The organism is Shewanella sp. S23-S33 (assembly GCF_043359565.1).
Lineage (GTDB): Bacteria > Pseudomonadota > Gammaproteobacteria > Enterobacterales > Shewanellaceae > Shewanella > Shewanella oncorhynchi.
Map to the genome: position 1 here is coordinate 1 of NZ_JBHFFD010000055.1, position 45540 is coordinate 45540.

Sequence of the window (45540 nt, forward strand, 5' to 3'; positions counted from 1 at the left end):
GTCCATGGTCATGATAATTCGCGAGGTTTTATGGCGCAGCAACTTAGCGGGTATCAATTTACCTTTCTCATATTGAAATGCAAACCCAGATAAAAATGTCCTATCGATTAAGCCTTTAAGCTTAGCAGGAATACCGCCCCACCAAATCGGTGTGATAATCACCACATGCTCCGCCCACTGGATATTCGCTTGAAACGCTAGCAAATCGGCTTCGAGTGGCTGAGGTTGACGATAACCATAGGTCAGATTCGGGTCAAAATTCAGCTCAGCTAGTTTGACGATTCTCACTGAGTGTTTATCTGCCGCCGCTTGGACATAGGTTTCAGCCAGATGCTCACAAAAACTCTGCGCCTTAGGATTACCACAGATCACTAAAATCTTTTTTGCCACGATGAAACTCCATAACAGTCAATGTGGCAAATAGCATAAACTCTGCCCCTAAGGGGAGAGTCAAGACCTAAGGTAACAGCTGCGATTCACAGGAGGTGAGCCCATCAATACAGGCATCTAACTGAGTGACTTTATGTTCTAACTCACTTATCTGGCGTAAAAAATCCGCTTTAATACCCAACAAAAAAGTCTGCACTATGGCTAACTGAGCATGCTTATCGCCTTGTTCGAGTAAATCTTTTAGTTGGACAAGCTTAATACCGAGGGCTTTGGCCTCTTTGATTAGCAACAACAGCCTAATATCCGCCGCACTATAAATACGATAACGCCCCTGACGTGCGGGAGTGTCGATAAGCCCCCACTCCTCATACAAGCGAATCGCTTTTATCGACAGCCCTGTTTGCTTTGCCGCTTGTCCAATATACATAGCTCAACCTAACCCTTTAAAGACATTACTCATATCTGCATTGCTTGCCATTATCAGCCACAGTATCAGCTTAGGCCAAGACTTGTCGCAGCAATCTTATGCTGCTAGTCTGGCCGCTTAAACGAGCGTTTTAACTTAGGATTTTTATCATGGGATTTAAACAAGAACAGCTGCAAAAAGATGTTCAAGAACAGGCAATGGAAAAGTTTCTCGCACAGCACCCTATCGTTACCCAAATCCCCGTTGCATGGGGTGAAATGGATGCCCTACAACATGTTAATAATGTGGTGTATTTCCGCTATTTTGAAACGGCACGTATCGACTTTTTCAATCGCCTCTTCCCGCTAGATACCCTGTATAAATCCGGCATTGGCCCCGTAATCAGCGAAAATCAGGCTCGCTATAAACGCCCAGTGACTTTCCCCGATACTTTATTGGTAAGTGTCAGCATTAGCGATATTCACAGCGATAGATTTACCATGCATTATCAGGCTTTTAGTAAACAGCAGCAGGCAGTAACCACCTTAGGCACTTCAGTCGCGGTGATGTTTAACTTTAAAACGGGCAAAAAAGCTGAGTTACCAGCAGAACTGCTGACAATTCTCAAACAACACGAAGTCGCTTAAGCTTTAAGCTATCCGAGCCCATAGATAAATTGCCATCACACTTTAGGCCATACCTTGAGGGAAGCATGTATGTCAGATAACGAAAATATCGAGATAGCCATTGAACATCAACAGGATAAACAGCGTTTTATTATCCCTGTCGATGGCTATGAAGCCGTGTTGGAATACCGATTATCAGGCAAGGATATCGATTTTAGCCGCACCTTTGTCCCCAACGAACTGCGCGGTAAAGGCCTTGCCGAACGCTTAGTGCGCCACGGCTTAAAGTGGGCCAAAGGCCAAGAGTTTACTATCCAAGCCAGCTGCTGGTATGTGCAGAAGTTTTTGAAATAGGCAGATTTAAAAACGAGTTCGCTAAATCCAATAAACAGGGTAATGGCGCTTGGGATCGGTGGAGAGGTTATTGACCACCAGCGCGACCAGTAAGAGTAATACTGAGCCGAGGAACACTGGCATTAACGCGTAAAGAAAGCCGAGTTGATGCACGTTTTCACCGCCAATCACGGCAATCAATGCCGTTGCGCCACCCGGAGGATGAAGAGTCCGAGTCAGGTACATGAATGCGATAGACAGGGATACCGCTAAGGCGCTGGCCAGCACCACATAATCGCCACACACTTGGTACACTGCGACCCCAATTAAGGCCGATAACACACTGCCACCAATCAAGTTACGCGGCTGAGAAAACTCCGCCAGCGGTGCACCGTACACTAGCACAGCCGACGCGCCGAACGAGCCAATGACAAACATAGTGTCGACGAGGTTTTCACTCATATAATTTGCGAGACTCGCGACCAAGTAAATGCCACAGAAAGCCCCAATCCATGACCACACAATCTTTTTAAGTGGCTGTCTTGGTGGACAAATGTCCTTCGAACGCATGCGGGTAAAATAGAATCTCATGGTTAATCCGAACCGATAAAAATTAAGTGATACAGATAAGTGATCTGCATCACAGTTAGCGGGTCGACAAATTAACCCTTCAGCAGCGCAATTGCAATTACGCTGACCGAAAGAGTAAGCAGACTAAGCACTTTCACCATTCAGATTAGCGAGCATTTCGCGGATATCTTCAGGAATCGGGCGGCTTTTTTCACTGCTGTAATCGTAATGTACGAGTGTGGTTTTCACTTCGGCGGTCTTGTTACCCGCTTGCCAACAGGTTTGGGTCAGCTCGAAGCTGCTATTACCGATACGGCTGACATAGGTTTTTACTGTGACACTCTTGCCATAGTAAGTCGGCGCGATAAATGCCACGGTAAACCCCGCGACGATTAAGTTCCACTGATGCAAATCTAACTCGGGATTAAAAATCTCAAAGATTGGCGTGCGCGCCGCTTCACACCATACGGGGATCACAGTGTTGTTGATATGGCCGAGGCCGTCGGTTTCAGTAAATCTTGGATTGATTTCGAGACTGTATTCTGTGGCTGACATGCAAACTTCCTTTTTATTATTTTATGAATGGAAGAGCGTGGTGATTATCGCAATGAAACCACACCACCAAACTCATCCATTATCCTAAGCCAAACAGGTTCTAGCCACTAGCCCAAACCAGCATTTTAAAACTGGCAACTCGCCGTTTCTGGGGTTTGCTTGCCGTTAGCATCGTACTTTTTAAGGCATCCAGCCTTACCCATATCATACATTTTCTCGTATTCTAACTTGCCATTTTTATAAGACTTATACACCCCATGAGTTTTTGGGTTCTCTAAGTGATAAATCTTACGGCCCTTAGTGATATGTGAGTAATCGGCAAAACCCGGCTCTTCGGAATAGATGACACCGTTAATGTAGCGCTTGTGTACCACATGCTGTTCATCGATACGCAGCATTTCATTCGCTATCTTGCCATTCATGTCGTAACACACTTTATCCACGGCATAATTGCTATCGAGGTCTTCAATACAACTCACGGCACCATTATCAAAGTACTCGCGCTGTATACCGCAGCGCGCAATGGCGTTATCCCAGAAATAAGGTTCACCGTTCCAGGTTTCGCCTTCTTGCTGGCAGTAGTTCCACAGGCTTCTTAATTGGCCATTAGGATAGAAACTGTAATGGGGGCCAGAGACACGGTTATTCACTTGGTGACCATATCGGGAGAGTGAGTAACCACCATCAGTGGAATAACTGATACTTGGGCCGTATTCCTTACCCGCTTTGTACGTTTTTAAATTTAATAAACGGCCATTGGAATCAAACTGATATTCTTTATCTACAGCGCCATTGGTGTAATAAGCCAATTTATACAAGGAGCCGCTGCTATGATATTCGCGCTGCTCACCGTGTTTTATCGATGAAATTGCTTCATTTTTACCATTAATCACCCCTTCACAATCATCTGAGTAGGGATTCTCACGCATAATACATTCATCGTGCGAAGGCTTAATCGTCACCGCTTCATTGAATTTATAACTCGTTAGTTCAGTCAGCTCACCGTTCTGGGGATTAAAGCGCATTTGCTGGCCATCCAACTCTCCTTGGCGGTAGTTAGCGATATCCACCACGACATTGGGACTTGAATACCAAATACTCTGACCATTAAGGCGACCCTGCTCATAATGACGGGTATTAAACATCAGATTATTTTTGTCGAATGATTTAGACTCTCCTTGACGTAAGCCATTGACATAGCTCACTTCGGTATGGGTCCCATCTTCGGCTTTAAATACCCAAGGGTCAGTGCGTTTTCCTGCAAGATAGGCGCCTTCACCTACTTGATCACGGAAATGTCCGCTCGTCACTTTATCGACCCAAGCGCCTTGCTTCACACCCTTTTGATACTGGCCTTTGCTACCATCAGCCTCAAGCCACTCGCCATCTTTTACGCCATTGAGATAAATGCCTTTTGCCACTAATCGCTTATCGCCTTCTGCACTGGAGTCATAATCGGGCTCATAGACTTCGTAGGGGCCGTCGAGCACATCCTGATTGTAATGGGCAAAACCAAAGCTATCGGCCTCATCGAACATCGACTGTGCAATCCATTTACCTTGCTTTTTACCGTCAAGATATTCGCCTTCCCAATAAATGGCTTGGTTCTCTGTCTCCATCCACTTACCGACTTTTTTGCCCTGTTTGTAGTTACCAGAGTAAACCACGCTACCATTGCGACCATCGTAGGCTGCATACGGGCCATCGAGCACACCTTGGGCATAATGACTTTCACTGGCAAGCCCTGCCCAAGTGCTTCCCATGCCCATACTCATAAAATCGTAGGATGGGCCTGTTTTAGGGATCACGGCACCACCACTTTTAAGCCAATCAAAGTCATCGGCCTCAAAGGCCACGCTCACCAATACAAAACTGCCGTCTTCTTCGCTATAACCACTGCGATCAAAGGTGGTCACTAAGCTATATTGGCGCTCAATCCCTTGGGCATCTTTATCTTTACGAGTCAGTGGATAACGTAATTTATATTCGACGGCGGTCTTCACATCGACGGGTGAACCTTCGGAATTACGATAACCCACTAAGGTCGGCTTGAGCTTAGTAGAACCATCGACAATCGCTTTAATGGCGGGATCTTCAATCGCGTCAACATCATAGGTCATACGGTATTGTTGCGGCGGAATTTGGCTTAACACTTTACGAACGCTACCCACGGTAAACGAGGTTAAGGTTGGTGCGACTTCATCGAGCACAACCTGTAGACGGGGAAGTTTTGTGAGATCATCTCCTTCAAAACCATAGCCCCGTAAATGCTGACCATCGGCATCTTTCAGCATGACAACCACTTCTTTGGTGCCACCTTTATCAAAATCAAGGTAAAAAACCGCAACCACTTCAGCAGAACCATAATCATCAAGACGCACGCCGGGCGCATCGCCATAGAGCATTTCGCCCCACACTTTATGATCTTTTTGATAGAAATTGAGCCATTGCCCGTTAGGCAAGTCCACTGGGCCATGGACGATTTTGTCGTAATCCTCAGCGTCAGCTGCAGGAATGACAGTTAAAGAAGATAACAACACCGCACTCACTGCAGTGAATAAACTACGAATCGAAAGTTCCATTTAACTACACCTTTTATACCGACGCCTCGCGCCTCATGCGCACCAGTAAACGGGGCGAATTTTAAGCGAAGAAAAGCACTTCAGGAAGTAGTAGATAAAAAAAAGGCCGCTTCTGCGGCCTTTAGCAACAACAACTTAACAATTAGTTGTTGTACATAGCATTTATTTCATGGGCGTATTTATGGTAAATCATCTTGCGGCGCAGCTTGAGCGTTGGGGTGATTAAACCCGCTTCCATCGAAAACGCTTCAGGCAACAGAGTGAACTTTTTAATCTGTTCAAAACCGGCCAACTCATGCTGTAACTGCTTTAAGCGTTGCTCAAAATGCTCAACCACATGACTATGGCGCAGCAATTCTAAAGGTGACTCATACTTCAGCCCTTTGTCCTTCGCCCACGCTTCCAGTGACTCAAACGCTGGCACAATCAAAGCGGTCACATAGTTACGCGCATCGGCAATAATCGCCACTTGCTCGATAAAAGGACAACAGCCAACGGCGCCCTCAACCCTTTGCGGCGCGATATATTTACCGTTGGAGGTCTTCATCAATTCTTTAATACGATCGGTAATAAATAGATTGCCGTTCGCATCGAAACGCCCTGCATCACCGGTTTTTAACCAACCATCTTCAAACGCAGCGGCGGTATCTTCAGGACGATTGTAATAGCCGCGCATCACAGTGGCGCCGCGGACTAAAATCTCATCGTCCTTACCTAGCTTAATTTCGGTTTCCAGCAAAGGTTGTCCATTGGAACCTGGCACTCGATTACCTAAGGTATTGCAGGTCACAGTCGCGTTAGTTTCTGTCATACCGTACCCACAAAGTACCGGAATATTAATCGCATGGAAGAAACTACCGACATTCACATCTAAGGCTGCGCCACCGCAAGGCATAAACTTCAAACGGCCACCAAGCACAGCCTGCAGCTTGCTATACACCAGCTTGTGCGCCAAACGCCATTGCAGCGACAACCACAATCCGCCCTTAGCACGACCTTGGCCGACTTCGAACTGACGTTGGCCAACGCGCATCGCCCAAGCAAACAACTTCTTACGACCGTCGGCTGATTTAGCGACTTTATCTTGTACGGCGCTATACACTTTTTCGAGGAAACGCGGCACCACACACAAGGTATGTGGACGCACGGCGCTAATCGCCTCTTTCACTCTTTGAGTATTTTGCAGATAGACGTTATGGCCGCCACGGCACAAGACGTAGAAACTCCAACTGCGCTCAAATACATGGCTCAATGGCAAAAATGCCAAAGACACATCGCCAGAATGGAACGCCAGTTTTTGATCGTGCTGGCGTATGGTAGACGCCATATTGCGGTAATCCAGCATCACGCCCTTAGGGTCGCCCGTGGTGCCGGAGGTATAAATTAAGGTCAGTAAATCATCGAGATTTGCAGCTTGTAAACGCTGATTAAGCTCGGCTTCTTGCTCAATGTTTAACTGAGTGTCACCCGCCAGTAGGGTATCTAGATGCCAATGCTGATTGGCCTTATCGGCAGCGAGTGCCACGCTGGCATCGAATACAATCACATGCTCTAGGCTTGGGCATAAGGCTTGCAGCTCACAGGCCATAGCGTACTGCTTAGCATCGTCGACAAAAATCACTTTAGCGGTGGCATCGTTAACGATAAAACTCGCCTGTTCGACGGTACTGGTGGGATAAATTGGCACCACAACGGCGCGAGTTTTGAGAGTGCCGACATCGGCACAAGTCCACTGCGGGCAGTTTTGCGCCAGAATAACGCAACGGTCTTGCACTTGTACGCCAAGTTCGATCAACACTTGTGCAATTTTACTGCTGATTTGGTCGAAGGCTTGCCAACTCACCTGAGACCAAGGAGCGGCCATTTCAAAACCTTCCAGCGCTACTGCGTCTTTTAAAGACTCGCTCTGCTGCTGTAGTAGTCGAATAACATGATATTGATCGAGAGACATAAGAGACTCACCTTTTTAGCTTACAAGTGTACCGCTTTTGCAGCATTCTACCTGAAGGCCAAATAAAAACTAAGAGTTTTTGCTCTAATGTTGTGCAAATGTCGCTCAAATCACGCTGTAAATAGGCTTTTATCTGCTAATGACATCGCCTTGCCAGAGTTTTTCTTATCCCCAAAAAACACAACTTGTTCGTGTCAGTGCTTGTAAATAGGTTCACAACAACTTAGGTTGACATGAAAAACGCCCAGCACTGCCCGCTCACACCTTGTTAACACATTAATATACCGATATTTTGTATCTAAATTTACAACTCGTCCTGAAATGCAAAAAGGAAAGCGCGCATGATAGATAGCATGACACACAGGAAGTTAAGCAACACAGTTCAACGCCATGGTGCGACTAGTGCCACATGGCGCACGCGTACTTTGAGAATGAGCGCACTCATACTGGCAATGGCAAGTACGGCGACGTGGGCGAGTGATGTGAAAAGCCAAGAGACACAAGCGACGGCAGATATCGCGAATAAGACCGACACTTGTTATGTGGAAGGCGTATCCGATCGCCTAAACTGCGGTTTTGTGACTGTGCCAGAAAACCCTAACAAACCCGATGGCAAACAGATCCAAGTGCATTACGTTGTTTTGCCTGCGGTGAAAAATGCCAACCATGAAGAAGCCTTGCTGGCGATTGCAGGCGGCCCAGGACAATCGGCCATAGAGAACGCGGCAGGTTTCGATGCCATGCTGAGCAAAGTCCGCCAACAGCGAGATATTTTACTGATCGATCAAAGGGGCACTGGCCGTTCGAATGTGCTGGCCTGCGATGAAGGTGCTCAATCTCCACTGTCCTTCGATGACGATAATGTCGATACCTTAGCCGAAACGCAAAAATGCTTAGCCAAAATTGATGCCGACGTGACTCAATACGGTAGCCTCAATGCGATTAAAGACTTCGAAGCCGTACGTGTGCACTTAGGCTATAAAAAACTGCATATTTACGGCATATCCTACGGCACTCGCATGGCGCAACTTTACATGCGTTTATATCCAGAGCACTTAGCCACAGTGACCTTAGACGGCATAGTGCCCATGCAGCAAAGCGTATTAGAAATTGGCTCTGCGATTGATCGTGGCTTCGACTTATTGTTTAAGGATTGCCAAGCAACCGCCGCCTGTAACAGTCAATTCCCCGAGTTAAAAGCGGACTTTGAGCGAGTCGACGCTAAGCTCGCCACAGGCCCTGTGATGGAAAACGTTTACGATCCTGTCACGGGCGAAAAAACCATGTTAACCATGACGCGCGGTAAATTCTCTGGCTCGATCCGCATGGCACTGTATCAAGCCAATGTGCGCGCCCTCTTGCCCCATGCGATTCATCAAGCATCGAAAAACAACTTCCAACCTATACTCGGCCTCTATGCCCTCACTATCGACAATGCTGGCATGGCGATGGGCATGCACGCCTCTGTGGTCTGTGGCGAAGATATGCACCGCATTACCCCTACCATGCGCGAGCAGGCCAAAAAATCCTTTATGGGCAGAACCATGCTCGAAGGCTTAGAGGCGACTTGTTCAGTATGGAAAGTCCCTGCGGTCGATAACAGCTTTAGCGAGCCCATCAACAGCAACATTCCGACCTTGTTGTTATCCGGCGAAATCGACCCCGCCACCCCACCAAGCTGGGGCGAGTTAGCCATGGAAAAACTCACCAATGCCAAACACTTTATTGCGCCCTACGCGACCCACGGCGTGGCCTATCAATCCTGCGCTAATAACCTGATTGCCGATCTCGTCCGCTCGGGCTCAGTCAACGATCTCGACGGCGAATGTTTGAATAAAGATGTGCGCCGTAGCTTTTATTTAAATGCCAGCTCGGTGGAACCGCTTAATGCGACCAGCACAAAAGCCACGACAACAGATGATCACGCTAGCACTGGAGCTAAGGAATAAGCCATGATTAAAGTATCCCATCTTTCCAAGCGCATCGGTGACGTGCAGGCGCTGAATGACTTAAGTTTCGTCGCACAAAACGGCCAAATCACAGGACTACTCGGCCCGAACGGGGCAGGTAAAACGACCTGTTTACGCACGATTTTTGGCCTGCTGAAACCCGATAACGGCAAGGCTGAAATCGAAGGCATAGATGTCGCCATCGACCCTATTGGCGCTAAGCAGCAACTCGGGCTATTCCCCGACCCTTTTGGTCTGTATGAACGCTTAACACCAAGGGAATACATTCGCTATTTTGCCGAGCTGAGCGGCTTATCACCCAACGAGGCCAAGGAGGCCACTAGCCAAGTGATTGCGAAATTGCGCCTCGAAGACATTAGCGATCGCCGCTGCAAAGGCTTTTCCCAAGGACAAAGAATGAAAACCGCCCTCGCACAGGCAATCGTCCACAGCCCGAGCAATATTATCCTCGACGAGCCGACCCGTGGGCTGGATGTGATGAGTACTCGCCTATTGCGCGACATTCTTATCGACCTTAAAAATCAAGGACATTGCGTGCTGTTCTCGAGCCATGTGATGCAGGAGGTCGCCGCACTGTGTGACCAAGTGATCGTCATGGCCCAAGGCAGAGTCGTCGCCATTGGCAGCCCAACTGAGCTTTGCATTCAAACAGGCAAAGACTCGCTCGAAGAAGCCTTTATTCAACTGATCGGCACGGATGAAGGGATAGCGGCATGATGACTCAGCAAAGATTACGCCCGCAGGTTTTAACCTTTAAGACCTTGATATATAAAAGCGTGGCATTTAAGAACATGGTTAAGGGAATGACAGCATGAATAAAATAATCGCTATGGTTCGTAAAGAACTCATCGATGCCGCCCGCGATAAGCGCTCTGTGATGGCGGGTCTCTACTACGCCATAGGCACGCCGCTGATCATGTGCGGCCTATTTATGGTGTTAATTGGCCAATTAACCAGCCCCGATGATTTGAAAATCACCATTAAAAATCCCGATAAAGCACCGGATTTAGTAAGATTTTTATCGAATAAAGGCATCACTCAAGGCGCAGCCGATGGCTCTGACGCCAAAGACCTTAAAGCAATAGAACTGAACATCAGCACCGACTATGCCGCGCAGATGAACCAAGGCAAAAGCGCCGAAATCACTATCGTGGCCGATAACTCTGAAGAGAAATTACAGAACTCGATTCGCAGACTCGAGAAGCAACTGCAGGCCTACAGCGCTGAAATGGGCAGTTTACGTTTAATCGCTCGCGGTATCGACCCGCGCGTGGTGCAGCCGCTTAAAGTGAATGTGCAAGACAAAGCCACTACAGACTCTAAGGGTGGAATGATCTTAGGTATCGCCATTTTCACTATGATTTACTCGGTATTTATCTCGGGGATGAACCTAGCTATCGACACCAGTGCCGGTGAGCGCGAACGTAACTCCTTGGCCCTGCTACTGAGCCATCCGCTGACCACTCGCCAATTAGTACTGTCAAAAATTATTGCGGTGAGCTTGTTCGCTCTGCTCGGTTTAGTGCTGATCTTGCTGGTGTCTAAAATCGCCTACGCCTTCGTGCCATGGCAGGAATTAGGCTTTAGCGTCAACATCACCACAGAATTTATGCTGCTGATGTTAGTGGTCGGCATCCCCGTCGCGTTAATGGCCGCTTGTCTGCAACTGTTTGTGTCTTTTATGGCGAAAACCTTTAAGGAAGCTCAGTCCTATCTGACTATGGTGCTGTTTGTGCCCTTAGCCCTGTCGATGGCCGCCAGTTACAACATAGCGCCAGATATGCTGCAGTGGTTGCCAGTCTCGGGTCAGCAACAGGCATTAATGGACTTTATCAAAGGTAAAGACTTGCCCATGTTGCAGTTACTGGTTTCGACCTTAGGCACACTCGCCATTGCGGTATTGCTCGCCTTTGGCATGGAAAGGTCGCTCAAGAGTGAAAAAGTGATCTTCGGTTTATAGGTCGCTTCGATTGATAAACTTAAACCGACAAACTTGAGGAGCGATAACTAAGTCGCTCCCAAGTTGAAAACCTCAATAGCTACGGGAGTTTGTTATGGAAAACGAATTTGTCTTAATGGTGATTATGGTCACCTTCATTATTGGCCTCAGCGCCACTGAAATGTTTAAACACTATCTAAAGGCACACCAACTTGGAGTGGGCACCGCAGACGATAGGCACCTTGAGGACAAAGTGACTCAACTCAGCCTACAAAACCAAGCACTAATTGAGCGAGTACAAGTGCTTGAAAAAATAGTGACAGAGCCAGAGTACGAGCTAAAGCAGCAGATTAATCAGTTATGAACCCTAAGCTCCTCAAACAACAAAGCCACTGGATTTTCAGTGGCTTTATTTTTTTACAGGCTCGATAGCAAGATTACTTAGCCTTAGGCCTGAATGGCTTGATAACCGACTCATTGCACTCTAAATACGGGCCTTCCATCAAGTCGATACAGTAAGGAATGGCGGGGAACACAGCATCTAAACATTCGCGAATCGATTTTGGTTTGCCGGGCAAGTTCACAATCAATGAATCGCCACGTAACCCTGCGGTTTGACGCGATAAAATGGCGGTAGGTACAAATTTTAATGACTCGGCGCGCATCAACTCACCGAAGCCTGGCATCATGCGATCGCAGACGGCTTCTGTCGCTTCTGGGGTGACATCGCGTTTCGCAGGTCCTGTGCCGCCCGTAGTGACAATCAAACAGCAATCCTGCTCGTCGGCCATTTTGATCAGCGTCGCTTCAATCACATCCTGCTCATCGGGGATCACTTGATAAATCGGCTCCCACTCGCTGGTGAGATAGTCGTTGAGCGTGTCGATAATCGCCTTGCCTGAGATATCTTCATAAATTCCCGCGCTGGCGCGATCGCTGACCGTCACAATACCGATTTTTGCTTTGCTCATAGGAAATCCCCAATGATGTTGAAATGAAACATGCCGAAGTGAAAATTGTCGACATCAAGCATGGAAGAAGCCGCTACAGCTTCGACCTTAAGCCGCAGCTAAAATAGCATAAATGCTCGGAAAAGGGGGCGACTAAAACGTGATGGGGTTCGCGCTATGCTATTGAAAAGTGGCGGGCAGAAAATCTACACGAGAAGAATCCAAGGAAACTCAACAGGCTCGCCTTGGATATTATCGTTAATGCAGTAAGGATTAGCTGACCTGCGCTAACGTAGGTAAGGAGGGAAATGCGCCTTTTTGCCCGCAGGTAGTCGCGCCGCAGCGAGTGGCAAATACCACCGCTGCTTCTAAGTGTTCTTTGCTTTCTAGCCTTTGTTTCAAGGTCAAATGGCTTAAATCGTATTCCAGATCTAAGCCTAAGGCGAACAGAAAACCTGAGATAAAACTGTCGCCTGCCGCCGTGGTATCGACGGCAGAGATTTTGGGAACGGGTACGCTAAACCTTTGCTGCGCTGTGATGCATTGTACTGGATTGGCACCATCGGTGACCAAAATCACCTCAACCCCTTGGGCGAGGCAAAACTGCAGATAATCTTCAAAACTCTTATCCCGCGCTAACGCTAAGTAGTCCGCTTCTTCGCGGCTCATTTTCAGCACTTGGGTGTAACGAAAACACTGCTCAACCCGCTCGGCCAACAAGGACGTGTCCTGCCACAGGGATAAACGCAGGTTCACATCGAAACTCACTAAAGTCGCGAACGCATTGGCACAACGCGCACCATAAAGGCTAGTGTTAAAGATGGCAGTTTCAGTAAAGGTATTAGAGCAAAGGTGAAAGATATCAATCCCCTGCCATGGAATATGGTCGAAATGCTGATTGCTGTAGCGCATATCGGCGGTGCCATTTCGATTGAACTCAAAGGTGCGTTCACCCTGTTCATCTAAATTGACCAGCACAGTCGCGGTAGCAGCGCCCGGCACTTCGGCAAGATAATCGGTTGCCACACCCTGCTCCGCTAAGGCTTGCTTTAACATAACGCCATAATGGTCCGCGCTGATGCCACCGGCAAAGTAACTCTTACCGCCGAGTTTCGTGTAACCCACAGCCACATTGGCGGGCGCGCCACCGGCAATCGGCTGATGATGTTTGCCTGTGGCATCGGTTGGCAGCAAGTCTACTAACACCTCACCGAAACTGAGTAATACCGTCATTTCCACTCCAACTTTGTATTCTATATTCTGCATTCTGTATCAGGCAAAAAGCCCACTTTCATGGGCTGTTTTGGCTTAGCATTTTTTCTGTATAAACAGTTTCTGTACCAATATCCGCTTAGAACTCGTATTTAAGCGTCGCACTCGTGGTGCGACCATTAATGGTACGGGCACGGATAATATTGTTATCAGGGATTGAGCCTTCTTCCGCCTCAGTAATACCTGTGACATCAAACAAGTTATTGACGTTTAAGGACACACTCATGGCTTCGGTCAAATTGTAAGTCGCGAAAGCATTCACTTGGTTGTAGCCATCGAAGCTTAAGTCGTTATTATCTTGAGCATAGGAATCAGTGGTACCGATTAAGTTAACGCCCACAGAGCCTTGGTCAAAGTTGTAACGGCCCATCAAAGAGTAGATAAAGTCAGCCTGTCTTCTTGGGGTATTACCCACCACTTCTGGCGTCAATGCATCTTTAGCAATCTCAGCATCGGTCCAGGTTAGGTTACCTCTAAAATCGAAGTCACCGATGAAATAGGCCGACTCGATTTCGATACCTTTGGCTTTGTACTTACGGTCGAAGAAACGTTGGCTGGTGGCTTCAAAGTTTTGCTCTTCGGTTTCAGAGTAGAACGCCGTCGCAAACACAGAAAGATCATCGTAACGATACTTAACACCTAACTCATACTGGTCAACGATATCAACCGCATCTTCCTTCGCCACTGAACCATCGGCACGCACCTTACCAAATAACAGACGGTCGGCATTGGCGCGGCCACCGTGGCTCAAGCGACCGAAGGCAGCTAAGTCACTGGCAAATTGATAGTTAGCACCTAATGAGTAAGAGGTGTAGCTCCAATCGTAATTCACTGGCTGAGGGTTCGCATTATCGATAGAAGACACACTCTGCTCAGGGATTGAAATCATTCCATCAAGATTCATATCCACTTGCGATTGCACGCTACCTGCGTAGTTACCGCTCGCATCACCGCTGTCATAACGCACACTGGCATCGAGCGACAAGTCACCAAAACTCGAGGCTAACGCGAGGTAAGGCGCTTTAATGGTGTAGTCGGTATCGTAATTACGTTGGCAACAATTTCCCCAGTAAGGTACGCCATAACCATAGAGGCCATTGTCAGAATACGCAGTGCCATCGGCGGCAACCACATCTAATAGCGCGGCATTATCACCCTTCACTTCCATCAGATAAGAGTTCCACATCCAGGTCATGCTGATGTTTTGCACCGCATTGTAGTAACCTAAGGTCACGCTGGTATCGTCGAAGGTTTTAGTCAATTTCAGGTCGTTTACGATTGAGCCAAAGTCATTCATCTGCACGTCAAAGGTATTGATACGCATGGCTAAACCGTCCATCTGACTACCAGAATTAGGTCCATTGGCGAAAATCAACTTAGCGCCAGTGCCAGCAATACTGGTCGCGATATCGCTACCGTTTGCCACTTCGGCAGGAAATGGCGCGATAAAGTTACCGCTCACATCGGAGAAACGGAAACGGTTTTCTACCTGCCAATCGTTACCTAAATCGAAGGATGCTTCTAAGCCGACAGAATCAACCACTGGATTCATGCCATCGCGCATATCGCCACGGCGACGTTCGCCATCGGCACCTAAGCTCAAGGTTGATTGGAAATACGCGGATTGAATCGCATCGGATTTCGCATCAAAACCTGGGATTGAACTGCCATCCGAGTACATAGGCATAGGTAAGTAACCAATGCTTTTATCATCTAAATGTTTGAAATACAGACGAACATAACCCTTATCGAATTCTTTGGTTAAGTTAGCTTTGATCTGGCCGCCTTTGTTAGCGTTATAGCCAGCATCGCGTGGGCCTTCGCCCGTACGCACAAAACCACCCACATGGAAACGCAGGCTGTCGTTGATGCTAGTGCCGTATTCAAAGTCGGTACGGAAGGTATCGTAATCCAGCCCTAAGGTGGTAGCCACACTGCCCGAATCCGAAGTACCGGTTTTACTGATCACGTTGATAATGCCGCCAGGGGCATTACTGGCCGCAGTCGATGCAGAGCCGCCACGGATAGATTCAATGGTTTGTACTGTTGAATCTAAGCGTAAAAAGATGTCTGCGTTACCAAAGGCGATATCGCCAAACTGTAGGATTGGCAAACCATCTTCTTGAATTTGCAGGAACTTAGCACCACCAGACGCCACAGGTAAACCACGCACAGCTATGTTAGCGTTACCTTCACCACCAGTAGACTCGACCTTCATCCCCGGAATAATACGGAATGCTTCGGCCGATGAACGCGGCGTACTCACTTCAAGCTCAGCCAGTGACACACTGCTGACTGACACACTCGAATCCATAACACGAGTGCCACGGGCAACCCCAGTCACGGTAATTCTTTCTAAACCTAACGCGTCTTTCTTAGCTTCTTCCTGTTGTGGTGCGTCGGCTGCCCAAAGGTGAGAACTCACCAACACGGCCAATGTACTTAACAAGAATTTCTGTGATGTGCTTTTTATCATTTTTATGTCCCCACCCATATTTGAGATGCAGCCCTATCTCCCCATAGCTACATCTACCGAATTGTGATTAATCGAAGAACCATCTTAGTGATTGTTCAAGGTCATATTGAACGTAACCCAAATTAACTTAATCGATTAAGTTAACAAGTTAGCAACTTAATAACAAAAAGCAAGTGTGTTTTTTGCACAATTTTGGTTCGCACTCTGGGTGTGCCATATCAACATATTGATTAATTGAAGAAATGTGACAGAAAAATATTTTCTGTCACAGCCCAAATTAGTGCGCATCGAAAGTTAATAAATGACGGGCAGGATCTTTAACGAGATTAAATCCGCTCAGAAGGCACAACAAAATGGCAAAACCAGTGGCGAGGTAGAAGCCATATTTAACATGGCCGAAAATATCGCCCACTAACCCCATCAACAAGGGCCCAACGGCGGCGGACACGGCAGTAAAAAACAGAATCACCCCAGCCACAGAGCCGTGCTGATCCACGGGGAAACAGCTAATCCCCTTAGAATTAAGCGTGGGATACATCATGGACATAAACAGCCCAGACAAGGGCAACAAGACGACTGCCGCTTCAATGCCGTAGATCATAGACCCAAGATAACAAGCACTTATCGCGAAGCTAAACCAGAACATCACTTGCTGCCATGGGAAGCGATCGAGCACCCAGCCACCTAAAAAGCGCCCACCCGCACGCAGGGTAAAAAAGATCGTCAAGGCATAAGCGGCCAGTGTGGTGTAATCACCTTGATAGCTTTGCAGCAAGGTCGGCATCCACACGTAAATCGCCACTTCGGTGGCAACGTATAAACCTATCGCAAGCGAGAACCCTAATGCATAAGGGTTTTTCATCATCTTAAAGGTGCTGGCAAGGTTAATGGCATCCGTCGAGGAACGTTTGATTTGCGGATAATCCGCCCGATAAGCTAACCAACACAGTACTAAACAGAAGCAACCCGCGCCAAAATACAGATACTTCCAAGAGACGCCGCTGATCAGTAAATAACTAACGATGGCCGGCCCTATCATGGCACCGACACCAAAGTAGCCCTCTACCGTATTCATAGTGCTCGAATGCTGTTTTGAGGAAGTCGAGATATCGCCAATAAGCCCCAGCGCGCCGGTTTTAAAGACGCCAATCGCCGTGCCGACAAAGGCGAGTAGGAACAAGAAATAGTAAAACGATTCCCCCAGCGCGAACATGAAGCAGGCGAGCGCGAATAACAATAACCCCAATAGAATGGTTAACTTACGCCCTATCTTATCCGCCAAGAAGCCTAAAAACAGTCCACTCACCGCGATAAAAATCATCGGCATATAGTGAAAGGCACTGGCCTGCGACATGGACAAACCAAACTGGGATATCAACTCTGGAATAATGACACCCACGGCATCAGAGGTCATAGCGAACATGAAAAACATTAAATATGTGAGTACCCGAATACGGGTATGATTGCGGTTATCGCAACCTTTTGAATCACTTACCATACCATTTCACCTTATCGTTATTATACCTACTCGCTCTCAGCAGCTCAGTGACAGCATGCTGAAAGGGTTTCGGCTTTTGTGTACAGCAGTGAGCCAGCCTCCCCCAAAACTTGAGACTAACTCAAAAATCCAACAAACCACTTGAATAATGTTTCATATTGGTTAAATATACAACTTAATCGATTAAGTTTAGTTGTGCAATCAATTAAAGGATTGCCATAAACCTTTACTCTAAAAAGACAACTCAAGCGTGGGCAAAGTATGAAAAACCAAGTGCAACTGATCACCTATGTCGACAGGATTACCAATGCCGGGCTCAAGGAGCTCAAAGCGCTGCTCGATGACGAGTTGCAAGGTCTATTCGGCGGCGTACATCTTTTGCCTTTCTATTTTCCCATTGACGGCAGCGATGCAGGCTTCGATCCGATAGACCATGTACAAGTCGATTCACGGTTAGGCAATTGGGATGACGTTAAACGCATTGGTGATGATTACGACATCATGGCAGACCTTATCGTTAACCACATGTCCGCTGAGTCGCCCGAATTTAAAGACGTACTCAAGCACGGCAAACAATCGGCTTACTGGGATTTATTTTTAACCAAAGACAAGGTATTCCCTGAGGGGTTAAGCGAGCAAGATCAAGCCGCTATCTATCGTCCACGTCCGGGAAGTTGCTTCAGCACTTACACCTTAGCCGATGGCTCGACCGAAGAGTTTTGGACTACCTTTACCCGCAATCAAATCGATATCGACGTTCATTCCGCCGCGGGTAAAGACTATTTAAACCGAGTGCTGGCGCGTTTCGACCACAGTAAAGTGAATCTGATCCGTTTAGATGCGGCGGGCTATGCGATTAAAAAGCCCGGCACTAGCTGCTTTATGATCGAAGAATCCTTCGAATTTGTGGATAAATTAGCTAAGCAGGCCAATCAGTTAGGCATGACAACGCTGGCCGAAATTCATTCGCACCACATGACTCAGGTCGAGATCGCCAAGCGGGTCGACATGGTGTACGACTTCGCCCTGCCACCGCTCATCTTGCACACGCTGTTTAGCCAAGATTGCCAAGCCTTGACCCATTGGCTGGAAATGGCGCCACGCAACTGCATTACCGTACTCGACACCCACGACGGTATCGGCATTATCGACGTCGGCCCTATGGATGGCTTGCGCGGATTATTGACCGAAAATCAAATCGATAATTTGGTTGAAACCATACATGGCAATAGCAAGGGCGAGAGTCTACAGGCCACAGGCGCGGCCGCCAGCAACGTCGATTTGTATCAAATCAACTGCACCTATTACGATGCACTCGGCCAGAATGACCTCGATTATTTGATGGCGCGGGCGATTCAGTTTTTCGCACCAGGGATTCCGCAGGTGTATTACGCGGGTCTGCTGGCAATCCCGAACGATATGGCGCTGCTTAACCGGACTCACGTCGGCCGCGATATTAATCGCCCTTATTTGAATCGTGAAAAAGTGCAGCAAGCCATGCACAAACCTGTCGTTAAGGCGCTAACGAAGCTGATTAAACTGCGCAATAGCAGCTCAGCCTTCGATGGCCGCTTTACAATGGCATCGGCAGAACGCACATTAACCTTGTCTTGGACAGCGGCCGATTCGCAGGCGAGCCTCACCCTCGACTTTGCCAATAAAGATGGCCAAATCATCCTTTTAGATAAGCAAGGTAAAGAGACACAAGTGTCGTTATCAAGACTGCTGGCTCAAGCATAAGCTTGCGTTCCTGTTCGGGCTTGAGCTTAGGTTTAAGTTCAAGCTAAGCGACATAGTTTTTAGATAGCAAAAAGGCGCATTGAATGCGCCTTTTTTAGTTAAAAGATGTAGCGATTAGCAGCTCTTACCGAGGCGTAATTCATAGCCCAAAACTTCCGCATGCACGGCATCACTGACAAACATTTGCGCCGCTTTTCGGCCCTTCTGCTCAGAGTATTGATAGACGGTCGTTAACGGCGGATTTGAACGTGTGCCTTCATCTATGCCATCAAAGCCCACGACTCGCACATCTTCGGGAACACTCAGCCCCATGGCCTGCGCCTCACCGAGCACACTCAAGGCGATTAAGTCACTCATACATAAAAATACATTCGGCCGCGGAGTCGAGTTCAGCGCTTCTTTTGCCGCTATCGCCGCATAGTCGGCATTGCTCTCGGGGATATTCCAAATGCGGTCCGGCCCCAGAACAACGCCCACTTCTTCAATCGCTTGCAAGTAACCCTGTAATCTTTGATGGGCAACAGAGGTATCGATTTCTAACAAATTTAAATCATACACGCGGCAAGTTAAGTGGGTATCGAGCAAACGTAACCCTAAAATGGCGACATTGTCTGCGGGCGATTGCAATGCCAGTTTTGCCACTTCATAGGCGGCTAACTTATTGTCTATGCTCACTGATGCATTGCGGTGGATATCAAAATCGACGGTGACGACCTTTTTCTTTACCTGCTTTAACTGCTCGGCTAACAGGGCATTGCGCGGGCGACCATAACAGATAAAACCATCCACAAAGTCAGCCACCGCATTCACACTGTCTGAGCTGCCCGAAAACAGCAGCAAATTGAGCTTTTCTTGCTCCAAGACAGAGGCCACGCCCTTCATAAATTTACTGGCGACGGGATCGGACACCATGTATTCCACGCTGTCCGACAATACCAAGGCGACAGTATCGAACTTGCCCTTACGTAAGGATTGAGCCGCTTTATTTGGTCCGAAATAACCCAACTTAGTGCAAGCCGCTAAAATTTCATTACGACGTTTTTCCGATAATTGATCGGGGCGATTAAACGCGTTAGACACAGTGGCATTAGAGACACCCAACTCGTTGGCTATGCTCTTTAGGGTCCAGTGTTTTGTTATTGTCATGCTTATGTCCTGGAATCGAATAAGGCCACAAAAATACGGCTCAGCGCAAATAGTACACGGCTTAAATGGGTCGTGCACCTGCAAATCTAGGCTTACTGCGCAGTTTCGCTATCATGATCTTTTAATGCCGTCGCAGGGGATAAAAAACCGACTATCGCGGCGCACAATGCCACACCCGCAGCGGCCATAAATCCATATTGGAAGGCGTGATGCACCACCTCTGTCGGCAGAGTTTTAATGGTGGCGATGCCAAGCTCTGAACCCTTGAGTGGCAGCAGACTATAAAGCAGCACACTAAATAACGCAGTGCCGATAGCGGCGCCCATAGAACGACATAGCGACACCATAGCCGTGATCTGGCTGAGTCGCGCCTTGCCCGACACGCTCTGCACCACGAGCTGCACACTCGGCATCACAGTCCCTAGCCCTATTCCGACCAATACACCTAAGCCGCCGATCACATTGGCATTGGGCGGAACAAAACTAATCAATAACAAGCCGATAAAAGCTAAGCTCATGCCAAAGGTCGGTAACCACTTAGGCGCCACATCTTTGCTTAACAGTCGGCCTGCTATCGTCGAGCCAGTGACGATACCGAAGGTCATAGGCAAGAGCAGTAAACCAGTTTTAGCGGGATTAGTATGTAAGCCCACCTGCAGATAAATCGGCAGGAAGAAGATCATCGCAAACAAACAGGCCGCAAACAGCGCCGCCGTTAGCAGTGGCATATACACGGCCTTCTTCGCCAGTAAATCTAACGGCAGAAACGGACTCGCCAATCGCCGTTCCCACAATAACAAGCCTAAAATGCCAACTACCACAAAGACGGCAAAACCTAAGCTGGTCGCAGAAAGCCAAGCAAACTCTTGCCCCGCCATAGATAACCAATACAACAGCGCGGTGATAATAGCCGGAAACAAGACCACGCCCACTAAATCAAACTTGCCTTGGCGAACGGGTTTAACGCTGCGCTTATGTAAGCCATTGAGCCGCCATACGGCCAGCATAGCCAGTGGAATATTCGCCCAAAACAGCCAATGCCACGAATAGGCATGCACCACAATCCCGCCAATCACAGGGCCGCCGACACTCGCGAGGGTAAACATAGCGGCAAAATAGCCTTGGAAACGCGCCCGCTGCCGAATGGGCACTAACTCACCAATTAAGGATTGGGACAAACTCATCAAACCGCCACCGCCCATGCCCTGCAAGATACGTCCGGCGATCATGTGGTCCATAGTGCCTGCACTCGCCGAAACGATAGAGCCCAGTGCAAAAATCACTAAGGCGATCATCAGGATTTTCGCGCGACCGAAGTTATCTCCTAACCAGCCATAAATCGGCACAGAAGCAGCCATCGCCAGCATATAGCCGATAGTGATCCACGAGGCTTGGCGCAGACCGCCAAGATCTTCAACTATGGCTGGCGTCGCCGTCGCGAGTAAGGTTTGATCAACCGCGGCCAAAAACATGGGCAAGAATACGGCGGAGAAAATGGCGAGGAAAACAGAAGTAGGTAAAGGGTCACTCTGGGATAACGCAGGCTCTAAGGACATATTGTCTCCGCTAACTCATAAGCCCAAGTGCATAAAGAAGATATGTTAAATCCGCCGTGCATTCCAATACTTAGACGCCCAATAACTGTTATGCAGGCTCGAAATCTTCACCCCTTGGCTAGTGGAAACGTGGAGAAAATTATCGCCTCCTACATAAATGCCGACATGGTGTGTGCTCCAGCCCGTCTTGAAAAATACCAAGTCACCCTTGCGCAGTTGATTTCTCGGCACGGGTTTACCTAAGGCTTGTTGCTCTTCAACCGTGCGCGGTAAGGTCATACCCAACATCTTCTGATAGGCGACAGACACAAAGGCCGAGCAATCTATGCCACGCTTAGTGCCACCACCAAGGCGATAAGGTACTCCGCGCCATTCAGAATGCAGTTCGGAGATATTGCTATCATTCCAAACCGTGGCGGGTTCAACTTGCTTTACCACAGGCTTAGGTTCTGGCGCGCTAGCACAAGCGCCAAGGCCTAAGGCTAAGATAACTATCAGTAATCGTTTCATAGCTTCAAACTCATTGCAGGCAGATTTCACAGTAACGTAATTTTGAGTTTTTATCAGGTAAATTCAGGGCGGCTGGGGATCAAAACGCCCCAACACCCGCGCACTCTAGCAGACTAATATAACCTAAAGCTTAAAACTATAACGCCGTCCACAATAAACGCACACCCACCAGCACCATTAAAATCAAGATGATGCGTTTAAATAACCTATCGTCAATTTTATCTTGAATGAACAAACCTAACTTTACCCCTAACCATGCCAGCGGCACCAATAACAGAGAAACGATAATATTCTCTTGGTTAATCTGCCCAAGCAAACTGTAAGGAACAAGTTTAACCAGATTCACCACCGCAAAAAACACCACGGCAGTGGCTAAAAACTCTGCCTTGGCCAAGCGCAACGGCAACAAATAAGCATTGAGTGGCGGCCCGCCCGCATGGGCAACAAAGCTCGTAAATCCGGCGGTTAAGCCACACAAGCGCCCAACCAGAGGTGAAGGTGATGCTTGAGTTTTATCCCCAAGGATCAAACCATACAAACCAAAACCTAAGGACACACAGCCTAGAATCACCCGTAAGTAATCTTCGTTTAATCTATCAAACAACAGATAAGCGATAAAAATCCCCACAACCGCCGCAGGCAATAGGATCCATAAATGACGCGGATTATGTTGCCCCCACCAGGAACGAACACTTAAAAAATCCATATAAATCAGCAGTGGCAACATGACTGCCGCAGCTGTAGCAGGGCTAATGGCCAGCGCCAATAGCGGGACAGTTAAGCCGCCCACGCCACCCGCAAAACCTGATTTAGAAATCCCAGTAATCAATACTGCGGGTATCGCCACCAACCAAAAAAGAGGGTCCGTTAACATCAACACATCCTAAATAACGCTTTATGGCTATCAAGTTACCTGTTGTTGGTGTGATAAAAAAGAGGCTGCACTGAGCTAACATCAAAAGTGTAATCACATAGATAAGTCAGCGAGCCTAAACGTGAGTAACAACCTCGTCCATAAAATACGGGATAAAAAGTAAAAAATCCGCAGCCATTTGGCTGCGGATTTTTTATGTTAGCTTTTAGCTAAAGAGGAAAAGCTTAGCTTACGCCTATGCAGATTCGGCCGTCATATTCACTAAGCGAGGCGTACTCTTAGTCGCTTTCTTAGCTGACGCAGGAGTTTTGGGCTCTGGCATACGAATGGTTAATGACATGACTAACGCCACCACCAGTAGCACTAAAATCACGTTAAATGTTGCAATAAACCCACCAAATAACGAGGCGACAATCGAACCGATAATACTGCCGATACCGAAACCTAAGTAGATAACGCCATAGTTTTTAGTCAGGTTATTCAGGCCGAAGAAGTCGCTCACCAATGATGGATAAACAGTGATAGTACCGCCAAAACTAAAGGCAACGCAGGCAACCGCAACGAAGAACAGGTTAGCATTCAAAGGAATGAACAACAGTAACACCATACCGACTAAAGTGATGATCTGCGCCAGTGAAATAACCCGAATGCGGGGGATTTTGTCCGACAGAATACCCAGCACTAAACGACCACTGAGGTTCGCCATAGCAATCACAGCAACAGCATTGGCGGCGACCAGTACAGGCAAGTCGACCATCTTCTCACCGATATCTTTAGCCACACCAATCACATACAAACCACTCATACAGGCAGACAGGAACATCAGCGCCAGCATCCAGTATTGCGGCTTACGCATGGCTTCTGCGAGGGTGAAGTCGCGGCTTTCGGCCTGCTGACTTGCAACTGATTGTGCAGGCGCATCTTTCATCAACATACCGCCACATAACACCAGCGCCATGGCGATCAGGCCCCACAGTTGGAAGGTGGTTTCAAGGCCAGTGTTTTCGAGTAACAGCACGTTAATGTACTTAAATCCGAGGCTACCTAGACCATAAGCGCCAATCGCTAACGCCGAAATCAGCCCTTTGCGCTCGGGGAACCACTTCACGCAATTAGACAAGGTCATCAAGTAGCCAGTGCCATCGGCAAAGCCCACTAAAATCCCTGCGCACAGGTAGAGCATCATCAAGTTACTGGCTTGGGCAGTGAGTAAGAAGCCAACGCCGAGTAACAGGCCTGCGCCTAAGGTGACATTACGTACGCCAAAGCGTTCCTGTAATTTGCCCGCCATGGAAGATGCCACGGCCAAAGACAAACTCAGCAAACCAAACACAAATGCCACTTGGCTGACGGGTTCGTCGAGCTTAACGGCCAACTGCGCATTGAACAGGCTCCAAGTGTAAACTGAGCCGAGTGCAAACTGGGTGATAATAGTACCAACTAAGGTCAGGTACCGAGTACGGTTCATCTCTTTAGTCATGATGCATCTCGCTTTAGGGGATCAGGAATTGAGTCCACTATAAGAGAGATGCGATTCGCGCCGATCAATTAAGGCATGAAATACAGATCTGCAGGAATGAATGACAATTACAGCCTCATCAGCTGTCGAAAAGCCTTAATATTACTACGGCTAACGGGCACCTCGAACGACAAATCATGCAACCTAATCAGGTAAGTACTATTGAACCAAGGCACGATTTCGCGGATCTTGTTGATATTGACGCAATAGGAACGGTGACAGCGGAAAAAGCCCTCGGCGGGCAAGCGGCTGACAAACTCACTGATGGTCATCTGCATCACATAACGGTCGGTGCGGGTGTACACATAAGTGAGTTTTTCATCGGCCTCGGCATAATAAATTTGCTCGCAGGGCGTGACGATAATCCGCTCACCTTTGACTAAATTCACGGTTCGACTAGTGTTGCTCGCGGCCTCATGTTGCGGCTTTGGTGCTTGCCGCCCCACCTGTTCAATCTTCTGCAATAAGCTGATGATCCGCGGTTCATTGTAGGGCTTGAGAATATAATCGAAGGCTTCGAGCTCAAACGCTTCTACTGCAAATTCTTTATAGGCAGTCACAAACACCACATGGGGAGGATGGGTCGATTTATGCAGATTCTTCGCCAACAAAAGGCCATCAATGGACGGTATTTGGATATCCAAAAACACCACATCGACCTCGTGATCCTGCAAATATTTAAAGGCCTCTAAGCCATCCTCGAAGCTAGCCACTATGTCTATCTCACTGTGACTCTTCACTAAATACTCTAGCTCCTCACGGGCGAGATATTCATCTTCAACTATGATGGCTTTTAACATACTTGCGCCTCATTTTCCGGTAAGTAAAAACTGACTTCAGTCCCCGGCTCGAGCCGTTTAAGCTGCAAACCTTCGCCGTACAATAACTTCACTCTCTGGTGCACATTCATCAGCCCAATACTGCTACTTTCTACACGGCCAGCAGCTACGCCATCAATCACCTCTTGGCGGATCCCATAACCAGTATCGCGTACGGCGACGCGAATGCCTGCATCGAGTTTTTTCACTTCTATGGTCACTCTGCCCGGTGCACTACGCGGTTGAATGCCGTGCAAAATCGCGTTTTCCACCAGCGGCTGTAACAAGAGGCAAGGTACACAAAAATGCACATCGTCGACATCGAAGATCACTTCAAGCTTGTCGCCAAAACGCGCCTGCTCAATCGCCACATAATCACGGACTTGTTTCACTTCTTCTTGGATATCAATCAGCTCATCGCCTTTAGCCAAGTTATAGCGCAGATAATCTGCCAGATTAGCAATCAACTGTCGCGCCTGCTGTGGCCGAATACGGATCAAAGAAGAAATCGCATTGAGGGCATTAAATAAAAAATGTGGATTAATCTTGCTCTGCAACGCCGTAAACTCCGCCTTGCGGGTCATCTCTTGCAGTTGCTCGATACGCGACACTTCGATCTGGGTCGAAATCAGCTGCGACAAACCCACAGCCATCTCCCGCAACGAGCTAGTGATACGATAGGTATTGCGATAGTAAATCTTCAGCGTGCCACTCACAGTGCCGTTTTCGCGCAGCGGGATTATGATGACCGAATGAAAATCCGATAAATGATATTGGCGTAAGTCGTTGTTAATAATGTTTTGATCTTGCTCTATCGCCCTTTGAGTCATTTCGCTAATCGCTTGATGACCATCGACCTCGTAGTAATCTTTGCCAACGCCCATATAGGCCAATACATCGCGAGTATCGGTAATGGCCACGGCATCAGCATGGATTTCATTACGAATTACAGCGCACACTTGCTCCAAGGCATGGCGGTCAATCTTGCGGAAAAAGGGTAAGGTTTTATTGGCAATATCCAGCGCGAGCTTGGCCTGCTTAGCGGCAATCAACTCTTTCTCATCGTCGAGGTCCTGCACTAGCTTGATAATCAGTCCGATACATACAGTGCCCGCAATCATGGGATAGGCAATATGACTCACTATCTCAACGCCCACCTCGTGTGGCTCTGTCAATAACCAAATCAACAACATAGTCAGCGTTTCGCACAACATGCCCGCCGCAATGCCATAAATCCACAACTTAGATTTGGGACATTTGTAATAAATCCACGTCGCCATAAGGCCGGCAATAATGCTTGCGATTAAACACGGAATAGAGGTATCGCCATCCATATCAATAAGATATCTATGCAGCCCCGACAGCACGCCCGCAGGAATACCAACCCAAGGGCCAAATAGAATCCCGCCAGAAATAATTGCAATAATACGCACGTTAACCAACGCGCCTTCAACCTCAATACCGGTATAAGTACTAAACACTGCAAATAAGCAAAATATCGCCGCCACAGAAACCAACTCTGCGGGGGTATGATTACGCTTTTGGAATAAACGCTGAAACGGTCGAGTGCGAGTTAAAAAGAACAAGGTCATCAGCATCAAGGCCGCCCGTTCAAATACCGCCAGTAACATCATTTGATTTTCGAGCACGCTTTCTCCTTGATCTATCACGCTGAATCACAGCCCAACGTTATATTTACCAATGATATATTTATGAGTGTTAAGCCTGTACGCTGAATGGATTAGGGTGAAGACAGGCTTTGCCGCCAACACAAGCTCCCATAAAAGATAGACTCGATTTTGCAGATCCAACGTAAGACATGGATGATAAAAATCACCGAGCCCCAAACTTGTCAAACACTCGTATTTAGGCTCGAGTAAAACATCAAACGCTAATGCCCACATAAATACAGGCTTGCTAAAGTAAAGGACAGATAAAAGTCCCATTCACGCGGGCTCAGTCACACATTCGTACTTGAATTAGGCTATCAAAGTGTATCGAAGGGCAATTTGAAGATCCTAAAACACGTTAAGTTAACCACTAAAAAGTGCAGTTGCCCTCTATCAGGTCACTGCCACAATTTGCAAAATCGACTGGAATACCCGAAGCTAAAACCTTCGGCTCGAATGCAATATGAGATCACCCCCATGCGAGATTCTAGGTTCACACTTAGCAGCACTGAACCGAGCCAAACTGAACTGAGCATGCCCTAGTAATGGAATAAGGAGCGAACATGAGTGAACTACAAGCACAGTTTTATGGTGGCCCTAAGGAATGTCCTATTGAAAATGGCCGCATTCAAGCTCAACGGATTGCCCCCAAAATCAGTGATGTCGGCGGCATACCTGTCGCACGGGCTATTCCACAAAAAGAGCGCCGTCTTATCGGCCCTTGGTGCTTTCTCGACCACATTGGCCCAATCACCGATGGCCCGCAGTTAAACGTCGGCCAACATCCACACATTGGACTGCAAACCTTTACTTGGATGCTCGAAGGCGAAATCATGCACAGGGACAGCCTCGGCAGTGCTCAAGTGATCCGCCCAAAACAAGTTAACCTGATGACAGCCGGACACGGCATAGCCCACACCGAAGAGTCGATAGCGGGCCATCACACGATGCACGCAGCCCAACTATGGATTGCCTTACCACTGGAACACAAAGATACAGCGCCGAGATTCGATCACTACCCAGAGCTGCCGACTTGGCACGAGTCAGGCGTCGAATTCACCCTACTGATTGGCAGTTGGCATCATAAACAGGCGCCCACATTACACTTCTCACCTATCGTTGCCATAGATCTGTTTGCCGCCCATGACGCTGAACTCACTCTGAATCTCGACCCTAGTTTCGAATATGCCCTCATGCCACTGGAAGGCCGCTTCCAAATCGAGGATGACAGTTTTGATAATAACCACCTCGCCTACCTTGGCATGCTACGTGAAACCATCACCATAAAACTCGAAGCGGGTTGTCGCATACTGCTGATTGGCGGCGCGCCACTGGCTGATCCTGTCAGCATTTGGTGGAACTTTGTCGGCCATAGCAAAGATGAAATAGTCAAAGCACAGGCAGATTGGGAAGCCGAAGATCCCCGCTTCACCGCCGTTACTGGCTATAGTGGCAAACGCTTAGTGCCCCCACCAATACCGTGGTGATGCTTAGCTCAATGACGGGCAAGTCAATGACTCAGGGTTAGTGGTGGATAGGCGCTTTGGCATCATACGTAATGGCCTGCGCCAGGGTTAAGGCTTACAACATAAGTGTATGCGGTAAGCCTTATCATTCACCCAAAGTGTGATGTGAACAAGCTCGATTTGCCTAAGCTAAGTGCAAGCTAAGCCACTCACAAGGTTACAAATTTTACGACATTTTTACGCGCTATCTTAAAATGCCTTTGCTAAAGTACAGGCACTTTCTTTATATGCGTCTTTCTATTCATGACTTCATCCATAGCGGCTCCCATGACACAATACTGGCGTTCGCACCCGACTTTATTTACCTTCATAGTGCTAGTGACGGCCATTTTCAGCAGCGCCTTTATCGATCACTTTTCAAACTCGACTATCGCCGTACTACTGATTTTACAATTGGCCGTAGTGGCCGTAGCCCTACAATGCAACGCCAACTTGGCCTATTTTGCGGCAGTATTTGAGGCGACCAGCTTTAATTTTCTATTTACCACACCACGTTATTCACTCCAGATGTTTAATCTTGAGGACATTCTCAATCTCAGTGTGTTTCTGCTTGTCGCCCTCACCACCAGCAAATTAGCCGAACACTATCGACGTCAGCAAGATGCTCTCGAACAAGCTCAGTTACGCAACAGTATTTTGCTGTCGGTTTCCCACGATTTACGCACCCCACTCGCCACTATCATTGGCACGCTCACCACCTTAAAGGAATACATGCCTAAGCTCAGCCCTGACCAAAAGGATGAGCTGATTGATAGCGCGGCCGCCGAAAGCCATCGCCTGCACCAATATATCGAAAACCTGCTGCAAGCCACTAAGTTACAACACGGCGCACTCAAGTTTAGCTTGAGTGAAGACGCCATAATGAATGTATTGCACCAAGCTATTGCCCGTTTTCCAGCCACGCAGCCGCGTATTATCATCAAGAGTGACGCCGATCTACCGTCACTGATGATCTGCAGTTCATTGATTGAGCAAGCTATTTTTAATGTATTGGATAATGCGCTGCGCTATTCGCCTTCTGATAAGCAAGTCATAGTAAAAGCGTATCAGCAGGGCGATGCGTTACTGTTAGATATCCAAGATGAGGGTCTTGGCATAGAACCCGCTCAGGCGCAGGCAATTTTTGAACTCTTTTATCGCCAGCATCCCTCAACCGATAGCGGCTCGGGCCTTGGGCTTGCTGTTGCTAAGGGCATAATTACCGCCCATGGTGGCCAGATCAGCGCCGAACCTGTCGCTCATGGCAGCCTTATTCGTATCGCATTGCCGATAAAAAAGGGAGAGGAATAAATGGCTTATAAGGTGCTGGTCGTCGATGACGAAGCGCAAATCCACACTTTTATGCGGATATCGTTAGAAGCGGAAGGATTCGAATATCATGGCGCCGCCTCGATTGCGTCAGCCCTAGCGCAATATCATGCGCAGCAGCCACACGTGTTAGTGCTCGATCTTGGCCTACCCGATGGTGATGGCATCAGCTTGCTGCAAACCCTACGTCAGAGTGACAAAGTGCCTGTGCTTATCTTAACCGCCCGCGATCAAGAGGAAGAAAAAATTCGTCTTTTGGAAGCTGGCGCCAATGACTATCTCAGCAAGCCATTTGGGATCAGGGAGTTAATCGCTCGCATCAAGGTTTTAGTCCGCGATTTAGTCGATGAACCGCCATTAAGTGATTTACTGCAGTTTGGCGCACTTAAGTTGCAAAAAAGTACCCACCAGCTTTGGCTCGATCAGCAAGAAATAGCCTTAACCAAAAAGGAGTTTGCCCTGATGGAGACCTTAATGTCTCACCCTGGTCAGCTCGTTAAACAAACTGAATTACTGCGGGATATTTGGGGTAAAACCCATCAAGAAGACAGTCATTATCTGCGGATCTTAGTCAGTCAGTTACGTAAAAAACTCAATGACAGCAGCGAGCAGCAGCTCATTAAGACAGAAGCGGGCCTAGGTTATCGCTTAACAAACAATAGATAAGCATCTGTTATAAATTAGCAAAGGATATTTTAATGGCACATTTTACCGTTATTGGCTTAGGGCGATTTGGTGTCGCCGCTAGCCTAGAATTGATCCACTTAGGCCACACGGTCACTGGCGTGGATAGTGACCCTAAAATGGTGGAAAAATACGTAGAAGACCTAACCGAAGCGGTTATTTGTGATTGTTCCGACGAAGCCGCACTACGTGAGCTAGATCTCGCAAACAGTGAAGCCGTACTGGTCGCAATTGGCGAAGATATGCAATCAAGTTTGCTGTGCACCTTGGCACTGAAAAATCTAGGTGTAGAAGTCATTTGGGTCAAGGCCAGCACTAAAGCCCATCACACTATCGTCTCTAAACTCGGCGTCGCCCGCATCATACATCCAGAGGAAGAAATGGGCATACGTGTCGCCCAGTCACTCAACTATCCTATGGTGAACAATTTCCTGCCGATTGGTGATGGTCTCTATGTGGTCGAAATCCATATCAAGCCTCACCTTGATCAAACTACTGTCAGCCAACTCCTCGGCGCTGCACAGGATGATGTTAAAGATGATGCAAAAAGCAATGTGATACGCAATCCTAAAGGCAAAGTCGCTGCCATTATGGTTAAGCGGGATCTGACGGTTTTCAGCAAAATTGATAGTCAATTTATCCTGCAAACGAATGACGCCTTACTGCTCTGCGGTAGCCGTACTGAGCTCAAATACCTAGCGCCAAGGTTGGTGTAATTTGGTTCAATGGCATCCCTCCATCATGGCGATTGAGCATAAACCCAAATCGAGTAAAAAGTTGTTAGGCGCACCGCCCTTTATCCTAAGCGTGAGCTTTGCATTGTTGATCATCTTAGGCACTTGCTTACTCAAACTGCCGATAGCAACCGAATCGTCTATTACGTGGCTACAAAGTCTGTTCACGGCCACCTCGGCGGTAACAGTGACAGGACTTGTCGTTGTAGATACTGGCACTGTTTTTACGCCCTTTGGGCAAATCGTCATAGCGCTGTTAATCCAATGCGGTGGACTTGGGCTGATGACCTTCGCCATTGTCACCTTGATCGCCATTGGCGGTAGAATTGGTTTTTTACACCAAACAGTCGCAAAAGAGGCTTTTAATCAAACAGATACATCGACTCTAGTGTCAACGGCAAAATCAGTGTTAGTGTTTTCTCTGCTGGTTGAAGCCGTAGGCATGGCCATTCTTTCAGTGTACTGGAGTCAGGAACTTGGTTGGCAAACCAGCTTATTCCACGGTTTTTTCTACACCATCAGCGCCTTTAACAACGCAGGTTTTGCCCTCAGTGCCGACAGCCTAATGCCCTATGTTGCCGATCCTGTCATTAATCTCACCATCACGGGCCTGCTCATCATAGGTGGCCTTGGATTCTCGGTGTGGATAGATCTTCGTAGGAACAAACGTTGGTCAAAACTCAGCGTTTACAGCCGCATGATGATCACAGGCACTATGATTATCAACGCCGTCGCAGTGATTGCGATTTACTTTATTGAGTACAACAACCCCAATACCTTGGCGCCCTTAAGCGAACTCGGTAAATGGTTAGCCTCATGGTTTCAAGCCGTTACACCGCGCACCGCAGGCTTTAATACACTAGCAATTGACCAACTCGAAGATGGTACAACGCTACTCATGCTGGTATTGATGTTTATCGGCGGCGGCTCATTAAGTACCGCCAGCGGCATTAAAGTCGTCACCTTTATGGTGCTGATTTTGGCCACTTATGGTTATTTACGCCGCGACGAAGCCATCTATGTGTTTAAACGGGAAATCCCCAAAGACACTGTCAGCAAAGCCTTGGCGCTAACCATGATCTCCATTGGCGTCACTTGGCTAGCCATCTTCGCACTGGTATTAAGTGAAAACGCACCGTTAATTGATATCGTCTTTGAGGCCGTATCGGCACTGGGCACAGTCGGTTTATCCCGAGGTTTAACAGGCAACTTAACGACTCTAGGCCAAGCCATCATCATTTTTATAATGTTCATGGGTCGCCTCGGCCCACTCGTACTCGCCTACTTCCTCGCCAGCCCAAGGACCAAGAAACTGCGCTACGCAGAAACCAAACTGGCGATAGGGTAAATTAATTAGTTGGACGGCAGGCACTGCAAGTCAGTGCCGCCCTTCGAGTCTGTTCACCGCTATAACACCCGTCCGTTTCTTTTAAAAGAACTATTCCGATAGGCTATTCGATGGCTTCATGCCATCGAAAACCATATCAGTGGCACTCTATCTCAGAATTCCCCCAACTGAGTCATTCTTTCTAAGCCACCCATTGTGATCACCTTGAAAAACGACGAAAGCACTCCCGCCATATATCTAAATATCTGATGGCATAAGCTATCCATTGATTACCCACTTCAACCTTTATCCGCTATAGTGGATGTTGCATAATATTCCATTGACCAAACTCCAGCTAACTCATTGCCAATGAATAAAAAACTCACCTTCGCTCTATCAAAGTTCGACTTTTAGACCTTAGCAGAAATACGCTTGGTGATAGCACGAAAGATACTGTAGGTTATATTCCATACTATCAGTGGCTTTGTTTTTATTTGTAGCAGTTAAACCCATTAGTAGAATAAGAAAAGCTAAGGTTTGAATGAAGACTGTTGCTAATTAAGCAAGAACTTTGAGTTGATCAATAACTGAAGCTAATAAGTATGTTTATTAACTAAAAAGTCGGGTGGTAAGCGATAGATATGTTTCAAATACAGGATTTAGTCGACCTTCAAGCCTTATCAGAGTCAGCGGAGTTGGAATTTAAATTGGCTCAAGGACAAGATGGTAAAGGTAAATTACCTGATGATTTTTGGCCAACTTACAGCGCAATGGCCAATTCTCGTGGTGGCTATGTTGTTCTCGGTGTGCGTGAGAAAAAAGGACAACTGACATTAGCTGGGATTGAAGATATAGAGATTGTTCACAAACAATTGTTTGATATCGCAGGGAACAATGCCAAAGTAAACATAAACTTACTGACAAATGATAGTGTTCAAACGGTGAACATTGAAGGAAAATCACTACTAGTTATAGAAATTCCAACAGCTCGTCGTGACCAAAAGCCTATTTATCTGAAAAATCAGCCTATGAAGGAGACTTACACTCGTCTACACGAAGGTGATCACCGCTGTAGTGAAGAACAGGTTAAGCGGATGATGGCAGAGCAGGTAGAAGATAGCCGAGATGATAAAATTCTCACTGGTTTTGACTTCTCTGATATCGACATGGACAGCCTCAAAGCATACAAGAACTTATTTTCAGTTGCTAAACCGCAACATCCTTGGCTGGAATTAGACCTTTTTGAACTGTTTAAAAAGCTAGGTGGATGGAGAAAAGATCGTCAGACGAACGTTGAAGGTATAACGTTAGCTGGAGTATTGATGTTTGGTACTTGGGATGCCATTCAAGACGCTGTTCCGAATTATTTTGTTGACTATCGCGAACGAGATGAAGCCAGTGTTGAGCGTTGGGTGGACCGCCTGTACCCCGATGGATCTTGGTCTGGAAACGTGTTTGATTTCTATCGTCGTACATACCGGAAATTGGTCACGGACTTAAAAGTACCATTTGAACTTCAAAATGGTATTCGCTTGGATGATTCAAAAGCCCACGAAGCTATTCGTGAAGCATTAGTGAATACGCTTGTTCATGCAGATTACACAGGACGAAGCTCCATCCTTATCGTAAAGCGACCTGATTTATTTGGTTTTCGCAACCCAGGGTTGATGCGTGTCCCCCCAGAAATAGCAGTAAAAGGTGGTGAAAGCGATTGTAGAAACCGCAGGATGCATCAAATGTTTCTGATGATTGGTGCGGGAGAGCGTGCTGGTTCAGGAATTCCCAAAATATATAGTGGATGGGAATGGGCAAAGTGGCGAACCCCGAAGTTGTACGAAAAATATGAACCGTCAGAGCAAACTCTCTTAGAGTTATCGACCGCAAGCCTTATTCCAGAAGAAGTAACTCAGTTGTTAGCGGTTAAGTTTGGCAACACCACCTTTTATTCACTCAACGAACTTGAGCAGATGATTGTTGTAACCGCAGCAATTGAAGGCTGGGTAAACCACGAACGAGCTTGTCAGCTAACCAGCAAGCATTCTCGTGATGTTACGCTGGCTTTACCTAGACTAGTCGATAAGGGCTTTCTTGTCGCAAGTGGAAAGAAAAGAGATAAGTCATACAGCTTACCAGGAATGGAGTTGCCATCCCCAGAGGAAGTTTTCTCTAATGCGTTAACTCCTATAAATAACTTAACGCATAACGCCAGAAGCTTAACGCATAGCATTGGTAACTTAACGCATAACAACAGTAATGCTATTGATTCGAACGAAACTAGAGATGATAAAGGCAGGTTTATCAGTTCTTTAATTGACAAACCATTTGTCGATAGCCTTGATGTGCTAAGCGAATCATTTCGACAAGAACTTAACGCTTTAGCTGCTCCTGCAAGAGAACAGCGTCGATTAGATACAGTTACGATGAAGTCACTGATTTCTGGCCTCTGCCAAGAACATTACATCTCTGTTTCTGTTTTGGAAATGATATTAGATCGTAAGCCTCAGAGCTTACGACAAAATTACTTGAAGCCTATGATTTCAGAAGGGTTGCTAAAAATGGCGTTTCCTCATAAGCCTAATTCACCAAAGCAGGGGTATACCACGGCGGACTAATTTTACGTTAGGAATCGACTTTTAGTATAAGTAGGTTTATATCTCTAACATCAATAGGCGGAATTACAACTAAGTAAATCTACTTTGTCTTCGTTCTAATTCCCTACTTAAACTATACAGCTTGCCCTGCGGCGACGCCGGATGCCCAGGCCCATTGAAAATTAAACCCGCCTAACCAACCACTTACGTCCATGACTTCACCGATAAAGTAGAGTCCTGCGACTTTGCTGGCTTCCATGGTTTTAGATGACAACTCATTACTATCAATACCACCTAAGGTCACTTCGGCGGTGCGGTAGCCTTCGGTGCCATTCATCAATACTGTCCAGCGGTGGAGATCATCCACAAGTGTTGCGCGCTCAGCGTGAACTAGCTGATTTAAGGCTTTATTCAACAGGGCTTCATCGAATAGTACTTCCACTAGCCGTTTAGGTAACCATTGGCTAAGTGTATTGCGCAGGCTTTGTTTTGGATGCGCAGTGAGCTGCTGCTCAAGCAATTGCGCCAAATCCATATTCGGCAAGAGATCGATTTCTATGGTTTCGCCCGCTTTCCAATAGTTGGAAATCTGCAAAATTGCGGGACCCGATAAGCCACGGTGAGTGAATAGCAGCGCTTCGCTAAATGCAGTGCCATCTTTGGCGGTAATGCGGCTCGGCACTGCGATTCCCGACAAGGGCTCGAAACGAATTTTATCTTCACTATGCCAGGTAAACGGCACCAGACCCGCGTGAGTTGGCAATACTTTGAGGCCAAACTGCTCGGCCAGTTGATAACCGTAAGGCGTGGCGCCGAGTTTAGGCATGGATAAGCCACCCGTGGCGATAACCAGTGAGTCGCAGCTCAGTTCGCCGTTAGAGGTGTTGAGCTCAAAGCGCCCTGCCTCGGTCTTTTTAACGGCCAGAATATCGGTGCGCAGCTTAATCGTCACGCCCGCCCATTCACACTCAGTCAATAGCATAGTGACTATCTCTTTAGCCGAGTCATTGCAAAACAGTTGGCCGTGATCGCGTTCGTGGTATTCAATCCCGTGACGCTCGACCAATTCAATAAACTGCTGCGACGGATAACGCGCGAGTGCCGACTTAACAAAGTGGGGATTGCCACAGAGGAAGTTAGCGGGCTCGACCTTAAGGTTGGTGAAGTTACAACGCCCGCCGCCGCTGATGAGGATTTTACGCCCGGCTTGCTTGGCATTGTCGAGTACGAGTACATCACGGCCTCGGTAACCTGCGGTCGCTGCACACATTAATCCCGCGGCGCCGGCTCCGATAATAATGACATCATGATGTTTCACGCTCTTACTCCACACAGATAATTGATTGATATTGGCTGCTAACGGGCAGTTTGCTGACTCGCTAACCTTTAGCCAGCAAGTCATGCAACAGCTAAACGGAGCAAAGATAGGCTCAAACGTTAGACACAAAAAAGGGCGCTATTTTAGCACCCTTTCTTTTATTCGGCATTACAGCATCATCACGGCTCGCGGTTTATTGCGTAGGCGTTTCTGATTTCTTTTCTCTGCTGAGCAGCTCTTTAGCAGCATCGACCGGCGCTTTGCCTTGATACAAGACTTGGTAAATCTGCTCAGTGATCGGCATTTCAACCCCGAGGCGTTTCGCAAGCGTAAACACTTCTTTGGTATTGCGATAACCTTCAACCACTTGGCCAATTTCAGCCTGTGCTGTCATCACATCACAGCCTTTACCTAAGGCTAAACCGAAACGACGGTTACGGGATTGGTTGTCGGTACAGGTCAACACTAAGTCGCCTAACCCCGCCATTCCCATAAAGGTGGCTGCATTGGCACCTAAGGCTTCGCCTAAACGCGTCAATTCGACTAAACCACGGGTAATCAAGGCTGTTCTGGCATTGGCACCAAAGCCGATACCGTCGGACATGCCCGCGCCAATCGCGATCACGTTCTTTACCGCGCCGCCAAGTTGCAGTCCGGTAAAGTCGTCGTTGGCGTAAACCCGCAAACGTTTAGGGCTGTGTAACAGCTCGACGAGATCGTTAGTGAACGTAGGACAAGTGCCCGCAACCGAAATGGCCGTAGGTAAACCCATGGCGAGTTCTTTCGCGAAGGTCGGCCCAGATAACACCGCCAGCGGATATTGCTCACCTAACACATCACGGGCCACATCTTGCAGCAAACGTCCGGTTTCAGGTTCGAGCCCTTTCGTTGCCCATACGATGCGCGCATCGCTACGGAGTAACGGTTTAGCTTGCTCAAGCACAGTACCAAACACATGGCTTGGCACTACCACTAACACATTGTTGCTGGCGGCTAAGGCTTTGGCTAAATCGGCTTCGATCTGTAAACAATCAGGAAACGCAATACCAGGCAAAAAAGCTTGGTTGCACTTGTCTTGAGCGAGCGTTTGCATGTGGACAGGATCGTGTCCCCATAACAAGGTCTTATGACCGTTGCTGGCTAAAGAAATGGCAAGGGCGGAGCCATAAGAGCCCGCCCCTAATACCGTGATATCGGCAGAGTTTTTCATGTAATTAAGCGTTAGCTTCTTCGGCAGCTGGTGCAGTCGCAGCAGCTTGACGTTGTTGCACGTATTGGGCAAACAGCGCATCGAAGTTAACAGGTGCTAAGTTCAGTTGTGGGAAAGTACCACGACCAACTAAGCTGCCCACGGTTTCGCGAGCATATGGGAATAGGATGTTAGGGCAGTATGCACCTAATGAATGGGCCAGTTGTGGCTCAGTCAGACCAGTGATAGAGAAGATACCGGCTTGTTGTACTTCACATAGGAAAGCGGTATCGCCACCGTTTTGTGCAGTCACAGTTAAAGACAGGACAACTTCATACACATCATCAGCTAATTTAGCGCTGCGCGTGTCTAAATCTAACTTAACTTCTGGGTTCCATTCTTTTTGGAATACCGCTGGGCTGTTAGGCGTTTCGAAAGACACATCTTTAGTGTAAACACGTTGGATGTTGAATTGTGGGGCTTGTTGTTCGTTGTTTGCTACTTCAGCCATAATTTCCTACCTATCCTATCAATGTTGTATCGGCTTTTCGTTGAAAGCCAATTATTATTTGAAAGCCAATTACTATTTAAACGTAAATTGGCTCGGGGCTTATGTTACTCAAGGCCTATATCAGATCTCGGTATCATCCCAACTTGTACCCATATTCGGGTATCGATCGAACCAGTCTAAAAACTTACATTAAGCCCTTAGCGACCGTAGGATCAGTATGCCAAACAATGATGACTTTATTACTGCACTATCCAGTGGATTGAGTGCAGCTTAAATCATAACTGCCGCCGACAACTTATCTTTTGCTTTTTGAAACAGGCATATTTGCTGCCTGCCATTCACCCATACCACCTTTCAAGTTGTACAGGTTTTCAAAACCTTGCTTACTCAAAAGCTGAGCGGCTTGAGACGAGGTCATGCCAGCATTGCATACCAATATAATGGGACTGGCTTTATACTTTTCAAGGGCTGATATCTGATTATTTTTAATATCGGCGAGCGTAACGTTAAGTGCATCAACAATATGGCCCTTGCGGAACTCGTCATTCGAGCGCACATCAACCACTTTAGCATCCTGTCTATTCACCATAATCGTTAATTCTTGATGAGAAATACTTTTGATTTTTGACATGCTCGATTTGATGATACTCGCGACAAGCACAACAAATAATCCCACCCAAGCCAGACTGAGCATTGAGTGAGCTTTAAAAAATTCGATATATTCTTGCATGATGATTGCCCGCATAAATGGCGAAAATTCGATAAGGGCACAGAGTATACCGATTGCCTTGGCAGAATGCAGCAGTTTAGTCACAGTTCGAGATCGCACTTTTAGTGCAATTGACTCTGTACTTGTCACAAGCCACTCACAGAATCGGGCGAATTAGTGATTCGATGACCTTAATCGGGGTAAAGCGCTTTTTCATACCCCGCTAACGTAGTAATATTTGACCAATTTCAGATTTCTATCGCTTCTATAAAACTTAAAGGTATCACTATGACGACAGCTAAACGTCCGCTCGCGTTGTTGATCCTCGATGGCTGGGGCTACCGTGAAAACACGCATAATAATGCGATTTTCCACGCCAAGACTCCGGTACTCGACCGTCTCAACGCTAAATATCCCCATAGTTTGATTTCAGGTTCTGGCTTAGATGTTGGCTTACCTGATGGCCAGATGGGAAATTCTGAAGTTGGCCATATTAACTTAGGCTCTGGCCGTGTGGTTTATCAAGAACTCACTCGTATCAGTAAAGCCATTGCAGATCATGAGTTTGAAAAAAATCCTGCACTATGTGATGCGGTAGACTCAGCCATCAAAGCTGGCGGAGCTGTGCACATTATGGGCTTGCTTTCCCCCGGTGGCGTCCACAGCCATGAAGAGCATATCGAAGCTATGTGTCGTATGGCCGTTGCGCGCGGTGCAACTCAGGTTTATCTGCACGCTTTCCTCGACGGACGCGATACGCCACCGCGCAGCGCTAAGGGTAGCTTGAGCCATTTTGATGATCTGTTTACTACATTAGGCCATGGCCGTATCGCATCGATTATTGGTCGTTACTTTGCTATGGACAGGGATAATCGTTGGGATCGCGTGTCGCAAGCCTACGATTTAATCACCCAAGGCAAGTCAAAATTCCAATACGACAATGCCGTTACAGCATTGGAAGCGGCTTACGAACGTAACGAAAACGACGAATTCGTTTCTTCATCGGCGATCACAGATGCCAACGGTCAAGTTGCGACCTTAAAAGACGGCGATGCCCTGATTTTTATGAACTTCCGTGCTGACCGCGCCCGTCAAATCACCCGTAGCTTTATTCACCCAGACTTCGATGGTTTCGAACGCGCTGTTATGCCGAAAATGCACTTCGTCACTTTGACTGAGTATGCTGGCGACATCACAGCACCTATCGCTTATCCATCTGAAAACTTAGTGAATACTTTAGGTGAAGTGCTGCAGAAACAAGGTCGTACTCAGCTGCGTATCTCTGAAACTGAGAAATACGCCCATGTGACTTTCTTCTTTAACGGCGGTAAAGAAGAGCCATTCGAGGGAGAAGATCGCATCCTAATCAACTCGCCTAAAGTGGCAACTTACGATCTACAGCCTGAGATGAGTTCAGCTGAGCTGACTGACAAGTTAGTTGCAGCAATTGAATCAACCAAGTACAACGTGATCATCTGTAACTACCCCAATGGTGACATGGTTGGCCACACGGGTAATTTCGATGCCGCCGTTAAAGCTTGTGAAGCTGTCGACGCTTGTATCGGCCGTGTGGTTGATGCGCTGGCGAAAGTGGGCGGAGAATGTATTATTACCGCCGACCACGGCAATGCCGAGCAAATGACCGACGAAACCACAGGTCAGGCTCACACGGCCCACACCAGTGAACTTGTGCCTTTCGTCTTTGTTGGACGCGATGCGACCATAGATGAAGGTGGTAAACTCAGCGATGTTGCACCTACCATCTTGACCTTGATCGGCGAAGCCATTCCAGCTGAGATGACGGGCAAACCCTTAATCCACATAAAAGAGTAACCGTTACCTAGTGAGCACTCGACTCCTTGTTAAAGCCAGCATTATTGCTGGCTTTATGATGTTATCTTTCTCGGCACACGCTTCTGATTTGGAGAAGCGTAAGTCCGAGTTAAAATCAATCCAAACGCAAATAAATCAACAACAAAGCGCATTAAAAACCACCAGTAAACAAAGAGAAAAACTGCTGTCATTGCTGCGTAGCGATGAAGAAGCGATTGCGTCAGCTGCCAAAAAAGTCAACAGCACCAAAAATAGCTTAGCGCAAATCGACACTAAACTTGCCGAGCTAAAACAACGTCAAGATGAGTTAGAAACGCTTAAAGTGACTCAACAACAAACACTGTCGAAACAGCTGTCGAGCGCCTATCTTGCCGGTAATCACGATTACACTAAGATGATGCTTAATCAGCAAAGTCCCGCCACTATCGAGCGTATGTTGGCTTATTACCAATACCTCAATAAAGCGCGGATGAAGTCGATCAACGAATTAAAGCAAACCTTGACCGAGCTAGATGAGATCAAGGTGTCGCAAACGAGTAAGCAAAAGCAATTAACGAAACTCGTGGCCGAACAACAAGTACAAGCTAAACGTTTGAGCCAAGAGCAAGATCAGCGTCAACTGACCATCAAAGAGCTGCAACGCACCTTAAATTCTAAGGGTGCAGAGCTCGAACAGTTGCAAATTGAAGAGGCCAGCTTAAAGCGTGTCGTTGAACAAGCGCTGCGGGCCATGAAAGATAACCCCTCGATGGAAGGCTTTGGTAAACAAAGTGGCAAACTTAAATGGCCGACAAAAGGTCGTGTGAGTGCTAGCTTTGGTAGCCAACGCTCCGGTCAAGTAGTATGGAAAGGCACTATGTTGTCTGCACCAGAAGGGCAAAATATTCGAGCCGTTTCAGGTGGTAAAGTCATTTATGCCGACTGGTTACGCGGTTTTGGTCTTGTTATGGTCATAGATCACGGTAAAGGTTATATGAGTCTTTACGGTCACGCTCAAACCCTACTAAAAAGCCCTGGTGAGATGGTAAAAAGCGGTGAAGCGATTGCTTTAGTCGGACGTTCAGGTGGACAGAGCGAGCCTGGCCTATACTTTGAAATAAGGCACAAAGGGCAAGCCGTCGATCCAGCGAAATACTGTCGCTAATCAAAACGGTCCCCTTATCACAGGGGACCGTTATGAAATACATGATCCGCTATATCAGTTGCGTTGGATTAGGTCTCACTTTAGGCCTATCCATCAGCCTCTCCAGCCAAGAGAACGCGAAATCTTACCGCGACAACTTTGACTATCCATTACTACAAGATGTACTTGAAACGGTTGAAACTTACTATATCAAAACTGTTCCCAAAGAAGAGCTCGTGCAGGCCGCCATCAAAGGCATTTTTGAACATCTCGACCCCTATTCCAGCTTCTTGAATCATCAAGAATTACTCGATCTTAAAGATTCGAATCGCGGCGAGTATTTTGGTTTCGGTTTCGAAGTCGCGGCCCAAAAAGACCACATCAGCATCATAGCCCCCTTTGCCCATTCTCCCGCAGAGCAAGCGGGAATACGTGCGGGCGATATTATTATTAAACTTAACGACACCCTGGCGACTGAAACGAATCTAGCCGATATCCTTACTGAAATAAAAAGACATAGTCTCAATAATCAAAGTATTAACTTAGAGCTAAAACACAGTAATGACGATGCCACCTTTAAAGTGTCACTCAAGCCAAGCAATATCACTATAGAGTCGGTCAGCACTCAACTGCTTGATGGCAATATTGGCTATGTCAGATTAAGCAACTTCCAAGAAAACTCTACCGAAGATATGGTGCGCTCGCTCAGCCAATGGCAAAACAAACCACTCACAGGACTTATCTTAGATCTACGTAATAATCCCGGCGGCCTACTCGACCAAGCGGTTAAAATTGCGGATCTATTTCTCGCCAAAGGACGCATAGTCTCGACCTCTGGCCGCTTCTTCGACGCCAACTCTGACTACTATGCCTCACCGCAAACCATGCTGACTAACGTGCCTATGCTAGTGTTAATCAACAAAGGCTCGGCCTCTGCATCCGAAGTTCTCGCCGCCGCATTACAAGAAAATGGTCGTGCCAAACTCTTAGGTGAGACCAGTTTTGGCAAAGGTACAGTACAAAGCCTGATCCCCATCTTAGAAGATGGTAACGCGATTAAACTCACAATTGCCCAGTACAATACTCCTAGAGGTGAAAATATTCATAACATAGGGATCATCCCTGACATAAAAATTGCCGCCGAAACTGGTTCCGGCGTTGGTAATTTAGCTATAATCGACGCCCTATCAGCCCATGCATCACTGGCCCAAGATCATCAAGTGACCTCTGCCATTGCATGGATACAGCACCATGACGAATAAGAAGAAATTGTGCGCTTACTTTATTCCTTGGCCCTATTGGCCCTAAGCATTTCTCAAAGCTATGCAGCCCAGCTTGCACTCATTATTGATGACATAGGTTATCGTCATACAGATAAAGCCGTACTGGCACTGCCCAATACAGTAACACTCGCTGTATTACCTCATACCCCACTTGGCAAAGAACTCGCTAACGCAGGACACCAAAAAGGCCACGAAATTATGCTACATCTTCCCATGCAGGCGCTTAATGGTAAGACGTTAGGGTTGGGGGGGTTAACCAATACTATGACAGAGGCACAAATTCGCACCAGTATTATTGATGCGATTAACAGCGTTCCCTTTGCCAAAGGTGCCAATAACCACATGGGGAGTCTATTAACTCAACTAGACGATCCCATGCTCTGGGTCATGGAAACACTCAAACAAGAGCAGCTGTATTTTGTCGATAGTATGACAACACGATTCACTAAGGCTGGGGATAACGCAGATAAGCTAGGCATTCCTTTACTAAAACGCCAACTGTTTCTAGACAATGATACCAGTGCCAATGCACTCGAGAGACAATTTAACTTAATGATAAGTCAGGCACATACCCAAGGTAGCTTGGTGGTGATTGCCCATCCCTATCCAGAAACTATGCGCTTCTTAGAGGCTAACCTACACAGACTTAAAACCGAGGGGATTGATCTGGTGCCAGCATCGAGTTTGCTCCCCATCGGTATTGCACTTAAAAGTGGTACTAATCCAGTTGCAGTACTGAAATAGAAAAGTCTGGCAGCAAGGCGACTAACTCATCACGGTTACTCACAATATCCAGCAAAGTATATTGATCCAGCACATTCAAATAAGCTTCAACAGCCTGGGCTAACACGCCTTTAAGCTTACATGCTGGTGTAAATCGGCAGTAAGGTTTGCTGCAATCAATCGGGGCGAGTGAATTTTCTAACACTCGAACTAACTGGCCTAGGTTAATCTCACTCGCAGGCTTGCCCAAACGGAAACCGCCCATCTTACCGCGGATGGTTTCAAGGTAACCCATCTTGCCTAAATGATGCACTATCTTAGAGACATGATTTGGTGACAGATCAAATACCTGCGTAATTTCAGCAATCCTAAATAAAGTTGTTCTATCTGGCTGAACCGCTAAATACATCAGGGTACGAACGCCAAAATCGGTATAACGAGTTAACTGCATATTTCACCTGTCAGCGATAAACTTAATGAGAGGTCTGAGATTCGAGTTGGGTAATCAACCAAATCGCCTCTTCGTTCGAATGACCACAAACATCTTCAGATGCATCGAAATCACTACAAACCGCAGGACGATCAGGCGAGCCGAAAATCAAACATAAATTGGCATCGCTCAATTGCACACAACGCTCACCCGCCGCCTTACCCTTTGGCATACCCGGAATACTGCTGCTTATTGAAGGCGCAATACAGCAAGCACCACACCCAAGACGACAATTCATTTTCGTTACTCATGAAAGACATAAGGCATTATACCGTTTAATTTGTCTGAGATCAGTGTCACAGGTCAATACTGCCAAGTCGCGCACAGGAGGTTTTCAGAACGTGAAAGAAACAATATCGATAAAGTGGAATAAAGATCGGCAAAAAAGTAGGTTTTGATTTTTAACATTGAAGCGAAAGCTTCATATTCTGATAAGGATTTCGTCTACATGATGGCCGAGTATGAGGATAACCATGTACTTCGAGCCCGAAGCATGTGCGTCACGGACACGGATTATCCACGACGCCATAACGAAAAAAGCCTCATCTTTCGATGAGGCTTATCTCTTAATGTTGGCGGAGCGGACGGGACTCGAACCCGCGACCCCCGGCGTGACAGGCCGGTATTCTAACCAACTGAACTACCGCTCCTTTAGCTTAACGTCTACACGTTAACCTAAATTAGGCGCTTGGCGATGACCTACTCTCACATGGGGAGACCCCACACTACCATCGGCGCGTTTGCGTTTCACTTCTGAGTTCGGGATGGGATCAGGTGGTTCCACAAGGCTATTGTCACCAAGCAAATTCTGTTTATTACCGTGTCCATCTCTGGACCACG

Annotated in this window: 40 protein-coding genes, 1 tRNA gene and 1 rRNA gene; 17 read left to right on the forward strand and 25 right to left on the reverse strand. The window is 47.3% G+C overall.

Features of this window, described 5'->3' with window-relative positions; genetic code table 11:
• Positions 1-390: NAD(P)H-dependent oxidoreductase (locus ACHA99_RS14915; RefSeq protein WP_393943535.1), on the reverse strand; the 390-nt coding region annotated here is incomplete at its 3' end.
• 67 nt (positions 391-457) lie between these two features.
• Positions 458-817 carry a MerR family transcriptional regulator gene (locus ACHA99_RS14920; RefSeq protein ID WP_393943537.1) on the reverse strand — a complete coding sequence of 120 codons (360 nt, stop codon included), beginning with the start codon at positions 815-817 and terminating at the stop codon, positions 458-460.
• 197 nt (positions 818-1014) lie between these two features.
• Here ACHA99_RS14920 and ACHA99_RS14925 point away from each other — a divergent pair, with 197 nt between their 5' ends.
• Positions 1015-1443 carry an acyl-CoA thioesterase gene (locus ACHA99_RS14925; RefSeq protein WP_393943578.1) on the forward strand — a complete coding sequence of 143 codons (429 nt, stop codon included), beginning with the start codon at positions 1015-1017 and terminating at the stop codon, positions 1441-1443.
• Between the two features lie 69 nt (positions 1444-1512).
• Positions 1513-1776: a GNAT family N-acetyltransferase gene (locus ACHA99_RS14930; protein ID WP_393943539.1), complete on the forward strand. Its 264-nt coding sequence runs from the start codon at positions 1513-1515 to the stop codon at positions 1774-1776.
• A gap of 21 nt (positions 1777-1797) precedes the next feature.
• Here ACHA99_RS14930 and ACHA99_RS14935 read toward each other — a convergent pair whose 3' ends face one another.
• The 4 genes from ACHA99_RS14935 to ACHA99_RS14950 all read right to left on the reverse strand — a co-directional run bounded on the left by ACHA99_RS14935 (position 1798) and on the right by ACHA99_RS14950 (position 7413).
• Positions 1798-2346: an HPP family protein gene (locus ACHA99_RS14935; RefSeq protein WP_105250927.1), complete on the reverse strand. Its 549-nt coding sequence runs from the start codon at positions 2344-2346 to the stop codon at positions 1798-1800.
• 123 nt (positions 2347-2469) lie between these two features.
• Positions 2470-2880 carry a thioesterase family protein gene (locus tag ACHA99_RS14940; protein WP_168826862.1) on the reverse strand — a complete coding sequence of 137 codons (411 nt, stop codon included), beginning with the start codon at positions 2878-2880 and terminating at the stop codon, positions 2470-2472.
• A 125-nt stretch (positions 2881-3005) separates the two neighbouring features.
• Positions 3006-5462 (reverse strand): toxin-antitoxin system YwqK family antitoxin, encoded by a 2457-nt coding sequence (locus ACHA99_RS14945; RefSeq protein ID WP_393943542.1) that lies wholly within the window; start codon positions 5460-5462, stop codon positions 3006-3008.
• A gap of 142 nt (positions 5463-5604) precedes the next feature.
• Positions 5605-7413: an AMP-dependent synthetase/ligase gene (locus ACHA99_RS14950; protein ID WP_393943544.1), complete on the reverse strand. Its 1809-nt coding sequence runs from the start codon at positions 7411-7413 to the stop codon at positions 5605-5607.
• A 341-nt stretch (positions 7414-7754) separates the two neighbouring features.
• Here ACHA99_RS14950 and ACHA99_RS14955 point away from each other — a divergent pair, with 341 nt between their 5' ends.
• From ACHA99_RS14955 to ACHA99_RS14970, 4 genes are all read left to right on the forward strand, one after another.
• A complete protein-coding gene (locus ACHA99_RS14955; protein WP_393943546.1) occupies positions 7755-9362 on the forward strand; it encodes an alpha/beta hydrolase in 1608 nt (535 codons plus the stop codon).
• Between the two features lie 3 nt (positions 9363-9365).
• Positions 9366-10100, forward strand: coding sequence for an ATP-binding cassette domain-containing protein (locus ACHA99_RS14960; protein WP_393943548.1), 735 nt, complete (start codon positions 9366-9368; stop codon positions 10098-10100).
• A 94-nt stretch (positions 10101-10194) separates the two neighbouring features.
• A complete protein-coding gene (locus ACHA99_RS14965) occupies positions 10195-11343 on the forward strand; it encodes an ABC transporter permease (RefSeq protein WP_393943550.1) in 1149 nt (382 codons plus the stop codon).
• A 94-nt stretch (positions 11344-11437) separates the two neighbouring features.
• Entirely contained in the window at positions 11438-11686 is a 249-nt protein-coding gene (locus ACHA99_RS14970) for a hypothetical protein (RefSeq protein ID WP_330147838.1), read from the forward strand.
• A gap of 73 nt (positions 11687-11759) precedes the next feature.
• Here ACHA99_RS14970 and mog read toward each other — a convergent pair whose 3' ends face one another.
• From mog to ACHA99_RS14990, 4 genes are all read right to left on the reverse strand, one after another.
• Positions 11760-12293 (reverse strand): molybdopterin adenylyltransferase, encoded by a 534-nt coding sequence (mog, locus tag ACHA99_RS14975; protein ID WP_106648670.1) that lies wholly within the window; start codon positions 12291-12293, stop codon positions 11760-11762.
• Between the two features lie 252 nt (positions 12294-12545).
• On the reverse strand, positions 12546-13505 hold the full coding sequence (locus ACHA99_RS14980) for a carbohydrate kinase (RefSeq protein WP_393943552.1): 960 nt from the start codon (positions 13503-13505) through the stop codon (positions 12546-12548).
• 118 nt (positions 13506-13623) lie between these two features.
• Entirely contained in the window at positions 13624-16020 is a 2397-nt protein-coding gene (locus tag ACHA99_RS14985) for a TonB-dependent receptor domain-containing protein (RefSeq protein WP_393943554.1), read from the reverse strand.
• A 277-nt stretch (positions 16021-16297) separates the two neighbouring features.
• Positions 16298-17518 carry a sugar MFS transporter gene (locus ACHA99_RS14990; RefSeq protein ID WP_212601157.1) on the reverse strand — a complete coding sequence of 407 codons (1221 nt, stop codon included), beginning with the start codon at positions 17516-17518 and terminating at the stop codon, positions 16298-16300.
• A 261-nt stretch (positions 17519-17779) separates the two neighbouring features.
• On the opposite strand from ACHA99_RS14990, the gene gtfA reads away from it, so the two are divergent.
• Positions 17780-19258: a sucrose phosphorylase gene (gtfA, locus tag ACHA99_RS14995; protein ID WP_393943557.1), complete on the forward strand. Its 1479-nt coding sequence runs from the start codon at positions 17780-17782 to the stop codon at positions 19256-19258.
• A gap of 114 nt (positions 19259-19372) precedes the next feature.
• Here gtfA and ACHA99_RS15000 read toward each other — a convergent pair whose 3' ends face one another.
• From ACHA99_RS15000 to ACHA99_RS15030, 7 genes are all read right to left on the reverse strand, one after another.
• Complete coding sequence (locus ACHA99_RS15000; RefSeq protein ID WP_131524537.1) at positions 19373-20404, reverse strand: LacI family DNA-binding transcriptional regulator; 1032 nt, start codon at positions 20402-20404, stop codon at positions 19373-19375.
• A gap of 92 nt (positions 20405-20496) precedes the next feature.
• Positions 20497-21960, reverse strand: a complete 1464-nt coding sequence (locus ACHA99_RS15005) for an MFS transporter (protein WP_263147234.1) — start codon at positions 21958-21960, stop codon at positions 20497-20499.
• 45 nt (positions 21961-22005) lie between these two features.
• Positions 22006-22470, reverse strand: coding sequence for an NlpC/P60 family protein (locus ACHA99_RS15010; RefSeq protein WP_105250911.1), 465 nt, complete (start codon positions 22468-22470; stop codon positions 22006-22008).
• Positions 22471-22606: 136 nt separating this feature from the next.
• Positions 22607-23344, reverse strand: coding sequence for a sulfite exporter TauE/SafE family protein (locus tag ACHA99_RS15015; protein WP_263238484.1), 738 nt, complete (start codon positions 23342-23344; stop codon positions 22607-22609).
• Between the two features lie 235 nt (positions 23345-23579).
• A complete protein-coding gene (locus tag ACHA99_RS15020; RefSeq protein ID WP_393943560.1) occupies positions 23580-24824 on the reverse strand; it encodes an MFS transporter in 1245 nt (414 codons plus the stop codon).
• 107 nt (positions 24825-24931) lie between these two features.
• A complete protein-coding gene (locus ACHA99_RS15025) occupies positions 24932-25663 on the reverse strand; it encodes a LytTR family DNA-binding domain-containing protein (RefSeq protein ID WP_105250908.1) in 732 nt (243 codons plus the stop codon).
• Positions 25657-27330, reverse strand: coding sequence for a LytS/YhcK type 5TM receptor domain-containing protein (locus ACHA99_RS15030; protein WP_393943562.1), 1674 nt, complete (start codon positions 27328-27330; stop codon positions 25657-25659). The genes ACHA99_RS15025 and ACHA99_RS15030 overlap by 7 nt, the downstream gene beginning before the upstream one ends.
• Positions 27331-27914: 584 nt before the next feature.
• Here ACHA99_RS15030 and ACHA99_RS15035 point away from each other — a divergent pair.
• The 6 genes from ACHA99_RS15035 (at position 27915) to ACHA99_RS15060 (ending at position 35542) form a co-directional block, all read left to right on the forward strand.
• Positions 27915-28838 carry a pirin family protein gene (locus ACHA99_RS15035; protein WP_393943564.1) on the forward strand — a complete coding sequence of 308 codons (924 nt, stop codon included), beginning with the start codon at positions 27915-27917 and terminating at the stop codon, positions 28836-28838.
• A gap of 282 nt (positions 28839-29120) precedes the next feature.
• Complete coding sequence (locus ACHA99_RS15040; RefSeq protein ID WP_113941211.1) at positions 29121-30167, forward strand: ATP-binding protein; 1047 nt, start codon at positions 29121-29123, stop codon at positions 30165-30167.
• Positions 30168-30851, forward strand: coding sequence for a response regulator transcription factor (locus ACHA99_RS15045; RefSeq protein ID WP_131524531.1), 684 nt, complete (start codon positions 30168-30170; stop codon positions 30849-30851).
• A 32-nt stretch (positions 30852-30883) separates the two neighbouring features.
• Entirely contained in the window at positions 30884-31585 is a 702-nt protein-coding gene (locus ACHA99_RS15050) for a TrkA family potassium uptake protein (RefSeq protein WP_105250904.1), read from the forward strand.
• A gap of 1 nt (position 31586) precedes the next feature.
• Entirely contained in the window at positions 31587-32951 is a 1365-nt protein-coding gene (locus tag ACHA99_RS15055) for a TrkH family potassium uptake protein (RefSeq protein WP_131524530.1), read from the forward strand.
• A 620-nt stretch (positions 32952-33571) separates the two neighbouring features.
• Positions 33572-35542 carry an RNA-binding domain-containing protein gene (locus ACHA99_RS15060; RefSeq protein WP_393943568.1) on the forward strand — a complete coding sequence of 657 codons (1971 nt, stop codon included), beginning with the start codon at positions 33572-33574 and terminating at the stop codon, positions 35540-35542.
• A 112-nt stretch (positions 35543-35654) separates the two neighbouring features.
• On the opposite strand, the gene ACHA99_RS15065 is transcribed toward ACHA99_RS15060, so the two are convergent.
• From ACHA99_RS15065 to ACHA99_RS15080, 4 genes are all read right to left on the reverse strand, one after another.
• Positions 35655-36839, reverse strand: coding sequence for an NAD(P)/FAD-dependent oxidoreductase (locus tag ACHA99_RS15065; RefSeq protein WP_393943570.1), 1185 nt, complete (start codon positions 36837-36839; stop codon positions 35655-35657).
• 193 nt (positions 36840-37032) lie between these two features.
• The gene (gene gpsA, locus ACHA99_RS15070; protein WP_105250843.1) at positions 37033-38049 is read right to left on the reverse strand and encodes an NAD(P)H-dependent glycerol-3-phosphate dehydrogenase; all 1017 of its coding nucleotides are present in this window, start codon (positions 38047-38049) and stop codon (positions 37033-37035) included.
• A gap of 4 nt (positions 38050-38053) precedes the next feature.
• Positions 38054-38539, reverse strand: a complete 486-nt coding sequence (gene secB / locus ACHA99_RS15075; RefSeq protein WP_006083777.1) for a protein-export chaperone SecB — start codon at positions 38537-38539, stop codon at positions 38054-38056.
• A 295-nt stretch (positions 38540-38834) separates the two neighbouring features.
• Entirely contained in the window at positions 38835-39269 is a 435-nt protein-coding gene (locus tag ACHA99_RS15080) for a rhodanese-like domain-containing protein (protein WP_105253030.1), read from the reverse strand.
• A 267-nt stretch (positions 39270-39536) separates the two neighbouring features.
• Here ACHA99_RS15080 and gpmM point away from each other — a divergent pair, with 267 nt between their 5' ends.
• Genes gpmM through ACHA99_RS15100 form a run of 4 tightly spaced genes read left to right on the forward strand, consistent with a single transcriptional unit; the run spans position 39537 to position 44231 of the window.
• A complete protein-coding gene (gpmM, locus tag ACHA99_RS15085) occupies positions 39537-41081 on the forward strand; it encodes a 2,3-bisphosphoglycerate-independent phosphoglycerate mutase (protein ID WP_393943573.1) in 1545 nt (514 codons plus the stop codon).
• Positions 41082-41091: 10 nt separating this feature from the next.
• Positions 41092-42225: a murein hydrolase activator EnvC gene (locus ACHA99_RS15090; RefSeq protein ID WP_113941204.1), complete on the forward strand. Its 1134-nt coding sequence runs from the start codon at positions 41092-41094 to the stop codon at positions 42223-42225.
• 32 nt (positions 42226-42257) lie between these two features.
• A complete protein-coding gene (locus ACHA99_RS15095) occupies positions 42258-43466 on the forward strand; it encodes a S41 family peptidase (protein WP_105250840.1) in 1209 nt (402 codons plus the stop codon).
• 9 nt (positions 43467-43475) lie between these two features.
• Complete coding sequence (locus ACHA99_RS15100; RefSeq protein ID WP_393943575.1) at positions 43476-44231, forward strand: divergent polysaccharide deacetylase family protein; 756 nt, start codon at positions 43476-43478, stop codon at positions 44229-44231.
• Here ACHA99_RS15100 and ACHA99_RS15105 read toward each other — a convergent pair.
• The 4 genes from ACHA99_RS15105 to rrf all read right to left on the reverse strand — a co-directional run bounded on the left by ACHA99_RS15105 (position 44206) and on the right by rrf (position 45502).
• Positions 44206-44661, reverse strand: a complete 456-nt coding sequence (locus tag ACHA99_RS15105) for an Rrf2 family transcriptional regulator (RefSeq protein WP_105250838.1) — start codon at positions 44659-44661, stop codon at positions 44206-44208. The genes ACHA99_RS15100 and ACHA99_RS15105 overlap by 26 nt on opposite strands.
• Positions 44662-44683: 22 nt before the next feature.
• On the reverse strand, positions 44684-44938 hold the full coding sequence (locus ACHA99_RS15110) for a YkgJ family cysteine cluster protein (protein WP_131525655.1): 255 nt from the start codon (positions 44936-44938) through the stop codon (positions 44684-44686).
• Positions 44939-45273: 335 nt separating this feature from the next.
• Positions 45274-45350, reverse strand: a tRNA-Asp gene (locus ACHA99_RS15115).
• 36 nt (positions 45351-45386) lie between these two features.
• Positions 45387-45502 (reverse strand): 5S ribosomal RNA (gene rrf, locus ACHA99_RS15120).
• Positions 45503-45540 lie beyond the last annotated feature (38 nt).

Bases quoted from the DNA above. Each gene is read 5' to 3' on its own strand.
- ACHA99_RS14920 (WP_393943537.1), bottom strand. From the start codon at position 817: ATGTATATTGGACAAGCGGCAAAGCAAACAGGGCTGTCGATAAAAGCG.
- ACHA99_RS14925 (WP_393943578.1), top strand. From the start codon at position 1,015: ATGGAAAAGTTTCTCGCACAGCACCCTATCGTTACCCAAATCCCCGTT.
- ACHA99_RS14930 (WP_393943539.1), top strand. From the start codon at position 1,513: ATGTCAGATAACGAAAATATCGAGATAGCCATTGAACATCAACAGGAT.
- ACHA99_RS14935 (WP_105250927.1), bottom strand. From the start codon at position 2,346: ATGAGATTCTATTTTACCCGCATGCGTTCGAAGGACATTTGTCCACCA.
- ACHA99_RS14940 (WP_168826862.1), bottom strand. From the start codon at position 2,880: ATGTCAGCCACAGAATACAGTCTCGAAATCAATCCAAGATTTACTGAA.
- ACHA99_RS14945 (WP_393943542.1), bottom strand. From the start codon at position 5,462: ATGGAACTTTCGATTCGTAGTTTATTCACTGCAGTGAGTGCGGTGTTG.
- ACHA99_RS14950 (WP_393943544.1), bottom strand. From the start codon at position 7,413: ATGTCTCTCGATCAATATCATGTTATTCGACTACTACAGCAGCAGAGC.
- ACHA99_RS14955 (WP_393943546.1), top strand. From the start codon at position 7,755: ATGATAGATAGCATGACACACAGGAAGTTAAGCAACACAGTTCAACGC.
- ACHA99_RS14960 (WP_393943548.1), top strand. From the start codon at position 9,366: ATGATTAAAGTATCCCATCTTTCCAAGCGCATCGGTGACGTGCAGGCG.
- ACHA99_RS14965 (WP_393943550.1), top strand. From the start codon at position 10,195: ATGAATAAAATAATCGCTATGGTTCGTAAAGAACTCATCGATGCCGCC.
- ACHA99_RS14970 (WP_330147838.1), top strand. From the start codon at position 11,438: ATGGAAAACGAATTTGTCTTAATGGTGATTATGGTCACCTTCATTATT.
- mog (WP_106648670.1), bottom strand. From the start codon at position 12,293: ATGAGCAAAGCAAAAATCGGTATTGTGACGGTCAGCGATCGCGCCAGC.
- ACHA99_RS14980 (WP_393943552.1), bottom strand. From the start codon at position 13,505: ATGACGGTATTACTCAGTTTCGGTGAGGTGTTAGTAGACTTGCTGCCA.
- ACHA99_RS14985 (WP_393943554.1), bottom strand. From the start codon at position 16,020: ATGATAAAAAGCACATCACAGAAATTCTTGTTAAGTACATTGGCCGTG.
- ACHA99_RS14990 (WP_212601157.1), bottom strand. From the start codon at position 17,518: ATGGTAAGTGATTCAAAAGGTTGCGATAACCGCAATCATACCCGTATT.
- gtfA (WP_393943557.1), top strand. From the start codon at position 17,780: ATGAAAAACCAAGTGCAACTGATCACCTATGTCGACAGGATTACCAAT.
- ACHA99_RS15000 (WP_131524537.1), bottom strand. From the start codon at position 20,404: ATGACAATAACAAAACACTGGACCCTAAAGAGCATAGCCAACGAGTTG.
- ACHA99_RS15005 (WP_263147234.1), bottom strand. From the start codon at position 21,960: ATGTCCTTAGAGCCTGCGTTATCCCAGAGTGACCCTTTACCTACTTCT.
- ACHA99_RS15010 (WP_105250911.1), bottom strand. From the start codon at position 22,470: ATGAAACGATTACTGATAGTTATCTTAGCCTTAGGCCTTGGCGCTTGT.
- ACHA99_RS15015 (WP_263238484.1), bottom strand. From the start codon at position 23,344: ATGTTAACGGACCCTCTTTTTTGGTTGGTGGCGATACCCGCAGTATTG.
- ACHA99_RS15020 (WP_393943560.1), bottom strand. From the start codon at position 24,824: ATGACTAAAGAGATGAACCGTACTCGGTACCTGACCTTAGTTGGTACT.
- ACHA99_RS15025 (WP_105250908.1), bottom strand. From the start codon at position 25,663: ATGTTAAAAGCCATCATAGTTGAAGATGAATATCTCGCCCGTGAGGAG.
- ACHA99_RS15035 (WP_393943564.1), top strand. From the start codon at position 27,915: ATGAGTGAACTACAAGCACAGTTTTATGGTGGCCCTAAGGAATGTCCT.
- ACHA99_RS15040 (WP_113941211.1), top strand. From the start codon at position 29,121: ATGACTTCATCCATAGCGGCTCCCATGACACAATACTGGCGTTCGCAC.
- ACHA99_RS15045 (WP_131524531.1), top strand. From the start codon at position 30,168: ATGGCTTATAAGGTGCTGGTCGTCGATGACGAAGCGCAAATCCACACT.
- ACHA99_RS15050 (WP_105250904.1), top strand. From the start codon at position 30,884: ATGGCACATTTTACCGTTATTGGCTTAGGGCGATTTGGTGTCGCCGCT.
- ACHA99_RS15060 (WP_393943568.1), top strand. From the start codon at position 33,572: ATGTTTCAAATACAGGATTTAGTCGACCTTCAAGCCTTATCAGAGTCA.
- gpsA (WP_105250843.1), bottom strand. From the start codon at position 38,049: ATGAAAAACTCTGCCGATATCACGGTATTAGGGGCGGGCTCTTATGGC.
- secB (WP_006083777.1), bottom strand. From the start codon at position 38,539: ATGGCTGAAGTAGCAAACAACGAACAACAAGCCCCACAATTCAACATC.
- ACHA99_RS15080 (WP_105253030.1), bottom strand. From the start codon at position 39,269: ATGCAAGAATATATCGAATTTTTTAAAGCTCACTCAATGCTCAGTCTG.
- gpmM (WP_393943573.1), top strand. From the start codon at position 39,537: ATGACGACAGCTAAACGTCCGCTCGCGTTGTTGATCCTCGATGGCTGG.
- ACHA99_RS15095 (WP_105250840.1), top strand. From the start codon at position 42,258: ATGAAATACATGATCCGCTATATCAGTTGCGTTGGATTAGGTCTCACT.
- ACHA99_RS15105 (WP_105250838.1), bottom strand. From the start codon at position 44,661: ATGCAGTTAACTCGTTATACCGATTTTGGCGTTCGTACCCTGATGTAT.
- ACHA99_RS15110 (WP_131525655.1), bottom strand. From the start codon at position 44,938: ATGAATTGTCGTCTTGGGTGTGGTGCTTGCTGTATTGCGCCTTCAATA.